The organism is Micromonospora yongxingensis, assembly GCF_052601155.1.
Genome location: NZ_JBQXEO010000002.1, coordinates 112,960 through 169,375 on the forward strand (window position 1 = coordinate 112,960; position 56,416 = coordinate 169,375).

Below are 56,416 nucleotides of genomic sequence, written 5' to 3' on the forward strand. Positions count from 1 at the left end.
GGTGGCGACCGTCGACGGCCCGGCCGCGACGGTGGACCGCCGGCTGCGAGATCCGCGCGGCGTGGTGACTCCGCCCGGCGACAGCGTCCCCCCACCGATCCAGGGGCACTGGGGGTGCGAGTCCGACGACCGGTTCATCCGGGCGGTGCGGGAGCTGGTGGAGCGCCTGGGCGCTACGGCGGGTCCCAGAACCGACCCGCCGTAGCGCGCCGGGGACGTCACTTCCCGCGAGCCGCCTGCGCACGCCATTCGTCGAGGTTGGTGTCGGCGACGCGGGCGTCGCCAGCGGGAACGAGTGAGCGTTCGCCGAGTTTCGCGCCGAAGTACCGGGCCTCGGGGTCGGTCACCACCGAGCGGGGGTCGGACTGGGCGGCGAGGACGGATCGACCCAGTTCGTCGAGGCGGAACTGCTCCGGTCCGGCGATGTCGACCGCCCCGTTCATCGGTGCGCCGACCGTGACCTCGGCCACCGCGGCCGCGACGTCGTCGGCCGCCATCGGCTGGATGAACACCGGCGCGAGGCGTACGGTGTCGCCGTCCGCGGCGGCGTCGATGATGCCCTGGACGAACTCGAAGAACTGCGTGGCGTGCACCAGCGAATAGGGCAGACCGGACGCGGTGATGAGCTTCTCCTGGGCGACCTTCGCCCGCATGTACCCGCTGTCGGGAATGCGGTCCGAACCCACGATCGAGAGCGCCACGTAGTGCCCCACCCCGGCGGCCGCCGCGGCCGCGAGAAGGTTCCGGGTGGACGTCTCGAAGAACTCCAGCACGGCGGCGTCCTCGAACGAGGGCGAGTTCGACACGTCGACGACGACGTCGGCGCCGTCGAGCACCTCACCGACCCCTTCGCCGGTCAGTGTGTTCACGCCGGTCTTGGGCGACGCCGGCACCGCCTCGTGGCCCTGCTCGCCGAGACGGTCCACGAGCTTGGAGCCGATGAGGCCGCTGCCGCCGATGACGACGATCTTCATGATCGATCCACTTCCTGCCTGCCCGCGATGGGCTGAGTCGTTGCCAACCAGGTACGACGGAAACAGGGCGCCGATCCGTGACAGGTGCCTCGATCCAGTTGCCGGGAAGCCCCGGTCGGTGGAGCCACGGACGACATCAGGCTACGTACCTGTGGATGTCTGGCGCTGGGACATCACGGCTCATGATTGCGCAGGTCGTGCAGGATGGTGACGGCGTCCCAGCGCACCTGGAGGTCGGCATGGCGGCGGTGTCCCACCCGGTGTTCGCCCGGGTCTACGAGCGACTCAGTGTGGCCATGGACCGTGCCGGCACCGCCGAGTACCGACGGGACCTGGTGGCCGGCCTGTCCGGCCGGGTGATCGAGATCGGCGCGGGCAACGGACGGATGTTCCCCCACTACCCTCCCGCGGTCACCGAGGTCGTCGCGGTCGAGCCGGAACGACGGCTGCGTGCGGCCGCTCTCAGGGCGGCGTCGACGGCGCCGGTACCGGTCACGGTCGTCGACGGTCTGGCCGAGGCGCTGCCCGCCGGGGACGGCGAGTTCGACGCGGCCGTGGCCGCGTTGGTGTTGTGCACCGTGCCCGACCAGGCGAGCGCGCTCGCCGAGATCGGCCGGGTGCTGCGTCCCGGTGGTCAGTTGCGGTTCTTCGAGCACGTCGCCGTCGAGGAGCCCGGCCGTCTGCAACAGGCCCAACGACTGCTCGACGCGACGCTCTGGCCGAAACTGTTCGCCGGCTGCCACACCGGCCGGGACACGGCCGCCGCCATCAGCTCCGCCGGGTTCGTCATCGAGGACGTGCACCGGTTCCGGTTTCCGGCCGGCAGCAACAGCCCGTCCTCGCCGTGCGTCCTCGGCCGGGCGACCAGACCGGCCGCGACCGGTTGAGTGGTCCAGCCGGTCAGCCCTCGAAACTCGATTGCCGGGCGCGGTGACCTCCGCCAGAGTGGGTCCATGACGTACTGACGGACACCACCCCACTGCTCCGAGCCCCCGGCGGCACCGCCCGGGGCCGTGACGCCGTCCGCCCCTCCGTCTGCGCGAAAAGTGAGCCACCTTGTCCCAGCACCTCTCGGATCGGGAGTCGCTGCCCCGATCCACCCCCGCCACCGTCACCGTCTTCGCCTCCCCCGCCAGCTGGGTCGAGTCCGACGCCCTCACGCAGTGCCGGCAGGTGGCCGCCCTCGACGGCATGATCCACGTTGCCGCCATGCCGGACCTGCATCCGGGCAAGGGCGCGCCCATCGGCGCCGCCATGGCGTCGACCGTGCTGTACCCGTTCTTGGTGGGCTCCGACATCGGCTGCGGCATCGCCGTGTTCCCCATCCGGCTCAAGCGCGCCGTGCCCGAGCGGCTCGCCGCCCGGTTCCCCGACCTCGACCGCGCGCTGGACCCGCAGCAGCACGCCGACGACCCGGCCTGGGCCGTCGTGCCGGACGACATCCCCGCCGGTCACCTGGAGGGCCTCGGGACGGTCGGCCGGGGTAACCACTTCGTCGAACTCGCACGCGTCGAGACCGTCTTCGACCCCGGCCACGCCAGCCGCCTCGGGCTCGACGCCGGCGACCTCGTCCTCATCGTCCACAGTGGTTCCCGTGGACTGGGCGAGCGGATCCTGCGGGCGCACACCGAGGTCCACGGCGCCGGCCCCGCCCCTGACCCGGCCGCCTACCTGGCCATGCACGACGACGCCGTGCGGTGGGGGTCACTCAACCGTCGGCTGATGGCCGCCCGGGTCGCGTACGCCCTGGGCGCCGAGCCCACCGAGCCGATCGTGGACCAGTGCCACAACCTGGTCGAGGTCCGCGACGGGGTCTACCTGCACCGCAAGGGCGCGGCCCCCGGTGACGGCCGTGACGTGCTCATCGCCGGTACGCGGGGTACCGCCTCCTACCTCGTGGCCGCCCACGCCGGCCCGGACGCCAACCACTCGGTGGCGCACGGCGCGGGCCGCAAGATGTCCCGCGCCGACGCCCTGCGCCGGGGCCGGGCCAAGCACACGGTCGAGGAGCTGCGCCGCACGCCGGTGGGTTCCGTGGTGGTGTGCGGGGACCGCCAGTTGCTCTTCGAGGAGGCGCCCACGGCGTACAAGCGCATCGAGCAGGTGATCGCCGACCTGGTCGACCACCATCTGGCCACACCGGTGGCCGCCACCACTCCGCTGGTCACCTACAAGACGCCCGACGCTGGATCCGCGGCCCGGCCGGACCGCCGTGACCAGCGTCGCAGGCGGGGGCGGTCGTGAGCGTGCGCCTGCTGCTGTCGGCCGGGCGTGGCCGGCAGGAGTGCGCCTGGGCGCTGACCCACCTGCTGCGCCGTATCGAGGACGACGCCATCGCACAGGGCCTGACGACCCGGAGGGAAGAGACCCTGCCGGGTGACCGGCCCGGCACCCACCGATCGGCCCTGATCCAGATCTCCGGTGCCGGCGCCGCGGCCTTCGCCGCCTCGTGGACCGGCACCCTGTGCTGGCAGGCGCCCAGCCCCTACCGGTCGGGCACCGGTCGGAAGAACTGGTACGTCACCGCTCGCCCACCCCAGCTCGACGCTCCGCCGACGAGGTTCGCGGAGGCGGACGTACACATCGTCGCCTGCCGCACCGGCGGGCCCGGCGGTCAGCACCGCAACAAGGCCAGCACGGCGGTACGGGCGACCCACCGTCCCTCGGGCATCGTGGTGGTGGTGGACGACGAGCGGCAGTTCAGCCTGAACCGCCGCATCGCGCTGCGACTCCTGCGGCGGCGCATCGAGGACGGCGACGAGGCGGCCCGACGTGCCGTCACCACCTCCCGGTGGCGCATCCACGACGAGCTCGTTCGCGGCGACCCCACCCGGGTCGAACGCCCCGACCCGTCCGAACCGGACCAGGCCCCGCACCGGCGTTCGCGGAAGCGACGGCGGGCAGACTGAGACCGGCCGGCGGCGCACCGGTTGGCGTCGCCATGCTTCGCCTTCTACCTGTCACGCTGCGGGAGGGCCGTGATCACGGCCCTCCCGCAGCGCTCTGTCACCCCTGGATCAGTTCGAACCGGTGACGGTGAAGGGCAGGGAAACGCGCGTCGTCGACGTGGAGCCCGCCAGCGTGACGCTGGCCGAGCCGGCCTTCGCCGCCCCGGGAACGCTGACGGCAGCGCCGGAGATCACGCCGTCACCGTTCGCCCGGACGGTGCTGACCGCGAGGCCGTCACCAAAGTTGATCGTGACCGTCTCGTTCGGGGCGAACCCGGAACCGTCGACCGTGATCGAGGTGCCGCGCGGTCCCGCCGTCGTCGTGAGCGCCGCCGCCGGTTCGTACCTCCGCACCTCCTGCTGCTCGGTCACCTGGACGGTGGCCGTCGCCGGGGTCCGGGAGGACGCGCCGGTGGCGGTGACCGAGTACCGGCCAGGCTGCGCGTCGTCCGACGTCGCAACCGAGGCTCGTACCGCTCCCGCCGCCGACGCCGCGACCTTCATGGTCCGGGCCGGACTGGTGCCGAGAGTGACGGTCACCTGCTCGCCGGCAGCGAACCCGCTGCCGTTGACGGTGATCGTGTCACCGGTGGTGGTGGACGCGGACACCGCGATCGCCGGCTGGCGGTTGGCACCCGCCACGGTCACGGTGAATATCCGGGTGCTGCTCGACAGCGTGTCCCACGCCGTGACGTGCACCGTGTAGGTGCCCGCCCGCGCATAGGTGTGCTGGCCGCTCAGCGCACCGTCCTGACCGATCGTGACGTCGTCCGGAATCGTGCCGTCACCCCACTGGACGCGGGCGTGGTAGCCGGTGGCGCCGGGGACGCCGCCGGTCACCGAGCCGAGCTTCGCCGAGAGGACCTGACCGGCGTCGACCGTCTGGTCGCTGGGGGCGACGGTCGCCAGCGCGGGGGCGGGCGTGCCGTCGTCGGCGATGGCGAACACGTGGATCCTGCCCTCCGAGCCGGGGTTGCCGGTCTGCGTCGGGAGGGTCACCGAGACGAGCGTTCGGCCCGCCGGGATCTGGTACGGCGCGGTGGCGAACAGGAACGGCTGGGCGCCGTCCCGGCTGGTACCGCTCAGCCGGTACGCGGCCTTGGCCATGACGGTGTTGCCGTAGGACGGGGTGCCGTTGGCGTTACCGCCCAGCGTCCAATCACTCATCTGGATCGGGATGCTGGCGGTGCTGCCGTCGCTGAACGTCGCCGTGCCCGTGGTGCTCTGGTTGCCCTGCGTACCGGCGCCGATGAACGAGATGCTCCTGGCGTCGGCCGGCAGGTTGAGCACGACCGTCTTGCCGTTGCCGGTGGCGTTGTCCGGCTGACCCGCGGGGATCACCGGCAGCGTGAAGTTCAGTGCCGTGCCCGGCACCTGGTGCCGCTGGCCCTGGGTCACGCCGGCCGCCGTCAGGGCGGCCCGCGAGTACGCCCACGACTTGGCGTCGCAGTTCGCGGCGAGGGTGCCTTCGTCGCCGACGCAGACGGTGTCGAATGCGGCGGCGAGCCCGGAGGGCGGCGCGTAGGTCACGTCGACGCCGACCGTCGCCGAGCTCTGACCGGTGCCGTCGGTGACCGTGACGCTCGCCTGGTGGTGTCCCGGTGTGGCGTACGTGTGTGACCCACTGACGCTGTAGACAGCCCGCGAGCTCAGCGTCAGGGTGCCCTCGGTGGCCGGTGAGCCGTCACCCCAGTCGATCGTGGCCGTGTAGCCGGTGGCGTTGCCGCCGGTGACGGAGGCCAGCGGCATCGACACGGGTACGCCCGAGGTCGCGTGCACGCTGCCCGCGGCGGTCACCGTGATGTCGCCACCACCGAGTTCGAGGTCACCTCCGGCGAGCAGTTCGACCTCGGCGAGGTTCGTCTGCGCGGCGCCGACGGTCTTCGTCACGGCGAGGCGGAACTGCGCGTACCGGCCCGGATCGCTGATCGTGAACGGGCGGGTCTGGTTACGCCACGGGAACACCTCGTCGCTGCGGGAGTCGACGGTGCTCCAGGTGATGCCGTCGTTGGAACCCTGCAGCCGCCAGGCCGCTGGGTCGCCGGCGGCCGCACCGGAGGTGATGGTGTAGTACCGCGGCTTCTGCTTGCCACCCCGGAAGGCCCAGCCGACCTGTGGCGTGGCGGAGGTGAACGTCAGCTGCGTGGTCGACGAGTCGTCGAACAGCTTCGACGCGTCCTCACCGCCACCGGCGGTCGCGGTGCCGAGGCCGGGGCCGGTGGTGTCCTGCAGTGGCTTGGGCGCCTCGTCACCCTTGGTCAGTGACGGCGGCGCGTCGTTCTTGCCGCTGCCCCAGGACGACGGGTTGGGGCCCATCTGGAAGTCGATCGTGCCGCCCTTGGCGAGGGCGGACACGTCGAGGGACACCTCACGCTGCTTCTTACCGTTGACCTCGACGCTCTGCACGTACACGTTCTTGGTGCTGTTGTTCGACGCGTTGACGACGATGTCGCCGCTCGTACGGTGGACCGTCATCCTGCTGAACTGCGGCGAGCCGATGGCCCAGTGGGCCGACCCGGCCTGCAGCGGGTAGATGCCCAGCGAGCTGAGGACGTACCAGGCCGACATCTCGCCGTTGTCCTCGTCGCCCAGGTAGCCCTGGCCGATCTCGCTGCCCACGTAGAGGCGTTGCAGGATCTCGCGCACGATCGCCTGCGTGCGGGCCGGCGCGCCCGCGACGTCGTACATGTACGGGATGTGGTGCGACGGTTGGTTGCTCATGCCGAGCTGCCCCATCCGCACCGCCTGCGCCTCGAGCATCTCGTGGATCGTGCCGCCGTACCCGCCGGGGCGGTCGGCCTTCTCCGGGGTGGAGAAGAACTCGTCGAGCTTGTCGCGCAGCGCCTCCTGGCCGCCGTACAGGTTGACCAGGCCCTGGCCGTCCTGCTGGGCGGTGAAGGCGAAGTTCCACCCGTTGGTCTCGGTGTAGACGCCACCCCAGTCCAGCGGGTCGCCGGCGAGGAAGTTACCGGCGGCGTCGCGGCCCTGGAAGAGCTTCGTCTTCGGGTCGAAGAGGTGGACGTAGTTGCGGGCGCGCTCCAGGAAGTACCGGGACTCCTCCTTGAGCCGCCCGCGCTCCGACTTCGGCGTCGCCGGGTCCTTGGCCAGGGCCGCGCCCATGTTGCCGATGCCGAAGTCGTTGATGAAGCCCTCCAGCGCCCACGAGACCGACTCGCCGGTGGAGGTGGGCGTGTAGCCGAGGAACAACGAGCTCTCGATGCCCTTGCGGCCGACCGCGCTGCGCCCGGACGCGACGGTCGCGTCCTTGACCGCCGCGTCGTACGCCGCCAGCGGGTCGGGCAGCTTGACCCCGGTGAGGTACGCCTGGGCCAGTGCGACGTTCGCGCTGGTGCCGGTCATCAGGTCGGCGTAGCCGGGCGACGACCAGCGGGCGATCCAGCCGCCGTCGCGGTAGTGCTGGACGAACCCGTCGGAGATCCTGGCGGCGACGTCCGGGTACAGCAGCGCGTAGGCGGGCCACACGGTGCGGTAGGTGTCCCAGAAGCCGTTGTTGACGTAGATCTGCCCGTCGACGATCTTCGCGCCGGTGCGGGTGGGGGTCGACGTGCCGGTGGGGGCCGACACCGGGCTCGCGTACTGCCAGCGCGGCGCGGCGGCCGTGCCGGTGTTCTCCGACTGCGAGTTCGGGTACAGGTTCAGCCGGTACAGGTTGGAGTACATCGTCACCAGCTGCGCCTCGGTCGCGCCCTGCACCTCCACCCGGCCGAGTCGGTCCTTCCATGCCGCGGTGGCGGCGGCGTGGACCTGGTCGAAGCTCCTACCGGTGACCTCCAGGTCCAGATTCCGGCGCGCCTGGTCGACCGAGAGGAACGAGGTCGCGATGCGCATCGTCACCTCCCGGTTCCCGGTGACGTCGAAGGTGGCGGACGTCGCGGACGACGCCGTCGGCGCGCGGTCGAAGGCGCCGGACACGAACATGCGGGTCCGGCCGGCCGACAGGCCGCTTCCGTTGTCGACCCAGCCGGTGAACGTGCCGTCGGCGCCGATGGTGAAGGTGCCGTTGTAGAAGACGAGGCTTCCGGTCGCCGGCCCGGACGGGAAGGTGAACCGCATGATCCCGGCGTGGTCGGTCGGCGACATCTCGGCGACCAGACCGTTCTGCAGCGCGACGCGGTAGAGGTCCGGCTGCGCCGTCTCGTCGTCGTGGCTGAAGGCGAGAGCCCGGCTGGAGGGCGGCCCGGTGAGAGGACGGTCGCCCGCCACCGGCATCACCGACATCTGGTTGCGGTCACCCATCCACGGGCTGGGCTCGTGCGAGATCGCGAGACCCTGCAACGTCGGCAGGTTGGCGGCGTTGTTCACCCGGTGGTACTGGTACTCCCACGAGTCGGACGTGGCGTCGGTGACCGGCGTGAAGAAGTTGAAGCCGTTCGGCACCGAGGTGATCGGCAGGTTGTTGCCGCGCGAGAACCCACCCGTCGAGTTGGTGCCGCGCCGGGTGTCGACGTAGTTGGTCAGCCGTGAGCCGTCGATGGACGCCGGCGAGCCCGTCACCTGGACGTCGTCGAGCCAGCCCTGGAACCGGGTCTCACCGGTGGCCTGCGGGTTGTCGTAGGCGAGCAGGATGCGGTCGATCGTCTTGCCGCGCGCGAGCGCGCCGACGTCGGTCTGCACCGCGTTCCACTGATCGGCGTAGAGCACCTTCGACGCACCCTGCCCGGTGGCGGTGAGCGAGTAGCCGTGCTGGTCGACCGGGGAACGGCCGCTCAGGTAGCTGCCGTCGGTGAAGTGCAGGTCGACGGCCGTGTAGGTGGACGGGTACCGCCCGTCGTGGCCGGTGAACTCCGGGAAGATCTTGTAGGACAGCCGGGTCGCCGGGCCGACCGGGATGTCGACGTCGAAGAGCTTGTTGGTCCCGTACGCGCGGCCGTCGCCTTCGGCGCCACCGGAGTACCGCAGCGCGGCCAGTCCGGTGAAACCGGCCTCGGGCTTCGTGGTGTAGCCGCCGTTCGGACCGGCGCCGACCTCGCTGACCATCGGGGTGGCCGGCGGCCTGACGTTCGATCCGTCGCTGATGTTCCAGTCGGCCAGTTGGACCAGGGGGTCACCGGAGTTCGCGGTGACGCTCAGCCGGTAGTAGCCGTAGGCGGTGGTGTTGGTGAAGTTGTAGATGTTGGTGGCGAACCGCCCGCTGAACTTCTCGCCGGCCCGCCGGTCCAGGTCGGTCCAGGTGCTGCCGTCGTTCGAGCCCTGCACGACGAAGTCTTTCGGGTCGCGGTTCGGTGCGTCGTCCGCCGAGGTCAGCGAGTACCGCACCACCTTCGCGGGCTCGGCGAGCCGGTACGTCACCCAGCCGGTCGAGGCGAACACCAGCCACTTCGTCGACGAGTCGCCGTCCTTGAGGTTCGCGGCGATCTCGTTCGGCGGGTTCTCGGCGCTCGCGGTCACCGCGCTGACCTGGTCGAGCAGGCTGCCTGGCAGTGTGGTGACGGTTCCGCTCAGGTTTCCCTGGAGCGGTTTTCCGTTCGGGCCGACCTCCACGGTGGTCGTCGCGGGCTGCGGGTCGGCCGACTCGAACGACGAGCTGAAGTTGCCGGGCGCAGCCGCGCTGGGCGCGGCGCTGGCCAGGGGTGCGGCGACGAGCAACCCCACCGGGAGCAGGACCGCGGTTGTCGCGGCGAGCAGTCGTGTGGAGCGCGCGAGGGGGGAATGCGACATAGGGCAGGGCCTTTCGCCTCGAACCGGGTCGAGTACGTCAAACGTCTGGGCAGAGTGGAACGGGACTGCTGCGGCCGGTCCTGACATCGTTGTCATGAGGGTTCGTGACGAACGAACGAGGAGCCGGTGAACTGTCGCTGATAGTTCCGGGCGGACCACGGCCGTGTCAACGGGTTGATCGGAGCGAAACCTGCGTCGCTTCTGATCAGCCGACGAAGATGCAGAACGGATGGCCCGACGGGTCCGCGAGGACGTAGAGCGGCTCGTCCGAGTCGTCCGTCCGGTCGAGCAGCAGGCGCGCCCCGAGCGACTCCGCCCTCTCCCGCTGCCGCTGCAACTCCTCGACACTGGACACTGTGAGGTCGAGGTGCATCTGCATCGGGACGTCATGCTCGGGCCACGTCGTACGCTCCAGACGCTCCACCTGCTGAAACGCCAGCTGGGGGGAATCACTCGCGTCCACGAGAACGAGCCAGTCGGCGTCGTCCGCAGCGCCGTCGGCAGGAGGTTCGTCGCCGTTGCGGTATCGCAGCCCCAGCAGCTGCCGATAGAACTCGGCCAGTTCCCGGGTGTTGGTGGTGTCGATGACGGTGTGCAGCAGATGCGGATACTCAGCCATCTCCGCATCCTCACGCACCGCGTGGCCGTTCGCCCGTCGAGCGGAGGCACCGTGACATGGCATGATCCTGCCGTGCGTATCGATCGTCGTTCGATGCTGGGCCTCGGCCTCTCCGCCGCCGCCGTGGCGCTCACCGGCTGCCAGGCGAAGACCCCGGCCGAGCAGGCGGGTTCGTGGCAGACCCCGACTGAGCCCGTGGCCGGTCAGGGCGGCTCCGCCGGCCGCATCGTGCGTACGCCCAGGACGCTCACCCAACGCCTGACCGGCGTCCTCAACGTCCACCTGCAGCCCACCAGCCAGAACCCCTCGCACCCCACGTACGCCGGCGCCGTGGCGCTCGCCGTCACCGGCGGGCAGACGAGCGGGCAGGCGACCGTCGGCGAGGCGCTCCGCTTCGATGCCGGGCCGGTGCTCCTGCCGGCCGCGCAGCGTGTCCGGATGCGTCCCGACTCCATCTTCGACCTCGCGTCGATCACGAAGGTCTACACGTCCATCCTCGTCCTCCAGCAGGTCGAGCAGGGTCGCCTCGACCTGGACGCCCCCGTGGTGCGCTACCTGCCCGAGTTCACCGGCGCCGGCAAGTCGGCCGTCACCGTGGCGATGCTCCTGGCGCACACCAGCGGGCTGCCCGTGGGCGCCAGCGTCACCGGCTATCCCACCCTCGCCGAGAAGTGGAAGGCGGTCCTGGCCACCCCGCTGGTCAGCGGCAGCGTGCCCGGTCGGGTGTTCCGCTACTCCAGCGTCGGCCTGATGGTCGCCGGCAAGCTCGTCGAGAAGGTCACCGGCCAACGCCTCGACCAGGCACTCAAGAGCGGCCTGACCGACCCGCTCGGCCTGAAGTGGACCGGCTTCAACCCGAACACCTGGATCAGCAGCGCGGAACGGGCCGCCCGGATGGTCGCCACCGACGCCCGCTCCTCGCGCGGCCTCCTGCGCGGGGTCGTGCACGACGACGTCGCCAACCACCTCGGCGGCATCGCCGGGCACGCGGGGATCTTCAGCACCGCCGCGGAGGTCGCCGTCATCGGTCAGCTCCTGCTCGACGGCGGCACCTACGGTGGGCGCCGGATCCTGGCCGAGAGCACGGTGCGCCGGATGCTGACCAACGCCAACGCCGGGCTGCCGGCCGTCGACCCCGAACGACCCCGCCGCACCTCCGACCACGGACTCGGCGTGGTGCTCAACCAGCCGTGGTTCATGGGCCAGCTCAGCCGTGCGGGCACCTTCGGGCACACCGGCTTCACCGGCACCTCGCTCCTGGCCGACCCCACCCGCAGGCTCGTGTTCGTCCTTCTCACCAACCGCGCCCACCCCAACTGGAGCTGGGCCAACCCCGACCCGGTACGCGTCGCCGCCGCCGACGAGGTGGCCCGCTGGCACACCCAGCAGACCACCACCGGCCCACAGCGATCGGGGCGTCAGGCGTCGGCCACACCGTCGCCGCCGCCCCGTGGGCGATAGGCCGCGGCCTGCCGAGGGCTGAGCTCTCCCGCGCCTGCGACTCCTCCGACGTCCCCACGGTCCACCGGCCGGCGTCCATGCTGGAGCGGGCGGCTGCGACAGCCACGCTTCGAAAGTTTCGGTCCCGGGTTGATCGGGGCACCGCAGCTCACCTGAGGAATTTCCGGAAGTCCTCGTGGTTGACGAGGGACATCGATCCCCTTAATGTTTCGAGCAAGTTTCCGGTCTCTGTCCGGAGCTACCGGCGCCACCCACGGTCATCCCGAACCTCCACGGCACCCGGCGCCGACTCCCGCTCCCAGCCCCATCAGCACCGGGGCCGCACCCTCCAATCGATGATCGACTGTTGTCGATCGATGCCGAAGGGAAGGCAGATGAAGCTCAGACGGTGGATCACTGTCGGCGCGGTCGCGGTCGCGACCGCCGCGGCGGTGAACACGCTGCCGGCCACTGCGAACCGGCCCTACGACCCGACCGCACAGACCCTGGGCGCTCTCGGCCTGCGCCACGGCCTCCAGGTCGGCACCGCGGTCGACCTGGCGGCGCTCAACGACGCCAACGACCCGGAGTACCGCAGGCTGGCCGCCTCGGAGTTCTCCTCGGTCACCGCCGAGAACGCGATGAAGTGGGAGAGCCTGGAGCCCACCCGCGGTGCCTACGACTGGGCCGCGGCCGACCAGCTCGTCGAGTTCGCCAAACGCAACGGGCAGAGCGTGCGCGGCCACGTCCTGGTCTGGCACAACCAACTGCCCGCCTGGCTGACCAGTGGCGTCGCCGACGGCTCCATCACCAAGCAGGAGCTGCGCGAGCTGCTGCGCAAGCACATCACCACCGTCGTCAACCGGTACAAGGGCAAGATCTGGCAGTGGGACGTGGTCAACGAGGCGGTCAGCGACCCCTGGGACACCCCGTCGACCCTGCACTACAAGGGCTTCTGGGCGCAGAACCTCGGGCCCGGCTACATCGCCGACGCGTTCCGCTGGGCGCGCGCCGCCGACCCCAGGGCGCTGCTGTTCTACAACGACTACAACATCGAGGCGTTCGGCTCGGGCAACCCGGCCGACGACAAGACACAATTCGTCCACGACATGGTCAAGGGCCTGCTCGCGCAGCGCGTCCCGATCGACGGCGTCGGCTCCCAGGGCCACCTGGGCACCCAGTACGGCAACTACGACACCCTCCAGGTGACCGCGGCGCTGAAGAAGTTCGCCGCGCTCGGCGTCGCCACCGCGTTCACCGAGGTCGACGTCCGCAGCGAGCTCACCGAGGGGGTCCAGGCCGGCAACTCCGCCGAGATCAACCCCAGACTTCAGGCGGCGGCCGCCAACTTCAGCGTGCTGATGAAGGCCTGCCTCGCCGTACGCAGCTGCCTGTCGTACACCGTCTGGGGCTTCACCGACCGGCACTCCTGGGTGCCGGACTGGTTCAACGATCCGCCCCAGGGGATGGCCACCATCTACGACGAGAACTACCAACCCAAGCGGGCGTACCAGGAGCTGAAGTCGGACCTGATCTTCGCCGGGCCGCCGTACGTCCTGCCGCGCGTCGCGCCGAGGCCGCGCCGCTGACCCGCCGGTTCGACTGAGCCGCGCAGTCGCCTGACCGAAACCACACCCGGGCCGTGTGGGGCTGTCACGCCCCACACGGCCCCTTCGTGCGTCCCGTCAGGTGCCCGGCCGACGAAGGGCGCGGGTCTCGTCCACCCTGTGATCCGTCCCGGTGGCGGGATTCCGCGAACCGTTCTAGGCTTCCCTCTGGGTCAAGCCACGTGCCCGACACATTCCCGCACCTCGGGAGGTCCGCACGTGACCGGCGATCCATCCACCGCAGGGCCGGCGAGGCTATGCCGCCAGCCCCGCTCACCGCGCCGCAGATCGTCGGGGCCTGCACGCCCGACACGATCCGGCGCAAGCGACGGCATCGCCCTCACGCTGGCCGCGTCTCCCCTGGCAACAACGACAGCGCAGCTCGCATCCCTCAGGGCGCCAGCGCTGCCCCGGCACACCCTCGGTGGCCGTGGCCGCGCCCTGAACGACACCCCGCAACGAGACAGCGGAGGACCCTCGTGACCACCACCAGTACCAACCCATCCATGTCGGCGGCCGCCGAGGCCGACCAGAGCGGCGCAGCCGAGGCGTCGGCCAGCCAACTCCTCACGGAGCTGGCCGCACTACCACTTGACCACCCTGCCCGGCCGGCCGCCAGGGACCGGGCCATCGAGGCCTGGCTACCGCTGGCCCACCACCTCGCCCGGCGCTACAAGGGCCGCGGGGAACCGGGCGATGATCTGATGCAGACCGCCGCGATCGGCCTCATCAAGGCGATCGACAAGTTCGACTGGACGCGGGGCATCGACTTCACCAGCTACGCCATCCCCACGATCGTCGGAGAGATCAAGCGCCACTTCCGCGACCGCACCTGGGACATCCGCGTCCCACGACGGTTGCAGGAGCGGCGGATGGCCATCGGCAAGGCCAACAGCAGCCTCACGCAGACGCTGGGCCGCTCCCCCACCGTCACCGACATCGCCGACCACCTGGGCCTCACCGAGGAAGAGGTCCTCGAGAGTCTGGAGGGGGCGCGCGCCTACAACGCGGTGTCCCTGTCCAGCCCCGTCGGCGACGGCACCGGATCGACGGAGCTGGGGGACATGCTCGGCGGCGAGGACAACGAGCTGGCTCTCGCCGAGCTGCGGGTGGCTCTCGTCCCGGCGCTCGCCGCCCTCGACGAACGCGAGCAGAAGATCATTTCACTGCGTTTCTACGGAAACCTCACCCAACAGGAGATCGCCGCGCAGGTCGGTGTCTCACAGATGCACGTCTCCCGGCTGCTGACCCGAGCGCTGGCCAAGCTACGGGTGCACCTGGTCACCGCCCAGTAGGACGCCGACCTGTCGCCCCGGCGGGACAACGCCGGGGCGGCAACGGCCACCGGACCGGGCGACCCGTTCAGAGCTGGAGCTGCCGCACGATGCTCGCCGCCGTCGCGGTCAAGGATGCCCCTGGTGGCGTCGCCTCCACCAGGTGCCGGTAGGCCGCGGCGGCGGAGAGACCCTCTCGGCCCATGAGGACGCCGAGTGCCCGCTGAATGAGGTCCCTGCTGCGCAGCGCACCGTCGACGCCGGCGACGAGCTGCTGGCTGCCCGCGTCCAGTGGCGGGGACGACGGCGTGTCACCGCCCGACCGGTAGCAGGCGTCGACGTGCTGGATGAGGATCCCCATCGCGACGGCGTCGCGGGCGTAGAGGTTGAGCGCGGCGACAGTCTCACCGCTGCCGGCGAAGAGCGGGATGGACAACGAGGCCCGCACACCGGCCTGCCAGGCGACGTCGCGGAAGCGGGGCCAGACGAACACCTGGGCGACGTCGGGAACGGCAACGGGCCCGCCGGAGCGCAGAGCCGTCAGGCAGGGGCCGTCGTCCTGCGCGTACTGGGCCAGGTCCACCGCCTCGGCGGCCGGGTCGCTGGCGGCCCGGGTCAGATGGTGGCTGTGGCGGGCGACCGTGACGGACACGTAGTCCACCGGGTCCACCAGGACCGCGGCCAGATGGACCAGCCGCGCCAGCAGCCCCGGCACCGCCGGTGAGGCGTCCGGGAGACCGGCCAGGGCCACCATGCCACTGGTGAGTTCGCCTGACGGGGAATCATCGGGCCACGGCGCCAACTCCACACTCTCCTTGCTCCACAGGGGCCGCCCGGAGGCCATGCCCCAGAATCCGTCCGCGGGGGTCTTCACCGGTCGGTGCCCCCGCGGAACGGGTCGGAAACCAGGAGAACGATCGCATCAGACCCGACTGGCGCCGACCGCCCGGGAGACGAGGGCCTCGGCGACCTCACGAACCTTCCGGTTGGTGTCCTGGGAGATCTTCGACAACAGCGCGAACGCCTCCTCCGAGGAACAGTGCCGCTCCCCCATGATGATTCCCTTGGCCTGTTCGATGACCGCCCGGCTGCGCATCGCCTCCCGCATCTGCTCGGCGAGGGTGGCCGCGCTGTCGTAGAGGTGGGTGTTGGCCAGAACCACGGCGGCGTACGAGGCGAACCGCTCCACGACGGCGATCGCCTGATCGTCGAAGGCGTGGGTCTCCACGCCGTAGACGTTGAGGGCGCCCACGACGGCCTCCTGGATCGGCAGGCCGATCGACAGGGAACTGCCGACACCTCGGCCGTGGGCGTAACCCGCCCACTCCGGCCAGCGCGTCTCGGACGTCGTGTCCGGCACGCTGATCGAGTCGCCACTGGGCGAGGAGTCCAGGCAGGGGCCGAAGCCGTGCTCGTACTGCCAGTCGTCGAGGTCGCGGGCGAGATCGCTGGTGGAGGCCACGGTCCGTGCCTCGGCGCCCCGGACCAGCGTCACCGAGACGTCGCGGGCCGCCGGCACGGTCCGCGTGGTCAGCTCGGCGATCCGCTGCAACATCCCGTCGAGGTCGACCTCGTCCAGCCTGATGCCGCCCAGCTCGGCGAAGGCGCTCTCCGGGCTCGGTGACGGCTGTCCCATCGCGATCTCCTTGTCGTCTGGCACATCTGTCCCACCGGCGGTACGTCCGTCGCCGTACCCGAATCCCCTCGCCCTCACACCCGCGTCCCGTCGGGGTCGTGGCCCCGCGCCCGCCGGGCATGAACAGTGGGTACGGGGGTAGAGGCCCGACATGCTCACACGTGCCGTGCCGCAGGGTCTGGTCGCCGGTCTTGTCGGGGCGGCGGTGATGACGCTCGGCGAGAAGATCGAACAGCGCGTGTCCGGCCGCCCCGACTCCTACGTGCCGGCGAGGGTGCTGGAACGACTGACCGGCCTGCCGGAGCGGCCCCGGCGGCAACCGCAGGCACTGAACCTGGGCATGCACTACGGGCAGGGCGCCGTGCTGGGCGTCCTGCGCGCGGTGATGGCGAACGCGGGGATGCGCGGGCCCCTGGCCTCGGGCATGTTCACCGTCGTGCGGCTCACCAACGACCAGATCCTGGAGAACGCCACCGGCGTCGGCGCGCCACCGCAGACCTGGCCCCGTCGGGAGCTTGCCATCGACGTCCTGCACAAGGCCGTCTACGGGTTCGTCACCGGCGCGGTGGCCGACGTGCTGGCCAGCCGGCACGGCCCCGGCCCGGGACAGCGACACGCCGCCCGGCGTCCGGGTCGACACAGCGACGTCGGCCCCCTGCCCCGTTGACTGTCGACCGCGAGCGGGCGGAGCGTCCCGAACGAGACCGTCCGTACGTTTCGAGGGCCTGGACGAACACGGCCGGCCGCCCCGCATCGGGGCGGCCGGCCGGGTACGACGTCAGCGGTGGTCGTTCGGGCGTCGGGTCAGCGCCACCCCGAGGGCGATCATGCCCAGGCCGAGGAACAGGTGCAGCCAGTTGTCGGCACCGTTGAGCGGCACGAAGTTGGCCCCGCTCTCGTGGTCGATCACCAGACCGTAGAGCCAGAGCACCAGGTAGACGGCACCGCCGGCGATCAGGTACGTGCGTGCACCGGAGATGGCGCGGGCCAGGGCGAGGCCGGCGACGCCGAACGCCAGGTGAACCAGGTTGTGCAGGATAGACACCTGGAACAGCCCGAGCAGCTTCGCCTCGGACTCGTGCCCGGCGAACGTCATCGTGTCGTAGTTGCTGGTGATACCGGGAATGAAGCCGAGGATCCCGACCAGCAGGAACACCGCACCGACCACCTGGGCGGCGGTACGCACGGGGTGCTTGCCGGTGGTCCCGGTGCCGGGAACGGATCTGGTGGCCATTTCACATACCTCCATCGAACGGGATGATCGGTCTTGTGCCCCTGCCGGACGGCCGCAAACAAGCCACTCGGTGTGAGGAGGGCACGCAGGTGATGGAGGACGACGATCCGCGCGCCTACGAGGCCGATCTCACGGTGTCGGTGTACCGGTGACGCAGGTGAACAGACGGCTCTGCCCGCGGGCCACGATTGATCTCGTGGTGTCGAACCCGTGTGCGCGGAGCAGCCGTTCTGTCGACACGACGTTCCCCTCGGCGTTCGCGGACGTGGGCCGCTCGCCGAAGATGTAGAGCACGCCTCCCGGAGCCAGCAGGTCCCGGACCCGCTCGATCTGCTCGGGTGCGGTGCCCAGCCAGAACAGGCTGACGTTCACCGCGAAAATCTTGGTGAAGTGACGCCGGGTGAGATCGGCGGACTCGAACCCCGTACCGCGGATCTCGGCCCTGCCGGAGCTGATGTGACCCGCGTTGCGTTCCGATGCGAGCCGCGCCATCGTCGCCGCGCGGTCGATCGCCACGATCGTGCCGGTCGTGAGTCGTTCGGCGACGAGCGAGACCGCTGTTCCCCGGCCGCACCCGATCTCCAGCACGTGGTCGTCCGGTGCCACGGCCATCGTGTCCACCGCCCACCGCTGCCGGTGCGCGGTTGCCGTCGTCCGCGCCGGTTCGTGGATCGGGACGGGCCTGCCGCCGGCCAGGCTCGTCCTCCGGACGGGGAGCGTGCACCTCACGACATCACCCGCTCAGCCATGACGGAAGCCTCCGAGTGGCACCGAGCTGACCCTGCACACACCTGACTGCACCTTTCCGGGTGGCGCCGTTCGCGTTGTCCTGGGCGAAGGAGGAGTGGGTTCGCGGGTTGGGTCCTGCGGGTGGGCCGCCGAGCGCGCGATTGCCCTCAGCGGGGCGGGCAGAAACGTGGCACCCAAAGATTATCCCGCCGTCGCGGGCCACCAGCGCCCGGCACGCTGCGGCCACCCGGGCCGGGAATGCCCGAAGCCCTCCTCTCGGCGCAACGGGTTGGTCATGATCGAGGCATGTCCCGGATGCCGGCCCTCGTGCGCCCGATGCTCGCCACCAGCGGCGCACTGCCCGACGGGCCCGGCTGGGCGTACGAGTTCAAGTGGGACGGGGTGCGCGCGATCGGCTACGTCGCCGACGGCGTGCGGCTGCTCAGCCGCAACGATCGCGACATCACCCGCGCGTATCCCGAGCTGGACGAACTCGCGAACCTGCTGACCGGCCGGAAGGCGGTACTCGACGGGGAGATCGTGGCGCTCGACGGCAAGGGCCGGCCCAGCTTCTCGGCACTCCAGCACCGGATGCACGTCCGCGCGCCGTCCGCCGCCCTGGTCGGCACGACTCCGGTCCGGATCTACGTCTTCGATCTTCTGCACCTCGACGGGCGCGACCTGACGAACCTGCCGTACACCGACCGGCGCAGCGCCCTGGAGCAGCTGGAGCTGAGCGGCACGAGCATCGACACACCGCCCTACTGGACCGGCGACGCCGGCCGGGACCTGGCCACCGCGGCCGCCGACCTCGGTCTCGAAGGGGTCGTGGCCAAGCAGCTCGGCTCGGCGTACGAGCCCGGCCGTCGCTCACCGGCGTGGGTCAAGGTGCCCCTAAACGACACCGTCGAAGTCATCGTGGGCGGCTACAAACCCGGAGCCGGCAGGCGGGAAGGCACGATCGGCTCCCTGCTGCTCGGCATGTACGACGCCGACGGCAGGTTGACCTACATCGGGCACGTCGGCACCGGGTTCACACAGTCCGCGCTGCGCGACCTTCTCCAGCGCCTTGATCCCCTCCGCCGACCGGACCCGCCGTTCGGCTCCCCCGTGCCACGCGAGCACGCCCGCGGCGCGGTCTGGGTCGACCCGGCCCTGGTCGGGGACGTCACCTTCCGGTCCTGGACCCCGGACCACCGCCTGCGGCATCCCTCCTGGAAGGGGCTGCGCAGCGACCGCGAACCAGCCGAGATCCGGCTACGACACTGACCCGGCACTGCCGCTCGGACGCGCTCGCGGCGTTACGGTGAGGCCGTCGCCAGCAGAAGGGGGTACGGAACATGGCGGAACGCCATCCCGCGCTCGCACGGCTCGACGCGCTCGTCGGCCGGTGGACGGTGCAGCCGGAGGTCGAGGACCTGGGTGTCGGGTGGACCGATTTCTCCTGGGTCGAGGGCGGCGCATTCCTGCGGCAGGTCTCCGACGCCGACCCGCTGCCGGCCACCGCACCGCAGGCGTGGCGGGACAACAACCCGCTGCCGGTGACGTCGCTGATCGGGCTCGACGACGCCGGCGACGGGTTCACCATGCTGTACGCCGACGCGCGCGGCGTCCACCGCGTCTACCGCATGGCCTTTGCCGACGGTGTCTGGCGGCTCTGGCGCGACGCGCCCGGCTTCAACCAGCGTTTCACCGGGACGCTGAGCCCGGATGGCGACACCATCGACGCGCAGTGGGAGCGGTCCGAGGACGGCGTCGACTGGCGGCTCGACTTCCGGATCACGTACCGCCGCTGACGGGGGCCGATCAGTGGGCGGGATTCGGCGTGTGGGGTAGCCGACCCAACTGGTGCCAGTCGGTCTCCGCGACGTCGACGCCGTAGTGCGCGGCGGCGGCGAGGATGTTCTGGAACGCCTGGTCACGTTCGTCGTCGTCAACGCCCTGGACCTGGTCGAACCGGGCAAGGGCGTTACGGACGTGTGCCGCGTCGGTCAGCGGCTCCTTGCGCTTGCCGGGGAACGCGAAGACGCTCTCCGGCAGCTCGCGCTTCTCTTTCTCGGACAGACTGCCGTGCTCCTCGTGGGGCTTCCAGGTCGACGTCATCGCCGACCATTACCCACTGTCCACCCGACTGCACCCTCCATGGCTCCTAGGCTCCCTACCGCCTTTTCGGGCGGGGACGACATGGCGGCCGGGTCACGGTTTGCCCCCAAACGGCGGGGGTAGGGATTCCAGTGCTTCGGACGGCGAAACCGGGGCGATCGACCACCCAGCACGCTGGTCCAGGAGGCGGCGAATGCGAGCAATGGTCTACCGCGGTCCGTACCGGGTGCGCGTGGAGGAGAAGGACCGACCCACCGTCGAGCACCCCAACGACGCGATCGTGCGGGTGACGCGGGCTGCGATCTGCGGGTCGGACCTGCACCTCTACCACGGGATGATGCCCGACACGCGTGTCGGGATGACCTTCGGTCACGAATTCATCGGTGTGGTCGACGAGGTGGGCCCGTCGGTGCGGAACGTCAAGCCCGGTGACCGCGTCATGGTCCCCTTCAACGTGTACTGCGGGTCCTGCTACTTCTGCGCCCGAGGGCTGTTCAGCAACTGTCACAACGTCAACCCCAACGCCACGGCCGTGGGCGGCATCTACGGCTACTCGCACACCTGCGGCGGCTACGACGGCGGTCAGGCCGAGTTCGTCCGGGTGCCGTTCGCCGACGTCGGCCCGAGTCTGATTCCCGAGTGGATGGACGACGACGACGCCGTCCTCCTCACCGACGCGCTCGCCACCGGCTACTTCGGCGCGCAGCTCGGCGACATCGTCGAGGGTGACGTGGTCGTGGTCTTCGGTGCGGGCCCGGTGGGTCTGTACGCCGCCAAGTCGGCCTGGCTGATGGGCGCCGGCCGGGTCATCGTCATCGACCACCTCGACTACCGGCTGGAGAAGGCGGCGTCGTTCGCCCACGCCGAGACCTGCAACTTCGCGGAGTACGACGACATCGTCGTCCACCTGAAGAAGATCACCGACCACCTGGGCGCCGACGTGGCCATCGACGCCGTCGGAGCGGAGGCGGACGGCAACTTCCTCCAGCACGTCACCGCCACGAAGCTGAAGCTCCAGGGCGGCTCCCCGGTCGCCCTCAACTGGGCGATCGACTCCGTCCGCAAGGGCGGCACGATCTCGGTCATGGGGGCGTACGGGCCGATGTTCAGCGCCGTCAAGTTCGGCGACGCGCTGAACAAAGGGCTGACCCTGCGGATGAACCAGTGCCCGGTGAAGCGACAGTGGCCGCGCCTGTTCGAGCACATCCGCAACGGCTACCTCAAGCCCAGCGACATCGTGACCCACCGCATCCCGCTGGAGCACGTCGCCGAGGCCTACCACATCTTCTCCGCCAAGCTCGACGGCTGCATCAAGCCGCTGATCGTCCCGAACGCCGCCTGATCCGACCGGGAGCCCGACCATGCCCTACACACCGGACAAGCCGAAACTGGCCGAATCCAGCGACGAGTTGCGCGCCCGTATCCCCGGGTGGGGCGCCGACCTCGACCCGAAGGACCGGCCCTCGGTGCCGAAGGAGCGTTTCGACCCGGACCTCACCGGCGCGCACTGGGAGTTCCCGGAGCGGCAGCCCGAGAGGTGGCCGCGGGAGAGGTCGATCGAGCACAAGTTCCTCACCCCGGTGTTCGGCACCTCGTGCCCGCCCAAGGGACTCTCCGGGGTGATCCGCCGGTACTCCTACCGCACCTACAGCGAGGGCCGGGCGGCCCACTGGCTGCTGCTCCTCGCGGCGGACCGGCTGGACACGGTGGAGAGCACCCTCCGGTCGTTCCTGACCCGCGACCCCGACAACCCCGTCAACGAGACCGGCGTGCTGAGCGAGTTCACCCACCACGGGCTCTCCTCGCGCCTGCGCGGCAAGCGCGTGGACCGGGTGCATCACCCGCTCGACCCGGTCATCGTCGCCGCGCCCTGGGTGCTGGCCGGAGGAGCCGCATACCTGGCCCTCAGGCGGATCGTCAGGCGCGCACCGCGCTGACCGCCGCTTCGCGTGCCCCCACCCGAACGGGTCGCGTCGCTATGATCACCCCCGTTCATCAACGGGGGAGGAACGCTCGTGAGTCGTTCACGTCTGCTGCGCGCCGCCGCGTGGCTCGGCGCCTGCGCCATCGGTGTGCTCGGTGCCAACGCCGTCGCACCGGTCTCCGCGGTCGCGTTGCCGAAGGGCACGCAGCTGCGCCTGGACCACACCGCACTGGTGCCCGGTTCGTTCGGCAAGACCCAGTCCGTCTACCTCTACAACTACGACGCCGACTTCACTCTGAACGACGTGGCGGTCACCATCGACACCGCGAAGCTCGCGGGTGTCGCCACGGCCAAGCTCACGTTCGAGGGTTCCAGCCCGTGCGAGCAGTCGGGTACGAGGATCACCTGCAGCTTCGACACCCTCTCCTCGGAGAACCTGTTCGCGGGTATCACCACGCTCACCTTCCGGCCCGAGGCCTCAGCGGCGGTAGGCGACGAGGGTGAGGTGAGCGTGAAGGTCACCAGTCGGGACCAGACCTTCACCAGGACCTCGAAGGTGACCATCAGCGAGAAGGTCGCGCTGGAGGTTGGGCCGATCATCACCAAGAAGGTCAAGCCGGGCGACACCTTCACGAACCCGCTCACGGTGAAGAACACCGGGGGCAACGCGATCAACGGCGTGGACCTCTTCTTCTTCTACGAGTCGATGTTCACCGTGCCCAAGCGCTACGACAACTGCGACTACGGCACGTTCGCCGCGTACTGCCACTTCGAGGCGACGCTTGCTCCGCAGCAGGAGTACGTGCTCTCCGAGGAGTTGCCGTTGCAGTTGCGGCCGCAGGTGCCGGCGCCGGGCGTCGCCGGAGCCAGCTTCGCGTGGTCGACCCCGATCGACGGGCGTGACAACTTCGACATGGTCCAGGCCACCAAGCCGACCCGCGGCACGCAGGGCACCCTCCGCCTCGTCCAGAAGCCCTCGGGGCTGCGTGCCCAGGGCGCCCAGACCGAGGACTCCTTCTTCCTGGACACGCAGAGCGTGATCCTCACGGTCGAGGGCACGAACCGGTCCGACGTGAGCGCCGTCGGCGGGCAGGTCCGGGCCGCCGTGGGCACCACGATCACCGCCAAGCTCGGCGTCAAGAACCTGGGTCCGGCGTACGCCTCCGGCATCACCGAGCCGGCCGCGACCGTCACCGTCGCGCCGCCCGCCGGCACCACCGTCACGACGGTGCCCGCCGGGTGCACGAAGGCGGACACCGGGTACGTGTGCCGGACGAACGTCCACCCGCTCGAGGTGGGCGAGGCTGTCACGTGGGACTTCGGGCTGCGCGTCGACGCCGCCGGGGAACTCACCGGTACCGTCACGGTCACGTCCTCGAGCCCGGACGCGACGTCGGACAACGACGTGGCCAAGCTGGTCGTCAACCCGGTCGGCGGCGCTGGCGCCGGCGGGGGCGGGGGCAGCGACGACGGCCCGTCGCTGCCGATCACCGGCCAGTCCGGCACCGTGCTGGGTGGCGCCGCCGCCGTTCTGCTGGCCGCGGGTGCCGCCCTGTTCGTGGTGACGCGCCGCCGCCGTACCCGCTTCGTCGCCTGACACCGGGACTGGCTCAACGGGAAGCCCTGGTCGGACATGCTCCGGCCAGGGCTTCCCGCACGTCTGGTGAGCGCCCTGCGGGGTCAGGCACGACCCGAAACGGGCCCACGCGCCAGGCGCGGCACCAGCACCGAGCCGGCCACGAACAGCAGCCCGGCGACCGACAGCACCACGCCGACCCACGCGGTCGCCAGGTACCCGTGGCCGCCCGCGATCACCACGCCGCCCAGCCACGCACCGATCGCGTTGGCCAGGTTGAGCGCGGAGTGGTTCGAGGACGCCGCCAGCGCGGGCGCGTCCGGTGAGGCTTCCATGAGCCGGATCGTGAGCCCGGCGCCGAGCACCTGGCACACCAGCCCGATCGCGAAGATCAGCAGCACGGCGGCGACCGGTGACGAGGCGGTGAGCGCGTAGAGCGCCAGGACCGCGGTCATCGCGACGAGCGAGCCGATGAGCGTGCCCAGCGCCGACCGGTCCGCCAGCCGACCGCCGAGCAGCGCGCCGACGGTCATACCCAGGCCGAACACGGCGAGGACCCACGGCACCGCCCGGGTCGGCATCCCGGCGACGTCGGTGAGGGTCGGAGCGACGTAGCTGTAGACGGCGAACATGCCACCGAAGCCCACGGTGCCGGTGAGCAGTGCGATCCACACGTGGACCCGGCGGAAGGCACCCAGCTCCCGGGAGATGCTGGCCCCGTCCACGGCGGCGACGTGCGGCACCCACCGGCGCACGGCGAGGATCGTCAGGACGCCGATCCCGGCCACCAGCGCGTACGAGGCGCGCCAGCCGAACACCTGACCGGCGAGCGTGACGAACGGTACGCCGATGATGTTGGCCACGGTCAACCCGACCATGACCCGCCCCACCCCCCGCCCCCTGCGGTCGGGCGGGACGAGCCCGGCCGCCACGACGGCGGCGATGCCGAAGTACGCGCCGTGCGGCAGACCGGTCAGGAAGCGGGCGCCGACCAGCGACCAGATGCCCGGCGCGAGAGCGGTCAACGCGTTGCCCACCACGAAGGCGACCATGAGCACGAGCAACAGCCCGCGCCTGGGCACCCGGGCCGCGAGGGCCGCGATGACCGGCGCGCCGACGACGACACCCAGCGCGTACGCGGTGATGGCGTGCCCCATCACCGGGATGGGGACGCGCAACTCGTCGGCCATCTGGGGCAGCAGCCCCATCGTGGCGAACTCGGTGGTACCGATGCCGAAGCCACCGATCGCCAGCGCGAACAGCGCCGCCCCGGCCGGACGGCGTGCACCGGGCGCGGTCGGCGGGGCGGGTGGGGCCTCGGTGGTGCTCACGATGGTGTCTCCGCTCGTCATGATCGGCGCCGCCCTGCGACAGGACCGACTTCCACGGCGGTATGGAGGCGGGGCTCGGGCCCATGGTGCCCCTCGCGTGTTGCCGTCGACTCAACGAGAGGTGGCCGAGGTGACGCGAATTACCTGCGGGAACGCCTCAGCCCCGGGGCGCTCCCGCGGTCGCCGCCGGCCCGTGCGGACCGGCGGCGCCGGGTTTCACGCTGACGCCCGCCGTGGGCGATCAGCGCGATGACCAGCAAGGACCTGTCACGGCGCAGCCTCGTCCGTCTGGTGGGCCAGGGCCCGTACGTCACGGGTCGTTAGCGTCAGCGGTTCGTAGAGCCGGGGTAGGCGTCCACCCGGCCATCGAGCCGATGCACTAGGAGGTGGGCGTCATCCTGCCGGATCGTCTCGCCGGGATAGACGAGAACCGGTTGGTCCGGGACGAAGTTGCGCCAGCGATCGATCAACGTGAGGCGGTCGGCCTGTTCGAACGGCGGTATCTGGAGATTGCCCAGCAGGACAGCCAGGTCGGCGACCGGACGGCTGCGGATGGTGTGGGGCCGGGGAAAGGACAGGGGTACGCGGCGCCGGTCCCGTCCACCTGGCCGCTTCCTCCTCGGCGCGTTCATGTCCCACAGCATCAGCCAGGCGACAGACGATTCGCAACAGCGACCTCGCGGTCCTGTCCCCGGCGTGAAGATTGCGCGTCGACGGCTGGACAAGGCCGCTGCGGTTGGGTGGCGTCCTCGCTGACAACCTGTCTGGAAGCGGCTGCACGGACGTGGACGTCATCCATGACCAGCACGGCGTGCGGACGGACCTGGCCCGGCGCAGATCGGTTCGACCTGGAAGAGCCGATATGATCCTTCCCTAGCCGGGCCGTCGACGCGGCCGAGTCCGACGACGCAGAGCGTGACGGGGAATGACGACAGACATCGTCGGCAGAAGCGACGTTCTTGCGGTCATCGACGAGTTCTGCGATCACGCACGCACATCCGGAAAATCGTTGATCATCGTCGGGGACCCCGGCCTGGGCAAGACCACGCTGCTGCGATACGCCGCCCGGCGCTGGGCGGCAGAGCGCGGCCGCGTCCTGGAGGCGACCGCGGTCGAGTTCGAAGCGGACATCAGTTTCGCGGGGTTGAAACAGATTCTGAGCCCGATCGCCCATTCGCTCCCCAACGCCGAAGGCGCTCACGCCGACATCCTGAAAACCCTCTTCGATCCGGACACCTCCACGGCACTTGACCGGATGGCGGTCACCGAAGCACTGCGGAATCTGCTGCTCACCGTGGCCCGCGATTCGCCGATCCTCGTCCTCGTCGACGACGTCCAGTGGCTCGACCGGTCGAGCGCCGCGGTGTTCACGCTCCTGGCCCGGCGGCTGACCGGAACGCGCGTCGGCCTCCTCGGGTCGGCGCGTCCGGCGGCCGAAGGCTTCTTCGAGCGAGCACGACTCGACGAATACGTATTGGCCCCTCTCGACGAGCAGGCGGCAGCCGAGGTCCTGACGGCCCGCCATCCCGGGTTGACGCCCGCAGTCCGGCGAAGGGTGTTGGCCACGGCGGGCGGGAACCCGCTGGCCCTCGTCGAACTGCCGCTGGCCCTCGCCAGCCGGGGTCACGCCAGTCCGACGCTCGACCTCTCCGTCGTCCCGCTCAACCGCCGGCTACAGGCAGCTTTCTCGTCCCGCATCGACGACCTGCCGGATGCCACGCGAGAGTCGCTGCTGCTCGCCGCCCTCGAGGCCACCGGGAACCTCCGCGTCCTCGAGGTCGTGGCCGGTGAGCGGCTCCTGGAGACGCTGGCACCCGCCGAACGCGCTCGACTCGTCCACATCGCGGAGCATGGCACGCGACTGCTGTTCTCCAATCCCCTGACCCGGTCGGCCGTCGTCAACGCTTCCACGGCCGCGCAGCGGCGCTGGGCCCACCGCCGGTTGGCCGACGGTCTGCATGACGACCCGGACCGGCGGGTGTGGCATCTCGCGCAGAGCAGTGCCGGGCCCGACGAGCGGGCAGCCGTCTCGCTGGAGGAAGCGGGATATCGGCTGGTCCGGCGGGGCGACATCGTGGGCGCCGTGACCGCGCTCACGAACGCCTCGATGCTCAGCCCTGCCGACACGCAGCGGGCTCGTCGCCTGGCCGCGGCGGCCTACATCGGTGCTCGCCTGGGCGGCGGAATCGCTGGGGCTGGCGACGCGCTACTCGAGGCGCGTCAGCTCGACGCTGGGCATCAGCGGTCCCTGGACATGGCGATGGCCACGTCGTTCGTCATCCTCAACGCCGACGGTGACGTCGACACGGCTCACCGCATCCTCTCCGGCGCACTGGACGCGGTGAGTCCGGAGTCGCATCCGGTCTTCCAGATCAGGGAGGCCCTGCTCACCCTGTTGTACGTCTGCTTCTTCGGCGGACGGAGCCATCTCTGGTCGGACTTCGACGCGGTCCTGTCACGCCTGAACGACCCCGGCCTCGACATCGTCGTGCTGATGCGGCACACGCATTCTGATCCGGCGAACGCCGGCGACGCCGCGTACCGACAGCTCGACCGACTCGTCCAGAGCCTGGATCAGGTCGACGCCCCCGGCGAGATCGTCCTGATCGGCCTCGCCGGTTCCTGGGTGGACCGGCTCGGTGGTTGTCGTGCCGCCCTGCACCGCGCGCTGGAGCGGGGACGCGCCGCGGACGACACGAACGTCATGACGCAGGCGCTGACCCTGCTGGCGCTCGACTCCTACTTCCTGGGCCAGTGGCGGGACAGCGAGCGGTACCTGGCCGAGGCACTGTCCCTGACCAAGGAGCAGGGACTGCGGCTCTTCCGCTGGGCCATCGATCACTGGATCGCCACCCTCGCCGCCGTGCGCGGCGACGACGAGACGGCGCGGAGGATCACCGACGAGCTGATCTACTGGGCCGTACCCCGAGGTGTGGCCGTGGTGAGTCATCTCTGCCACTACACCCGCACCCTGCTCGCACTGGGCGCCCAGGACTACGAGGAGGCATACCGGGAGGCGACGTCGGCGAGCCCCGCCGGCACCATCCCGACTTTCCGCCCGGTGGCGATCTGGATGGTGCTCGACGTGGTCGAGGCCGCAGTCCGGACCAACCGCCACGCGGAGGCCCGGGCGCACGTCGCCGCGGCTCGCGCGGCGCGGCTGGAGACGATCTCCGGCCGGCTCGACATGCTGGTGACGGCCGCCGAGGCGCTCGTCTCCGCCGACGACGCGGCGACGAGCCTGTTCGACCGGGCACTCGCCACACCGGACGCCGACCGGTGGCCGTTCGACCAGGCCCGCGTCGAACTTCTGTTCGGCCAACACCTCAGACGGATCAGGTCGGGGCGTGCCGCACGGGAACACCTCGGCCGGGCCCATGCCGCGTTCGAACGCCTCGGCGCCGAGAAGTGGGCGCGAAGCGCCCGCCGAGAGCTCAGGGCAGCCGGCCAGCGGACGGGGCCGGCCCCCCAGCCGGGACACGCGACCCTGACCGGCAGGGAACATCTCATCGCCCAGATGGCCGCGACCGGCATGACGAACAAAGAGATCGGCGAGGAGCTGTTCCTCTCGGCGCGGACCGTCGGCGCGCACCTTTACCGCATCTTCCCCAAACTGGGCATCACCGCACGGGCGGGCCTGAGGGACGCCCTCACCGTCATGGACGAGACCCGCCCACACCGGCTTCAGTGAGGTCGACGTCACCTCGACGGACGGCGTCGCCGCGTGCGGCGCGGGCCACCACCGGCCCACGCCGCACGCGGAGAACTCGTCACGCGGCAGCGAGCTCGTCCCTGATCAGCTGGGCGAGCGCCGCTGGCTGGGACAGGAACGGGGAATGGGACGTGGCCATCCGCGTGATCCGGCCAGCCCGGGTGGCGAAGTACTCCTGCGCGACCGGCGGGAGGGCGTTGTCGGCCTCGCAGACGACGTACGTGCTGGGGATGGTGTGCCACGCGGCCCCGGTCTGCTCCTGAGTCTTCGACGTGTAGGAGTGGTATCCGAGCTGCGTCACTGCCTGTCGTGCGATGTCAGGGGCGACATCGCCGTAGAACACCGTCGCGGGATCCACCGGCTCCACGTAGTCGCCGGCACCGACACCGTGGTGGATCTTCCACCAGGGTGCGGGGGTACCGCCCGCGCTGGACAGCAGAGACTCGCCGACCTCGATCTGGAACGCGGCGAGATAGACGATCCGCCGGACGTTGTGGGCACCGACCAGGCCCTGGCTGGCGGGGATGCCGCCGTACGAGTGGGCCACGACGACGACGGGGCCGCCGATTTCGGCGACGGCCTTCCCGATGAGCGCCGCGTCCTCGTACATGTCACCCAGCTTCTCCGGGTCGTCACCGCTGCTGGACAGCGCGACGGTGTGGACATCGACATTCCGCAGCTCGTCCGTCAGGAGCGCCAGGTGCTCGGGCTTGTGCCAGGCGCCCGGAACGAGGACGAGTGATGGCAGGGACAACAGAACCTCCGAGTACGTGTGATGTGGCGAGCTGACTCATGAACTGGTGCACCAGGCCGTGCCCGATCGGTTCGCGGCGGCGCCGACGTACCTGGCGCCTCATGCGCCCGCCGACGAGCTTGGCGCTGCGCGGTCTCCTGCTGCATCAGTCATGTGACTGCACCTCGCGCGGAGATCAACGCCCGGAAGGGCGGGTACTGGCCGGACCCTGGGCAGCTCCGACCATGCGTGTATTCGCCGACGTCGACCATCAGGCCGAACGACATCGCGGGGCGGCCCGGTCAGCCGCCGAGGGGCACCTGTCCGCTGCCGCGGCGGGCCGTGCTGAACCGACGCTGGTAGGCGGCGGGGCTGATCGACAGCTTCCTGGCGAAGACCCGGCGCATGCTCTCGTAACTGGGGAACCCGGCGAGGGCCGCGGCCTGCGTCGCGCTGTGTCCCTGGTCGAGCAGCGCCCGGGCCATGTCGAACCGGATGTTCTCCACGTAGCGCGCCGGCGTCGTGGACAGTTCGTCGTGGAAGAGCCGGGTGAGTTGCCGGGTGCTCACGTTGACGTGTTTCGCGAGTTCACCGAGCGAATGCTCCCCGCGGGGGTTCGCCGTCACCAGGTCGGTGATGGTGCGGAGAGCCGGCGAGCGGGGCGGCGGCCCTTGTAAGGGCGCCGAGAACTGGGACTGCCCGCCCGCGCGCTGCATGTACACCACGAGGGCGCGGGCGACGTCGCGCGCCAGGTCGGCCCCGTGGTCCTCTTCGACGAGAGCGAGCGCCAGGTCGATGCCGGCCGTCACCCCTGCCGAGGTGTACGTGGTGCCGTCGCGAACGTAGATCGCGTCGGGTTCGACGCGGCACGTCGGACAGCGGGAGGCGAGTTCGTGCGTGACCTGCCAGTGGGTGGTCGCGCGCTTGCCGTCGAGGAGGCCGGCGGCGGCGAGTACGAACGCTCCGGTGCAGATCGACGCGACGCGGCCTGCCACAGCCGCCGGTGTCCGCGCAGCGTCCGCCAGGTGGCTGGGGACCGGGGCGCGCGGGTAGCGGTCGGACCCGGCCACCAGGAACGTGTCGGAGGGCGGCTCCGCGGAGACGGCACCGTCGACCGCGACCCGGATCCCGAGGTTGGACGTGACGCCCGCGCCGGTGGGCGACAGCAGCACGATCCGGTAGTCGGCACCGAACCGGTTCGCCTCCTTGAAAACCTCAGCGGGTCCGGCGACGTCCAGTAACGTCACTCCGTCGTAGACGAGGATCGCGACGCGATGGGGGCCGGCTTTCACCACTCCGGTCCCAGCGCGGGAAGCATGGACACCGTCCATTGGTAGCACACCGTAACCGGCGATCACTGGCATCCCGGGCGGGGTTGCCGCAAGCCCCTGGTGATGCGGTTGCTGCCCTACCGAGTGCGGCAACGCGGGTTTGTTCATCTGAAGCCGGAGCCGTAGCAGAGGCTGGTTAACTACATTGGCCGACCGCAGCCACCGGTGGCAATCGGCGCGACGAACCGAACATCAGGCCACCCTGCGGGACCAACTGTGACGGGGGACGCACATTCGCGGGTCCACGCGCCGACTCGGTCCGAATGTGAGGGGTTCCTGGCCGAACAAAGGCGGCACCGCCCGCCGATCGGTGGGAATCATGGAGGTCGCACAAACGGTCGACGGCCACCACAGTTTTCGGAGAGTCAAAGGTCATGCCAGACGTCATCGCGGGGTTGGAGATTCCTGAGACAGCGGCGGTCGCCGAAGCGACCAGGCTCATCCAGGACACGACCACCCCTCTCATCTACCACCACTCCCGGCGGGTCTTCTTCTTCAGCCTGATGCACGCACAGAGGCTCGGCGTGAAACCGGACCCGGAGCTGCTCTACCTGGCGGCCATGTTCCACGACGCCGGCCTCCTGACCCCCTTCTCCGACGTGGAGCAGCGCTTCGAGGTCGATGGCGCCGACCACGCCCGCAAGTTCCTTCTGGACCGGGGCTTCTCGATGGTCGCCGCCGAGACCGTCTGGACGGCGATCGCACTGCACACCACGCCGGGCGTTCCTGATCGGATGGGACCGGAAATCGCGACCACGCAGCTCGGCGTCCTGACCGACGTGCTCGGCCTGGGCCTGGACGGACTGGAACACGATCAGCTGGACGAGATCGTGGCCGCCCACCCGCGAGGGGACTTCAAGAAAGAGTTTCTGCGAGCCCAGTTCGAGGGGCTCAAGAACCGGCCCGAAACCACGAACGGCACCGTGAACTCCGACATACTCGAGCACTTCATCCCCGACTTCCGCCGCACGACGACGGTCGAGCGCATCATCGGCTCGCCTTGGCCGAGCTGACCGGACATCCCACGCAGAGGAATTGAGCATGCGAGCGATCACCGCGCGCCACCGTGACGCGGGTCTCGGTGGCCTGACCCTGGCCGACATGCCTTATCCGTACGCCGCGGAGAACGACGTCATCGTGCGCGTGCACGCCGCGGGCTTCACCCCGGGAGAGCTCGACTGGCCGGCAACGTGGTCCGATCGCGCCGGCCGGGACCGGACGCCCAGCATCCCTGGGCACGAGCTGTCCGGTGTCGTGGTCGAGCTCGGCTACGGAACGACCGGCCTCAGCGTGGGCCAGCGCGTGTTCGGACTGACCGACTGGGCCCGCAACGGATCCCTGGCCGAATACACCGCGGTGGAGGCTCGCAATCTCGCCCCCCTCGCGGCCGACATCGACCATGTCGTGGCCGCCGCACTGCCCATCTCCGGGCTGACCGCCTGGCAGGGCCTCTTCGACCACGCCCACCTCGCGACAGGCCAGACCGTCCTCATTCACGGTGCCGCGGGCGGCGTCGGATCGATCGCCGTCCAACTCGCCCGCGAGGTGGGCGCCCGCGTGATCGGCACCGGCCGAGCCGACGACCGTGATGTCGCGCTCGACCTCGGCGCGGAGGCCTTCCTCGACCTGGACGTCGACGATCTGCAGCAGGTCGGCGAGGTGGACGTGGTGTTCGACGTCATCGGTGGCGACGTCCTCGCGCGATCGACCGAACTGGTACGCCCGGGCGGCACCCTCGTCACCATCGCCACGCCACCTGTCGTGCAGCCAAAGGACGGGCGGGCCATCTTCTTCGTCGTCGAACCTGATCGCGCCCGGCTGACCGACCTCGCCCAGCGCGTCCGGACCGGACGGCTCAACCCCATCGTCGGCGCCGTGCGACCGCTTTCCGAGACCGCGTCCGCGTTCACCCGCCACCGCCGCACGCCCGGCAAGACGATCATTCAGGTAGCGGACGAGCAGGGAACGCAGCACTCCTGACCAGTGCGCGAACGCCAGTTGCGCGCCGGGCCGTGTCCTGGGTCAAGACCGTCGGAAATGCCGGATCGGGCCACAACCTCGAATTGCGGAGACACGAATGGCCAAGGTAATAGTGGGAGCGACCCCCTTTCAGGGACATGTGAGCCCCGTCCTCACCGTCGCGGCGGACCTGGTCAGGCGCGGTCACGAGGTGGTCGTTTACACCGGATCCCGGTTCGAGGAGAGCGCCCTGGCGACCGGGGCGCGATTCCAGGCACTACCACCGGAAGCCGACCTCGACGATCGCACGTTGGACGCTCTCTTTCCTGCACGGGCCGCGCTGCCACCAGGACCGGCCCAGTTGTCCTTCGACTTCCAGAACTTCTTCCTCGGCCAACTGCCCGCGCAGGTGCGGGGTCTACGGGCTCTGCTGGCGACGTTCCCCGCAGATGTGGTGCTCGGTGAGCTCGGGTTCTGGTCGATACCGGTGCTCAGCCTCTCCACGGCGCCGGCGGAACGCCCGACGCTCGTGACGTTGGGCTCTGTTCCCCTGCTGATCCAGAGCGAGGACACTCCCGCGTTCGGCACCGGCATCCTGCCAACGCCAGGCGAGGAGGCACGCGCCCGCAACAGAGCGATGAACGCTGAGGTGCGCCGGCTCTTTGCCGAGTTGCAGACATTCGGCGAGGCGACACTCGAGTCGGTGGGCGTGACGATGTCCGACTACCTCTTCGACGCGCCCTTCCGTCGTACGGACCATTACCTGCAGTTGACCGTGCCCAGCTTCGAGTACCCTCGCAGCGACCTTCCGGAGCACGTTCAGTTCGTCGGTACGCTTCCTCCAGCCGCCAGCGGCGACTACGTGGAGCCGGCATGGTGGCCCGAACTGTCGGCCGGCCGGCCGGTGGTGGTCGTCACCCAGGGAACCGTCGCCAACACCGATCTGAACGAACTGGTCATCCCCACGGTGCGTGCGCTCGCCGGCCTCGACGTCCTCGTGGTGGCCGCCACCGTACGCGAGGACGGGCCGGAGCTGGTACGCCGAGCCCTGGCCGAAGTACCGGACAACGTGCGGCTGGCCAGCTTCGTGCCGTTCGACCGGCTGCTGCCACACGCCGACGCACTGGTCACCAACGGCGGTTACGGCGGGGTGCAGACCGCCCTGTACCACGGAGTGCCGCTGGTGGTCGCCGGTGCCAGCGAGGACAAGCCGGAGGTGGCCGCCCGCGTCGAGTGGAGCGGCACCGGCGTCAACCTGCGCACCCGCGTGCCGGAGGTGGCCGAGTTGCGCGCCGCGGTGCGGACGGTGCTGCACGACCCGGGCTACCGATCCCAGGCCAGGATCATGGCCAAGGAGATCGGCCAGTACAACCCGTTCGAGGCGATCGCCGACATCGTCGATGTGTCCGCCCGCCGCTGAGGGCCGTTCAACGCACTCTGCCGCTCCAGACCCCTTCCCACCGCAACCTCCCGGTGACGACATCACCCGGTCCGGAAAATCCTCGTAACTTTCGGCAGGTCGGGTTGGACGATGGTCCCCCAACCGGCACTCCCGTGCGATCGCCCCAGCTACTGACCAACCCCGGCATGACTATTGGCCTGGCTGGATGCGCTCTTGTAGGAGACCTGCCGCCACGCGAGGTTGCCACAATGTTTCCGGAAATTGTTGACAAGGCGACGGCTGGGTCAATACGGTCCCCATCGACAGCGTTCTATCGCCGTCAAATGCGATCCACCGTGACCCACCCTTCCGGTCGTCGCGCAGGACGACCGGTCAACCACCACCACGCGCGGCACGACGCCATGCCCGGCGACCCGTCACCTGGCCACCGACAGCCCGCCGGGCCGTACCGCGCTGCTGGCCTCCCGCCAGCCGTCACGAGGAGGAAGCACGCACATGACCGACATGAACCACACCCCCACCAGACCGAGGAGTCGCGGCCGCATGCGGCTGCTCCTCGGCGCCGCGTGCGCCGCAGTGCTGGCCGTCGCCGGCACGGTGACGGCCACCAACGCGTACGCCGAGGCCGACCGGACCGTCAGCTCGAACACCACCGGCACGCACAACGGGTTCTTCTTCTCGTTCTGGAAGGACAGCGGCAACGCCAGCATGACGTTGCGCGCCGACGGCCGGTACTCCAGTCAGTGGGGCAGCGGCACCAACAACTGGGTCGGCGGCAAGGGCTGGGCCACCGGCAGCCGAAGGACGATCAGCTACTCGGGCACCTACAGCCCGAACGGCAACAGCTACCTCGCCCTGTACGGATGGACGCGGAACCCGCTCATCGAGTACTACGTCGTGGAGAACTTCGGCACCTACAACCCGAGCACCGGCGCCACCCGGGTGGGCTCCGTCACCAGCGACGGCGGCACCTACGACCTCTACCGCACCCAGCGGGTCAACCAGCCGTCCATCGACGGCATCCAAACGTTCTACCAGTACTGGAGCGTCCGCCAGCAGAAGCGCACCGGCGGCACCATCACCACCGCCAACCACTTCGACGCCTGGGCTCGCGCCGGCCTGAACCTGGGCACCAACCACAGCTACCAGATCATCGCCACCGAGGGCTACCAGAGCAGTGGGAGCTCCGACATCACCGTCAGGGAAGGCAGTGGCGGCAACCCCGGCCCCGGCCCCACCACCGGCAACCCGGGAGGTGGCAACTGCACCGCGACGCTGTCCGCCGGGCAGCAGTGGAACGACCGGTTCAACCTCAATGTCGCGGTCAGCGGCGCCAGCAACTGGGTCGTCAGCCTCGGCCTGGGCGGCGGCCAGAGCGTGCAGAACAGTTGGAACGCCTCCGTCACCGGCACGAGCGGAACCGTCACCGCCAGACCGAACGGCAGCGGCAACAACTTCGGGGTAACGATCATGGCCAACGGCAACTGGACCTGGCCGACGGTCACCTGTCGAACCGGCTGACCCCCGGCCAACCGGCACCGAAACTGTGGCGCGGCGGCCTCGGCCGTCGCGCCACACCCGGTCTTCGGGTAGCTCCTTCGGCCGTCGTCGACTACGCCCGCGGTACCGCGGTCCCTCCGGCTGCCGATTCCTCCGCCGTCGGGTCCCCGGTTGGGTCCGCCGTTGGTTCCTCCGTCGCCTCCCCGGTCGGTTCCGCCGTCGTGCCGCCCGTCGGCGTCGCCGTCGGTTCCTGAGGTGCGCTCTCGGACGTGGTGGGCTCGGGCGCATCCACACTGGTCTCGCCTGAGGGCGTGGAGGGGTTCGGCGTCCCCTCCCCTGCTGCTGGACGGGTGGCCGTCGGGCTCGGGGTTCCGGACGCTGGAGCCGGCATACCGGCAGAATCGCGGGTGGCTGCCTCGCCGCCACCTGCGCCAGGGCCAGGGTCAGGCCCGCCCTTCGACGGCGGCACCGAAGTCGGCACCGCGGATGGCACCGCGGGAGGCGCCGACGGTCGTCCGGTCTGGCCCGGCATCATGCCGGTGGGGTCAGCGAGCACCAGGACGGCAGCCACCGCGGCCATCGATCCGAGAAGCACCGCGAGCACTTTGTGTCCAGGACTGCCGGCTCCGCTCATCGCACGGGCGAGAGCCGACCGCCGGGAGGCCGGCTGAGCGGTCAGCGCGGCCAGGGTCACCCCGGTGGCGGCCAGCACCGGTCGGTCGGACTGGTCCGCGAGGGCCTGCGCCGCCGTGGCCATGTCCCCGGCCGTCGGGAACCGCCGAGCGGGCTCCTTGGCCATGGCGGTGGCCACCAGTTGCCGTACCTCCGTCGGGACGCCCTCCGGCAGCGGCGGCGGCTCGTCTTCGAGGTGCCGCAGCGCCACCGCGACGGCGTTGTCACCCTGGTACGGAGGCCTGCCGGCGAGGCAGTGGTAGATGACGGCACCCAGCGCGTAGATGTCGATCGCCGGCGTGGTCTCGTTCCTGGAGACCTGCTCGGGCGCCATGTACAGGGCGGTGCCGACGACCTGGTTCGTTCCGGTCAGGCTTGCCGCTTCCTGGGTCACGGCAACGCCGAAATCAACGAGTACGACGTGCCCGTCGGGCTCGATGATCAGATTGTTGGGCTTGACGTCACGGTGCACGACGCCGGCGTCATGCGCGGCCTGCAGGGCGCGGGCGGTCTGCGCGGCGACCGACATCGCCTCGGCCGGGTCCAACCGGCCGACCTCGGCGATCCGCTCCGACAAGGGCTGCCCCTGCACACACTCCATCACGATGTAGGCGAGGTCCGGCGCTCCGGGCCGGGACGCCTCGCCGTAGTCGTAGACCTGGGCGATACCCGGGTGACGCAGGGCCGCCATCGCGCGCGCCTCACGGCGGAACCGCTCGCCGAAGCCAGCGTCGGAGACCAGGCGAGGGTGCAGCATCTTGACGGCCACGCAGCGGTCCAGTGTTTCGTCAACCGCCCGCCACACGTCGCCCATACCGCCACTGGCGATGCTCTCGACCAGGCGGTATCGGTCTCCGACGAGTTGCCCCACACTCGGCATGAAGCTTTCGGTACCCCGTACTCGCCGATCTCAAGCACGCAGCACCGTCCGCAGCCGCCGCCTTCAGCGGATCACGGCACACAACGGGTCGTGGAGCGGGCCAGTCAGGCGGCCGGTTCGCTGGTCGGTGACCGGTGGCCTCCGTGGCACGCCACCAGGGCGTCCGCGACGATGTCAGCGTCAGCTTCTGCGACGTCCGCTGGATACTCCGGCAGCAGGTCGTCCCAGACGACCAGCCACGACCCGAACAACTGGGCCTGCCCCTCGGGCCGGGCGAAGAACCAGACATGCAGGTGGGCGCCACCATCTCCGATGCGGTAGACGTGGGCCCGCGAGATGTGCGGCAGTGCCTGCATGTGGCGGACGATGCGCGTACTCAACAGGCCCAGCTCGGCCGCCATCTCATCCGGCAGATCCGCCATGTCGTAGTGATCGCGCGGATGCAGCATGAGCACCAGTGGGACGCCCACTCCCGGGATCCGGACCAGCCGCCAGTTGTCGTTGAACCAGATCCCTTCGTCCCGGTTGCGGCAGGCGTCGCACTCCGACGGATCCTCGCCGTGCCGGGCGGGCTCCGGGAGCACCGGCGGACGCAACGGCGCCACGCGAAGCCCGTCCGGCTCGAACGGACTGATCTCCCATCCCGTCATGCGTGCCAAGGGAAGTCGGCGTTCGCTGTCCGCGACAGCGACTGCATGCTCAAAGAACTCGTCCGGTCGCAAGGCCATGCGGCGAAGACTAGTACGACAAGATCCAAGTGATCGACAGCCCTGGGCGTTGACGCCCGTTCACGGCAGGATCTCGACGTACCCGTCGGTGCCGTGCACGCGGATCCGCTGCCCGTCCCGGATGAGCCGGGTGGCATCGACCACGCCGACCACGGCCGGCAGGCCGTACTCGCGGGCGATCACCGCGCCGTGTGTCATCAGTCCGCCGACCTCCGTCACGAGGCCCGCGATGGCGACGAAGAGGGGCGTCCAGCTCGGGTCCGTGTGGGCGGTGACGAGGATGTCGCCCGGTTCGAGATCGGCACGTGCCATGTCCAGGATGACGCGGGCCCGCCCTTCGATGGTCCCGGCGGAGACCGGCAGGCCGATCAGTGCGCCCGGCGGCGTGTCGTCGCGCCGGTACGCGCCGGCGACGGCCTCGCCCTCCGACGTGAGCACCCGGGGCGGCGTGAGCGCCTGATACGACCTGAACTCGTCCTTGCGCCGGCCGATGAGCTGGTCATCGACGCGGTTCGTGCGTACGACGTCGTCGAGCTCCTGGAACGTGAGGTAGAAGATGTCGTCCCTCTCGGCGAGCACGTTGGCCTGCACGAGACGCTCGGCCTCTGCCAACAGGGCCTGCTTGTAGACGAAGTAGCGGCTGACCATGCCGTACTTCGGATACTCCCGGTACCCGATGAAGGTCCGGACCCGGTCGATCATCCGCTTCGTCTCCTCGGCCATGCGCTCGCCGTCCGGTAGTGCCCGCAAGCGCTCCAGCAGCTCCTGCTCCTTCTTCCACGCCTCCTGCCGCCCCTGTTCGAAGCGCCGCTCGCCGGCTCCGGGCTCGAAATTCCTGATGTTGCCCAGGATCATGGGCAGGAGCGTGGAGGGGCGCTCGCTCCACCGCGGCCGCGTGATGTCGATCTCGCCGACGCAGCGCATGCCGTACCTGTCGAGCCAGGTCTCGATGGCGTCGCGGGCTTCCCGCCCGCCCGCGAGCTTGGGCAGCTCGTCCAGGAACCCCTCGTCGTCGACGTGCTCGAGAAATGCCACCACGTCCGGATGTGGGCGGATGGCGTCGGCGACGCCCAGGAGCGCGAGCCCCATCTCGGACGTGACGTTGTGGGGCACGGACTGCGTGAGCGTGTCCGCCGCGTTCTTCTCACCCAGCCATGCCTCCAGCTGCTCGTTGAGCCACCACGTGGCCTCCATCGCCGACATGAACACCTGATGGCTCTGGGGATCGAACAAGATCCGCCTCAGTTCCTGGAGGTCCGCCCGGATGAAGTCCAGCAGCGCCTCACCGGACTTCGTCCGGATGTCACGTTTCGCGGCGGCGATGGATGCCTCGCTGCGCCCGATCAGTTCGGTGACGATGGCCGGATCGGTCTCGATCGAGGTCGGCGCGCCGCCAACCAGTGGCGCGGGGGAACCCTCGTCATCCAGCGGCCGGATGAAGCCGTCGCGCTCGACGATCGTCTGCAGCGCGTCCCCGGTCAGTGGATCGGATCTCCCCGCGAGCTCCAGGAGGCCGGCGCGACTCGTCGGCGAGGCCAGCCTCTGGGTGACGTCGACGAACAGGCGGCCACCGGCCTCGGCCATGGGCGCGGGGGTCGTCATCTGCCAGAACGAGAGCCCGAGGGGTTTCATAGGGTCGGTCATCATCTGCTGATGGCCAACTGAGAGGTAGACGTGATTCTCCGCGTCACGCGCCGCGGGGATGGGGAACAGCGTCGTGATCGGCCGGCTCTGCACGATCTGGACGTCATCGTCGACCAGGCACCATTCGATGTCCTGCGGGCGACCGAAGTGCGCCTCGATCCGCCGGCCGAGCCGCACGAGCCGCACGACCTGCGCGTCCGTCAGCGCCGGCTGCTCCTGCCGCTCCGGGTCGATCGCCTGTTCCTGCGTTCCGCCCGACGGCGAGGCGTGGATGGCGAGCTGCTTGGCGCCGACCGTCCTGGTGACGACCTCACCGTCGCGCACCTTGTAGACGTCCGGGTTCACCAGGCCGGCGACCAGGGCCTCGCCGAGGCCGAAGCTGGCCTCCACGGAGGCGACCTTCCGGTTGCCGGTGAAGGGGTCGGCCGTGAACAGGATTCCGGAGGCGTGCGGAAAGACCATCCGCTGCACGACCACGGCCATGTGGACGCTCCGGTGGTCGAAGCCGTTCCGCAGGCGGTAGGTCACCGCCCGCTCGGTGAACAGCGACGCCCAGCATCGGCGGACGTGCTCCAGAATGGCCGCCGACCCCATGACGTTCAGGTAGGTGTCCTGCTGGCCGGCGAAGGAGGCCGTCGGCAGGTCCTCTGCCGTCGCGCTCGACCGGACGGCGTAGGCAGCCTGCTCGCCGAGCCGGGCGAGCGCGCCGATGATCGCCGCCGCGAGATCGCCCGGGACGGCGGTCCCTTCGATACTCCGGCGAATCTCCTCGCTGTGCGTGCCGATCGCCTCCCGGTCGTCCGGGTTCAGGCGCGACAGCCGATCGAGCAGATCGCCGATCGAGGGAGCTTCTGCCATGATCCGCCGGAAGGCGTCCGTCGTCACGCAGAAGCCAGCCGGTACGCGGACACCGTCGATCCGCGACAGCGCACCCAGGTGCGCGCCCTTGCCGCCAACGACCGCAACCTGCGTCTCGTCAACGTCTTGAAGATCCAACACGTACTGCTCGATCATTCGGATACCTCGCGCACGTCGGTGCCCCTTTTTCCGCAGGTCGTGGCCTCGGCCGACGATTCTGCGCCACAACAGGGGTCTTGCCGCAAGCCCCCCGGTGCGCTATACGTTAGAAGTGGCAAGGAGAGGATCTCCTTGCCTTCGCCATTTGTCGTCCGCAGGCCGACGATCGCGCATGCTCCTGCGCGTTCCGCGGACATCCGGGGCTCCTCGACTCCCAGAGCGCGCGCCGCCGACTACCGTCTGCCCTCCCCCAGTGATCATGGGAACAGCCCTCCCTCCTGAGAGGGAGGGCCTTCCCCTGCCGGCGGGGGCCGCCCGGGCCGGGGCGCCGGGAGGATCGGGTGCATGACGCCATCGGCACCGATCGCTCGCAGGACGGGCCACAGCCTGACGTACGCACTGCTCGGCTGGGCCGTGGCATACGGGGGCGTGCGTCTGGCGTGGACCGTCGGCGAGGCTCCGGAGTTCGGGCCGTTCGGGTCGGACCTGCTCGGTTTCACCGGTTGGCGGTCGGTGGCGTTGTGCGTGGCGGCGGGTGTCCTGGCGGTTGCTCTGAACCGGGTGGCGACATGGCGGCCGGTGCTTGCGGCAGTCGCCTGGACATTCGTCGGGGCACTGGTCGCGGCTGCCGGGATCCTGCTGCCGGAGTTGGTGGGCTTCCTGCTGTTCACCGTTGGCCCTTACTTCGACCCGGTAGCGTTCTCCAGCCGGCTCGGGTGTGTCACCGGAGCGGTCCTGCTCGGTCTGGCCACCGCCCGCTATCAGCGGCGCACCCGAGGCGACTGTCCGGACTGCTGCCGGACGCTCCGACCGGGTCACCGGCGCTCGACACCTGCCCGGTGGGCGCGCTGGGCCGCGTACGCCGCGGTAGCCGGCCTCGTCACCCGCTTCGCCGCCCAGGCCGTGGTGGGATTCGACGGTCTCACGCAGGACGCCTCCGTGATCGGCCTGGAGATCGGCCTGTTGCTGGCCGGAGTGCTGTTGCCACTGGCGCTGGTACACCACTGGGGCGAGATCTGGCCGGGGTGGGTGCCGCTGCTCGCCGGCCGCAGGATCCCTCGCCTGCTGTTGCTGGTGCCCGGCTTCGGGCTCGGGGCGGGCATCGTGGCCTACTTCGGCATGGGGCTCGTGCAGGTGGCATCGGGATCGGTCAGCCAGTTCTCCGACACGTTCCTCTGGGTGGCGATGTCGGCGTACTGCGTCCTCGGGCTCGGCCTCCTCGCAGGCTCGTGCGACTACCACCTGCGGACCCGCGGCGCGTGCACAGCCTGCGGCCGGTGAAAATTCTCCTCCGGCCGCTAGGTGGCGACGTGGTCACCCGGAAGGCCCGCCGAGGCCGGGCTCGCCCCGCTCGGACCCGGTTTCCTCCGCCTCCTCGGCAATCGCCCTGCGGAGCCGGCGCCGCTGCCCACGGCTGACCATGAACTCGACCACCGCGGCGACGAGGCACACGACCGCCAGCCATACCAGGGTCCGCGCGGCCGAGATGCGGCCGGTGACCGGCAGCATGGCGAGCAGCACCGCGGCCGCCACGAGGCGGGGCCAGACGACCACACGTACCGTGCGGCTGAGCCGCCACTGGAAGGCCGCGTGCGCCACGAGGAAAAGGGCAACCCCGCCGTACATGGCGTACCGGCCAAGCGTGTCGAGCGGGTCGCCGTGACCGTAGGTGTGCGCCGCGACGATCAGCGAGGGGGTGTGTTTCAGGCCGACCGCCAGCAGGATCACACCCGCGATCATCGGCAGGTGCAGGTAGCTGTAGGCGTCCCGGGCGAGGGCCACCCGGCGGGCCGGGCCGGCCTCGCGCAGAGCGTGTTCGCCGACGAGCGCGGAGACGTCGAAGTAGATCCACTCCAGCGCGCCGGCAACCAGGACAGCGAGCACCGAGGCCACCATCAGACCAGTGGTGTTGGGCAGGTCCGTTCCCGCGATGCCGACCGCGACCAGCACCTCGCCCAGAGAAACGATGATGATCAGGCCGTGCCGTTCGGTCCAGTGGCGCGCGGAGAAGATGGCGCGCTCGGTGACCCGCACGGCCAGGCCGATCCCGTAGTCCACGGCAACGGCGACCGCCCAGAGCGCAACCTGACCGATCTGCACCGTCCGTTCGTCGAGGCCGGACCGGGGCAGCAGCGCCGCCGCCAGCAGCAGAACGACGGCGACCAGCATCGGCGTGACGAGCGCGACCATGTCCCGGCCACACAGCGCGGGAGAGGCGTACCAGCGCAGCGCCAGGTACATCACGCGCAGGATGGCGAAGCAGGCGACGAAGACCAGGGGTGAGTACAGCCCGCCGGGCAGGTCGGTGAACGCCTCGCGGGTGCTGACCGCGAGCCCGAACATCACCGGCGTCACGGCCAACAGCACCAGCCGGGACAGTCCGTAGTTCGCGCGTACCCGGTTTCCGAGCCAGGCGAAGAGCGACCAGGACCACCACATCATGGTCAGGACCAGCAGCCCGTGCACTATGCCGAAGGGGCTGTCCTCCGCCGTCATGAGCGTGGTGACCTGGATGAAGGCGAAGACGAAAACCAGGTCGAAGAAGATCTCCGCGGTGGTGACCCGCGTCTTCTCGGTCACCGGCCGCAGCCCGGGGCGCAGAGATCTGGCCGGTAGACCCGACGCGGTGGAGTCAGGTACGGCCATCGGCGACGAGCCGAAGTGCTACCGGAACGGTCACTGCGCCTCCTCGCTGGCGAGCCTGCACTGCGCCGCGCTGCCTTCCCGCTGCCAACGAGGGCAAACGCGCGAGTCACCGCACGGCATCCGGTTAGAACTCACGCCAATCGTCCAACCACTGGGCGGCCAGATCCGCTTGGACTCCAGCCCGGGCGGCGAGTCCCATGAACGCGTCGCAGGCTTCCTCTCGACGGAGCGTGTCGATGATGTCGTACTTCTGGTCGATGCTGTTGAGCGCCTCGATCAGGGTGTGCAAGGCCGCTTCTGCTTCGTCTGCACGCACACCGTCCTTCCGAACCTTGTCGATGGCGCGGACTGCGCTGGCGTATGCCTTGCAGGCGGCCGCTCCGCCTCGGGCGTCGTCGTCGACCCAGTCCCGCAACGGGTTGTCCAGATTGGCGGCGAGCCACGTGTCGGGCTTCGCGCCCTCGGTGACCAGACGCATTCCGGTGCCGCGGTACCGGGCCTTCAAGGCGGGCACGACCGATCGCCGTAGACCGTTGACAGTCAGCTGCTTCAACGAGGTCAGGTCAGGAAGTACGTCCGCATCCAGGCCGTAGCCATCGAGAAGTTCGATGACGGCAAGGCGGGTCAGACCGGCCAGCGCAGCGGCGTCGACCAGCCGTCCCGGGGGCCTGCGCCAATGGATCCGGAGACTCTCCAACGCCTCCAGTTCCCGCACGGCGTTGGCGGACATGATGCCGCCGCCGTCCAGGGCCACCTCTTGAACACGGCGCAGGCCTGCGGGAACCATCGTTTCCGCATCGGCGCCGGTCAGGGTGAGCTGGAGCCAGCGACCCTCGTCCGCGGCATACACGGACAGGCCCGGGTCTACCGGGCCCAGCTCAAGGCCGCTCAGGACCCGGGGCAGCCGCACCTCGCGAGCACCCGCGCTGTCCAGTGACAGGTGTTGTAGGCCGGTGTCGGCCAGATCCACGACGGGCGGGGCGTCTCGCCAGGTCAGGGACGAGACAACAGGGCGGTCTGCCAACGCAAGGGCGAGGCCGCGATCCGGGCCGGTCCACGTCAACGCCGTACAGCGGGGCAGTTGATCGAGAGCCGACCACCGCACCGGCCCGGACGTAGGTACGGGTACCGGCCCGTCATTGCTCAGGTCCAACCGAGGCGTGGCCGCGCCGAGCTTCACCGCACCGGCACCGAAGTCGACGTCGACCTCGCCGCGAGTGGCCGCCGCACGGTAGGCGGCCTTCGCTGCCGCCGGTAGCTCCAGGTCCCAGCGGCGCTGCCTGACCACATCGTCGGCAAGTGACTGCCAGCCCGAATATGTGTCCGACAACGCTGGCACACCCTCGGGGACAGGCAGGCTTCCGATCCAGGTGAAGCCCGGCGGCACCGCGTACCAGCCGCCGATCGACAGGTGCGCGAGGCGCCCGCCGTGCGCGTGGTGGTCAAGCGTCAGCGGCTCGACGCCGCGCAGCTCGCCGAGGGTCGGACGATCCACCGAGTGCCAGCGCAGCGCGTACGCCGACGTCACGCCGTCATCGATGCCGGTCACCTGACATGCGCCGAAGCCACCGTCCGACAGCCTCATCACGGCGACATCGCCCGGTCGCACCACTCGATCACCCATCCGGCGAAGCTATCGGACCGGTACGACCACCGTGGTGCTGCGGGAGCGCCCGATAACCGCTGTAGCGGTGGCGGGGTTTCGGGGCAGGATCATCGGCCGTGACACTTGTCCTGCCGCCGCGCCTGACAGCCTCGGCTCAGAGCGTGCGCGACGCCGCTCATCGACGCGGGCTACGCACCGTCCAGCTCCGCACCTTCGCAGTACCCGCCGGGATGGAGGCTGATCACCTTCATGCGGGACCCGGCTTCGCCGACGTTGTCGCACCGCTGCTCGGGATCGCACCGCTGGAGGCTGGACCTGGCTGGCTGACCGTGCTCCCCCGTGACCTCACCCGCCGGGAGATCACCCTGGTCGCCATCAGCGAGGCGTACGAACTCCGCCGAGCGGCGTTCATCAAGTCACCCAACGACAAGACCATCCCCGCGATGATCTACACAGACGGTTCCCGTCTGCCTGGCCCGGATGCTGTCGACCGACGGACTCCCGTGCTCGTCAGCGACATCGTGGAATTCACGGCCGAGTACCGGCTACACCTGCTCGACGGTGTCGTCCACGCGGGCAGCCAGTACGCGACGCACGGCCGGTTACACCTCGGCCCCCCGTCGACCGACGCGTTGGCCTTCGGCGCCGACCTCCTCGCGGGATATGGGCACACACTGCCCTCTGCCATCGTGGTTGACGTCGGACTGATCAACGGCAAGTGGGGGGTGATCGAGGCAAACGCAGCGTGGGCCAGCGGAGCCTACGTCTCAGACCCAGATCTGGTCCTCGATGTCGTACTCCGAGCGGCCGGTCCAACGGCCTCGGTCAGCGCCCGGGACCAACAGTTCATCCGACGCCCTGAGCCGCCCCAACTACCCCTCGACCCGGCGGAAACCCCGTCCCTACCTGGGGCTGCCCTCGGCCGGCCTGGGCGCGGCGGCGTTCGGCAGGACCAACGACTGAGCGGCGATGACGCGTGCCCCGTTGAAGGCCAGCGCCGGTGAGCCGTGCAGCCGGTAGCCCTGGTCCAGGAGGCCGCTGACGCGGGCACAGAAGTCCGCCTCGACGACCAGTCACGGGTGAGGCAATGCGCCCGGCAACCATCCGAACGCATCGCATCGACAGGGTCGCACACCGGCTGTCTTCAGCCGATGGCGTCGACGGTGATCAGTCTCCTGATCAGAAGGGGGGTGCGTCCTCGCCCATCAACGCCAGCACGACGCCACCCTTACCGCTCTTGAGGCTCTGGACCACGACCTTGCCGGTGCTGCCGTCGGGCAGCTCCAGGGTAAAGGTCTTCCCGACCGCGTTCTTGGGGCCGTTGCCGGCGCTGTTGGCGGGTCGGAAGTCGCCGGCCCACGGCGGGGTCCCACCCTTGCGGGCGGGCTCGGCGAAGAGCGCGGCGGTGCCGGGGGTCCTGGTGCCGTCCGAGGAAAGGAGCACTGAGGCGCTGCGATAGGTAGCCATATACGTCGAGCCTATCCCGGATCTGCGTTCGTTGGCGCCACGACACCTGCGCGGTGACGCGAACGGCCACGGGAAGTGGCCTTGATCTGCTCGTACCCCTCTTGGGTCTGACCGAGCCTCAGCGCCGTGCGGTGAGGGGCACGAGGACGAGGACGGCGACGCCGAGTGCGGTGGCGCCGACTGCCCACCACCAGAAGAATCCCGAAAAGACCGAGGCGATTAGAAGCCCCATGCCGAGGCCGGCCAGCAGGCCGAGCCCGAACAGGGCCCGTGGGGGCAGGGCGAGGTACGGCAGGCGCCGCACCACGAGCACTTCCAGCCAGGTACCGCCCACCGCCAGCAGTACCGCACCGATGCCGTCCACCGCGGACAGTCCGTGACCTTCGCTGACCGGCACGAGGACTCGACCCTCGTCACCGGCGGGGACGAAGAGGATGAGCACGCCGGCGACGATGAGCAGAGCGGTGATTGCCACCTGGGTGCGTGGCGCGCCTCCGATACTTGTCGACATCGCTTCAGTCTTGGTCATCCGACATGGTCTCCGCAGGAGCCGTACCGGCGAACTTCGACCGCTTGCGGCCGTGCTCGGGACTCCGTACGGCAACTATCGTTCGTGCATGTCGATCACGGACCAGGCGCTGGTCATCAAGGCGGCGGAAGCCGGAGCTGCGGTCGTCCGCTCTCAGTACGGCTCACCGCTGACACGCTTCCAGAAGACCGCAGGCGACTTCGCCACCACAGCCGACATCGAGGCTGAGCAGGCCATCCTCGACGTCGTGCGCGCGGCCCGCCCGCACGACGTCGTGCTGGGTGAGGAGAGCGGGCGCACGGGCAATGGCGAGAACGGACGCACGTGGCTGGTCGACCCGTTGTGCGGAACATTGAACTACGCCGCGCGGAACATGCTTGCCTCGGTGAACGTCGCTCTGCGAACCGGGACGCACGTCGCCGTGGCCGCCTCGGCGGATCCGTTCACCGGTGAGGTCTTCTGGACCGACGGCACCGCCGCGTATGTCCGGCGCGGTGAGATGGACGAGCGACTCGAACCGTCGGCCGAGTCGAGGCTGGTCGACGTCAATCTTGACCCGCCGTTTCCCAACAGGGACGTTTTCCTGGCCGCCCGGATGCTCGCTGACCAGGGCTTCATCGAACAGTTCCGCCCGCGCGTGGTCTCCACCACCCTGGCTGTGGCCTGGGTCGCTGCCGGTCGCCGCGCCGCCTACGTCACGGATGGCCACCACCTACGCGACAGCGTTCACTTCGCGGCCGGAATCGCCCTCTGTCAGGCCGCCGGTTGTGTGGTCACCGGGATCGACGGCCAGCCGATCCGCGCCGATGTGGACGGCCTTGTCGTGGCGGCCGACGAGCAGACGCATGCTGCCCTGCTGACTCTCATCCGGAACCAGCCCATCGGGAGGAATTGAGCCGGTCCGGACGGTTCGGTAACACCGGCGGTCCGTCTGACGAAGTAGGGGTGTAGCCGCTACGAGAGAGGACGGCCTGTGAATGACCCCAGCCCAGCGGAGGGTGACATCTCCGGCATCGGAATCGACCCCGTGGCCTTCGAGGTCTTCTACCGGCGGCACCTGGAGGCGGTGGGCCGTTTCGTGGCACGGCGGGTCGACGACCCACACCTGGCCGCCGACCTGACGGCCGACGTGTTCCTGGCGGTGATCGAATCGGCGGCCGGCTACCGACCAGACCGGGGTAGTCAGATCGGCTGGCTGTTCGGAGTGGCCCGCAACGTCATCGGCGACGAACGGCGTCGGGCGGCCCAACGGCTGCGGGTGACCGGCCGACTGGCCGGACGACGGGATCTGGGCCCCGACGACATCGCCCGCATCGAGGAGCGGATCGACGCCGAGTCGGCGGCCCGCCGGACCCATCGAGCGCTGAGCGAGCTACCCGAGGGCACCCGGGCGCTGGTCGAGCTCGTCGCCGTGGACGGCCTCACCGTCGCGGAGGCGGCGACCGTGCTCGGGATGACCCCGGTCGCGGCTCGGGTCCGCCTGCATCGTGCCCGTCGCGCCGTCCGCGCCGTGCTCGCCTACCCGGCCACCACCCTCGCCTGACGAGACGGAGATGACGCCATGAACAAGATCGAGCAGTCGCCGCACGGTTTCGAGGAGCAGCTCCTCACGGATCTGACGGCCCACGTCGTCCGGCGGTCCGAGGTGGTTTCGGCGGTCCGTCCGGTCGGACGCCGTACCCGGTTCCTGAACGGTTGGCGCATCGCCGGAGCATTCGGGCTGGCAGTCGCACTGACCGTCGGTGCTCTGGCGGTCCAGACGATGAGGGTGGGCAACCAGCCGCCGCCTACGGCCAGCGCGTCGGAGATCCTCCGTATGGCGGCCGATGCCGCCCGGCAGCAGCCCGAGCTCACCGCCCGACCCGACCAGTACGTCTTCACGGAAGTCCTGGCGACGACGCGGGAACTGCCGGACAGCGGCCCGTACACCACCGTACGGACGCAGATCTGGCAGTCGGCCGGGGGAGTCGCGCACACGCAGGCACGTTACCGGCCAGGGACCGATCCGAACGGGTGGAGCGAACTGAAGGTGCTCCGCCCGAGCGATCCCGCAAATCCCGACAAGGAACTCGATGAACTCCCGTCGCCCGCGTACCACGGCGATCTGCCCACCGACCCGGACGAACTGCTTCGATACCTCCGGGAACATCCGGTCGACCTGAATCTCCCCGAAGGAGCCGATGAGGAGGCCGTCTACGGAGACGAAAGCATGGCGTACACCACCGCGCGGTCGATGCTCAGCGGCTATGTGCCGCCCCGAGCGCTGGCGGCGCTGTTCGAGTTGCTGGCGCGGCAGCCCGGAGCGGTCGTCATATCGGGCGACGTGGTGGACGCCGCCGGCCGGCATGGGGTGGCGATTCGAATGCCCGGTGTGATCGGCGGTAACAACGACTTCATCTTCGACCGGGATACCCACGTCTACCTCGGCACGCGGATGTCTGTGGTGCGCAACGGCAAGGAGTCGTTGTATTCAGCCGCCGCGCCACTCCGGGTCGCCATCGTCGACCGGCCGGGCCAGCTGCCCTGATCAGTGAGGGGCCCGCGTCACGTGTGCGGATGTCTGGTGATGCCGTCCAGGATGGTGATCAGGTTGTGGTGGAAGGTTTCCTCGGCGTTGAGGTGGGCGCCGTCGATGACGAGCCGGGCGACGGTGGGATAGCGGCCTGTCTCGAGCATGCGTGTCAGGTAGGGCCCGAGGGCGGCCTGCCAAGCGGACACGTCGGTGTCGGTTGAGCGGGCGGTGCGTCGCTCGGTGATCTCCCTTCGGAGCGCTCCGACGATGTACGCGTTGAGGGCGCCCACGGCCCGCTGGAGATCGTCGATGCTGCGCACGCCGGGAGCCCGGCTGAGCGCCGCCGCGGTCGATTCGCCCACGGCGAGCGCGTGAGGTCCGAGGTGTGGCCTCCCGCCGAGCAGGTCGGCGAACCACTCATGGTCGAGGGCGGCTTTGCGGGTCGCCTGGGCGAGGGCCAGCACCGTGGTGCGCCACTCGGGGTGCTGGCCAGCCTCGGCGATCTGGGCGTACACGGTGTCGACCATCAGATCGAGCAGCTCGGATCGGTTGGTCACGTAGTCGTAGAGACGCATCGGACCGACGCCGAGCTCTTTGGCGATCTTTCGTACCGACAGCCCGTCGAGGCCGTGTGCGTCGGCGAGCCGGATCGCCGTGGCGGCGATCTTCGCGCGGCTCAGCGGCACCGGCGCCGCCCGCGGCTGGGGCTCGGGCCGTTCCCAGACGGGCAGCGACGCGCTACCGTACGGCGTATCCACAAGATACAGCGTACGGTAACGGAGATGATGATGCGCATTGGGATCGCCGGCGGTGGCCTCGGCGGCCTGACACTGGCCCGGATCCTGCACCGGCACGGCATCGGCGCGGTGGTGTACGAACGTGAGGCAAGCCGATCCGCGCGGTCGCAGGGCGGATCGCTCGACCTGCACCCGGAGTCCGGGCAGAAGGCCCTGGCCGCGGCGGGTCTCGCCGACCGATTCCGGTCCGGGGCACGGCCGGAGGGCGAGGAACATCTCATCCTCGACCCGGCCGGACGCATCCTCGTGCACCACAAGCCACAACCCGGCTCGTTCTCCGGACGCCCCGAGATCGACCGCAGCGCACTGCGTGATCTTCTGCTCGATTCACTCCCCGCCCAGACCGTTGTGTGGCAGCACCGGCTCGTCGCGGCGACGCCACGACCCGAGGGAGGCTTCAGGCTGACGTTCGACGGCGGCCACAGCGCCGACTGCGACGTGCTCATCGGCGCGGACGGCGCACGCTCGGTCGTCCGGTCGCTGCTGACCGACGCGACACTGTCCCCCGTCGCCACCTTGGTGGAGCTCAGCATCAGCGACGCCGACGGGCGCCACCCGGATCTCGCCGATCTGGTCGGCCCCGGCAACCTCTGGTGCATCGGCGTGAACCAGATCCTGGCAGCCCAACGCCTCGGCGACGGCAGCATCCGAGTCGGAATCTCCCTACGCGCGGACGATCGCCCCATGGACACCTACCGCAGCAAGCGCGCCCTGCTGGACATGTTCGACGGCTGGAACCCCGACCTCACTGCACTCATCGAAGCCGGGGACGGCCCGCCGACCCCCCGCAGGATCGAGGCGATGCCCACCGATACGCGCTGGGCCCACCAGCCGGGCATCACCCTCATCGGTGACGCCGCGCACCTCATGCCGCCGGTCGGCGAGGGCGCCAACCAAGCCATGCTCGACGCCGCCGAACTCGCCGCCGAACTCGCCGCCAGCCCCGCCGACCCCGACTCGGCGATCCGGACGTACGAGGAGGCGATGTTCACCAGGACCCACCCGATCGCCGAAATGTCCGCACGAGTCCAGGCAATGATGCTGTCCCCCACCGCGGCCGACGACATCGTCCGCTTCTTCACGCCACGGCCCACCGAAGAGGTCTCCTAGCCGCAAGCCTGGTCAGTGCGCAGGTGCCTGCGGGGGGGCGCGCTCAGAAGCCTCGGAAGACGCCGTCCGGTCCTGCCGACCGCGCGAACTCGTGGAAGTCCATGTTGGCGATCGACAGGTTGTTCTCGATCGCCTGGACCTGCCGTGGCAGTGCCCTGAACGGACCTGTCTCGTACCCTTCGTTGAGGTTGACGACGAGCAGGGGACGCTCCGACAGCGAGACGGTGACGGCGTCGACGACAAACAGCACCGGGTGCCTGTACTGATGCGGGTAAGCGCGCGGATAGCCGGCCGCGATCGCCGTACCGCTGAGGCCCGCCAGCGCTCGGTCCTCGACGAACTCGACACCGGCTACGAAGCCCTCTTCGGTGGGGCTGACGATGTCGTCCTTGATCTGTCGCCACACATCGTCGTCGCGGAAGTCCGCACGGACGACCGGAACGCACCACGTCTCGGGCAGATCGGCCACGGCCGAAAGCCTAGCGAGTACGGACCCTCCGCCGGTCGCGATGGGTGGCGCAGGTTGGACGGCGACAGCGGGCGGTACGGTCGTGATCATGGAGATTCTGCGCTACGCCGCGTTCAGCGCCGATCCGGCGGGCGGCAACCCGGCCGGTGTCGTACTCGACGCCACCGGGGTCGGCGACGCCGAGATGCTGCGGGTGGCTGCTGACATCGGGTACTCCGAAACGGCGTTCCTCGTGCCTCGCGGCAACCGGCGCTTCGAGGTGCGCTACTTCAGCCCGTTGGCCGAGGTGCCGTTCTGCGGACACGCGACCATTGCCTCGGCCGCCGCCTACGCCGAACGGCACGGCCCCGGGGTCCTGCACTTCGACACTCGGGCCGGGCTGGTCGAGGTCTCCACCGCCTCGGGGCCGGACGGCACGACAACAGCGACGCTGATCAGCGTGGAACCGCAGACCAAGCCCATCGCTGCCAGTGATCTGGCGGCGCTGCTCGAGGCGCTGCGCTGGGCACCAGACGACCTCGACGCGACGCTGCCGCCCCGAGTCGCCTTCGCCGGCGCCTGGCATCCCGTCGTGGCCGCGGCGAGCCGACAACGGCTCGCCGAACTGGACTACGACATGAACGCGTTGGCCACGCTGATGGCGCAGCGCGACTGGACGACCATCGACCTGGTGTGGCGTGAGTCCCCCCGGATATTTCACGCGCGCAACCCGTTCCCGCCCGGCGGCATCGTGGAGGATCCCGCCACTGGTGCCGCAGCCGCCGCTTTCGGCGGCTATCTACGGGAGCTGGGGCTGGTCGCCCCACCCGTGACCGTCACCGTGCACCAGGGCCAGGACCTGGGCCGTCCCAGCGTCCTGACCGTCGGGATCCCCGCCGAACCGGGAACCGGCATCGCGGTCACCGGCGCCGCCGTTGTCCTCGCCGGGTAGGCCGACGCGGGTAACTGGCTGACTGACGGCACTTCAGGAAACTCGCGGGCCGGGCGAGCCATGGTTCGCCTTGGCAGCCCGGCTCGTGCCTGACGCGTTGGACCGGATAGGTCGCGGGGTTTCGCCGGCTGTCGGTTCCGGGTAGCGGATGGCTCATGAACCGCAACCTCGTGAAGGCTCTGCAGGTTGCGTGGGGGCTGCCGGAGTTCCGCACCGGAGTGCGACACCTCATCGACCTCGACGAGGTCGCGGTGCTGCTGGCCGCGCTGTCCGTCCCGGATCATGACCGCGAGGTTGAGCGCAGCCTGTTGAGCCTGCTGCGGTCCGGCCTGGACACGATCGAGATCCGGGAAGCTGTGTTGCTGCTGCTTGAACAGGACGAGGTGCGGAGGCCGCTCGTCGCGGCGATGGTCGAGCCGCTTGCGGACCGGCCGGGTCTGGCTGCCGCCATCGCTTCGGCGGCCGAGGATCCCGCGGTGCGACGTGAGATACGGGCAGTGCTGGACAACGCCAAGGTGCGCGAGCTGATCTGGCAGGCGACTGACAACCAGGTGAGCGACAACCGGTTCGGCTTGATCCGCCGGGCGGCGGTGCTGTTCGTACGGCACCCGAGCGTCCGGCGCCTCGCGTGGGCCGCACGCCGGCACGGCGTGTTGCGCCAACTACGCCGCAAGCCTTGATCGACTTCAGTCGGGTCTGGGCGACGGACACCCGCCAGGGTAGATCCGGCAAACCCGGATACGTCTGAACCCGAGGGTGAAACCTGGGCATCGCCTGGCGTGATTCGCCGGAGGAGCTGTTGCGACTGCCAGGCCAGCACGGCCTGACCCGTACGCCGACAGTCACGGCAGGCTGGGCGGCTGTCCCGCCCCCCATCACATGCGCCGCAGCCACCACGGCTTTCCGGGGTCCGCCCAAAGATCGGGCAGGGTTCGGCTCAGGATGAGCTGATCGGCAGTGTCGACGAGGCGACGGAGTTCACGAGCCGTCCGGCGAGGCAGCGATCGCAGGGCGATCTCCAGCACTTCCCGGTAGTCCAGGGTGCAGCAGCAGGGGCATCCGCCGAAGTCGTCGAGCAGACCCTTGACCGGTCCATGCGCTATGGCGATCCAGCGCTGCAGCGCTATATGGATGTCGCCGGGACGTAGCCGCTTGCTTCGGCGTTCCAGTCGGACTATGTCAGCGACCGCGCTTCCAGAGACCCTGGGAAGGTGGGTGCGCGACTCGTGAGCGTAGCGACGGGCGGGGCGGGCAGCACGTAGCGCCGCAGGCCTGTTACGCGGCACGGTCCCTTCGGTACAGATTCATGGCGAGAGTATGGCACGCAGAGCAGGTACCCCTCAGCCCACGTCGACGATCTCCACCGCAGGTGCGAAGTGGCGGACCGCCGCCTCGAGGCTCGGGCGGTGCAGCCGCCAGAAGGTCGCCGGCCGACTGTCGGCGAGTACGGCCGGCGGCACGTGCGCGACGAGCGCCTGGTTCATCCGCCGCAGGCCGCGTGAGCGCGCCGAGCCCGGCAACGGCGGCAAGCCGGGGCGCCGCTGCAGGCCGACGTACGGGACCGTGGTCCCGCCGGCCTGCTGCGTCCACAGCACGACAGCCTCGATGTCGGACCACGGTGTCACCGCAGTGTGCGAGGACGGCCATGGCGGCGTCTGGCCGAGAGTAACTCCGGCAGCGTCGACGCGCAGCGCCACACGGCGGCCCAGCACGCTGACGAGCCGCAGCAGCAGGAACGCGCCGCCAATCACGATGGCACCCACGCCGGCGAGAGGTTCGTCGCGGAGAAGCAGGACGCCGACGGCGACAAAAACCGCGCTAGCAGGCAGCAGCAACAGGTCACGGCGGGTGAAGCCGAACCGCTCCTCGTACGCCTCGCCCGGCGCGATCGTGCTGCCCTCGGCGGGCTTGCCGCCGGACATCGGCGCCGTGGGTCGCTGGGTGACGGTGACGTAGGCGAAGGCTCCCAGCCAGCCGGCGACCGCGAAGCTGACCACGCCGTCCCATGGGAACGACAGCCCGGCCAGGACCAGCCGGTACAGCAACAGGTAAGCAACGATGGTCACCGCGAGATCGGCACCAAGTGCCCACCAGCGATGCCGTGGACGAACCACCACCTGCCACCAGAACAGCACCAGCGGGCCGCCCGGAGCCAGCACTGCCGGACGCAGCCACAGTTCCGGATCGCTGCCCCTCGCCGCGCTGACCACGGCGAGGACGCCAATCATGAAGGCCGTCGCGAGGGGCGGCCCCAGGATCGCCCAACGAAAGCGCATCGTCTTCGGTTCGTCCGACACGGCGGGAACAGTACGGGAGACGTGGACGACTGACACCGCCTCCACAACGGCGCCGCGCACCAACGTGGAGGTGTGGGCCGATCCTGTTGCCCGCCCTGGCTCTGTGGCTGCGGACCTCTGCCAGCCAAGGAGGTACCCGTGTGCTGGTGCGGCGTCGTGCTCCTGCAGGAGCTGATGCGTAGTGTTTCGGTATGGCACAACGACTCGTCAGCGTATGGCAACCGTTCTTCCTTGCTAGCGAGAGTCAGGGCGCGGCCATCGACGCCGCGACCGAGCTGGAGGAACTCGGCTATTCACGGCTCTGGTTCTCCGGCGGCTTCGAGGAGAACGTCGCCCCACGCTTCCGGGAGATCCTGGACGGCACCACGCGCATCGGGGTCGCGTCGGGGATTGTGAGCATCTGGCACTCGTCGCCCCCGGAGGTGGCGGCGTTCGCCCAGGACGCGGAGCAGGCCCATCCCGGCCGGTTCCTGCTCGGTCTCGGCGCCAGCCACGCTGTGCTGGTCGAAGGCGGCGGCACCGCCTACCGCAAGCCGTACTCAAAGATGGTGGAGTACCTCGACGGTCTCGACGCTGCCGGGCTGCCTCCCGAGCGGCGGGTCCTGGCCGCGCTCGGCCCGCGGATGCTCGAGCTCTCCCGCGACCGTTCAGCAGGGGCGCACCCGTACTTCGTCCCTGCCGAGCACACCGCCGAGGCCCGAGCGGCACTCGGGCCCGACCGGCTGCTCGCTCCCGAGGTCGCAGTGGTGCTCGAAGCGGACGCCACCACCGCGCGCGCCACGGCCCGGCAATACACGAGCGGATACCTCGCACTGCCGAACTACACCAACAACCTGCGCCGATTCGGCTGGACCGACGAGGACTTCGCTGGAGGCGGCAGCGACCGCCTCGTCGACGCCCTGATCCCCTGGGGCACGGCCGACAAGGTCGCGGCCGGGTTGGAGAAGCACTACCAGGCCGGCGCGGACGAGGTGGCGGTCCAGGTACTCAACGGCGGCGACGTCACGACATTCCCCGCCGACGCCTTCCGCGCTCTCGCCGCGGTCTTGATCTGACCGTTTGTCCACTGGGAGGTCGATCGCCCGGCGACGCCTTCCCGTGGCAGACAGTCGGCTGGGAAACTCTGCGAAACGAACGGCTGCTTATACCGCCGGTCGAGCCGCCCGGGCAGTGGTATCCGCGGTGGGAGGAACAGGCGAGAGGCGGCCGGACGAGGCCGCCGGGACAAGGGAGTCATGGAATGACGCGGTATTTGATCTCGTTCAATGACGGCGCGATGGACCACATCCCCGACGCGGATTGGCCCGACGTGGGCAAGGCCTCGCACGCGGTGGTCCAGGAGGCCGTGAACGCCGGCGTCTTTGTCTTCGGCGCTGGAGTCGAACGCCAGAGGGCGAGCG

51 protein-coding genes and 1 pseudogene (2 of these 52 running past the window's edge) are annotated in these 56,416 nt (G+C 70.0%); 28 read left to right on the forward strand and 24 right to left on the reverse strand.

The window, feature by feature from the left end; all coding sequences use genetic code 11:
* Nucleotides 1-205, forward strand: partial view of a hypothetical protein gene (locus tag ACTWLT_RS03670; RefSeq protein WP_445317131.1) — the 3' end only. Its footprint begins 2,024 nt before the window's first position; 205 of the gene's 2,229 nt are visible here — the last part of the coding sequence; its start codon lies off the left edge, out of view; the stop codon is at nt 203-205.
* A gap of 13 nt (nt 206-218) precedes the next feature.
* On the opposite strand, the gene ACTWLT_RS03675 is transcribed toward ACTWLT_RS03670, so the two are convergent.
* Nucleotides 219-974 carry an SDR family oxidoreductase gene (locus ACTWLT_RS03675; RefSeq protein WP_445317132.1) on the reverse strand — a complete coding sequence of 252 codons (756 nt, stop codon included), beginning with the start codon at nt 972-974 and terminating at the stop codon, nt 219-221.
* 197 nt (nt 975-1,171) lie between these two features.
* On the opposite strand from ACTWLT_RS03675, the gene ACTWLT_RS03680 reads away from it, so the two are divergent.
* The 3 genes from ACTWLT_RS03680 (at nt 1,172) to prfH (ending at nt 3,883) form a co-directional block, all read left to right on the forward strand.
* Nucleotides 1,172-1,861 carry a class I SAM-dependent methyltransferase gene (locus tag ACTWLT_RS03680; protein ID WP_445317133.1) on the forward strand — a complete coding sequence of 230 codons (690 nt, stop codon included), beginning with the start codon at nt 1,172-1,174 and terminating at the stop codon, nt 1,859-1,861.
* Nucleotides 1,862-2,030: 169 nt separating this feature from the next.
* A complete protein-coding gene (locus ACTWLT_RS03685) occupies nt 2,031-3,218 on the forward strand; it encodes an RNA ligase RtcB family protein (protein WP_445317134.1) in 1,188 nt (395 codons plus the stop codon).
* Nucleotides 3,215-3,883 (forward strand): peptide chain release factor H, encoded by a 669-nt coding sequence (gene prfH / locus ACTWLT_RS03690; RefSeq protein WP_445317135.1) that lies wholly within the window; start codon nt 3,215-3,217, stop codon nt 3,881-3,883. The genes ACTWLT_RS03685 and prfH overlap by 4 nt, the downstream gene beginning before the upstream one ends.
* A 108-nt stretch (nt 3,884-3,991) precedes the next feature.
* On the opposite strand, the gene ACTWLT_RS03695 is transcribed toward prfH, so the two are convergent.
* Both ACTWLT_RS03695 and ACTWLT_RS03700 read right to left on the reverse strand, forming a co-directional pair.
* On the reverse strand, nt 3,992-9,601 hold the full coding sequence (locus ACTWLT_RS03695) for a GH92 family glycosyl hydrolase (protein ID WP_445317136.1): 5,610 nt from the start codon (nt 9,599-9,601) through the stop codon (nt 3,992-3,994).
* A 205-nt stretch (nt 9,602-9,806) separates the two neighbouring features.
* Entirely contained in the window at nt 9,807-10,220 is a 414-nt protein-coding gene (locus tag ACTWLT_RS03700) for a VOC family protein (protein WP_252416360.1), read from the reverse strand.
* Nucleotides 10,221-10,292: 72 nt separating this feature from the next.
* Between ACTWLT_RS03700 and ACTWLT_RS03705 the strand changes: the two genes are divergently transcribed.
* The 3 genes from ACTWLT_RS03705 (at nt 10,293) to ACTWLT_RS03715 (ending at nt 14,562) form a co-directional block, all read left to right on the forward strand.
* Nucleotides 10,293-11,681 carry a serine hydrolase domain-containing protein gene (locus ACTWLT_RS03705; protein ID WP_445317137.1) on the forward strand — a complete coding sequence of 463 codons (1,389 nt, stop codon included), beginning with the start codon at nt 10,293-10,295 and terminating at the stop codon, nt 11,679-11,681.
* Nucleotides 11,682-12,055: 374 nt separating this feature from the next.
* Nucleotides 12,056-13,249 (forward strand): endo-1,4-beta-xylanase, encoded by a 1,194-nt coding sequence (locus tag ACTWLT_RS03710; protein ID WP_445317138.1) that lies wholly within the window; start codon nt 12,056-12,058, stop codon nt 13,247-13,249.
* A 524-nt stretch (nt 13,250-13,773) separates the two neighbouring features.
* On the forward strand, nt 13,774-14,562 hold the full coding sequence (locus ACTWLT_RS03715) for an RNA polymerase sigma factor SigF (protein ID WP_445317392.1): 789 nt from the start codon (nt 13,774-13,776) through the stop codon (nt 14,560-14,562).
* Between the two features lie 67 nt (nt 14,563-14,629).
* Here ACTWLT_RS03715 and ACTWLT_RS03720 read toward each other — a convergent pair whose 3' ends face one another.
* Complete coding sequence (locus tag ACTWLT_RS03720; protein ID WP_445317139.1) at nt 14,630-15,415, reverse strand: GAF and ANTAR domain-containing protein; 786 nt, start codon at nt 15,413-15,415, stop codon at nt 14,630-14,632.
* A gap of 48 nt (nt 15,416-15,463) precedes the next feature.
* Nucleotides 15,464-16,177 carry an ANTAR domain-containing protein gene (locus ACTWLT_RS03725; RefSeq protein WP_445317140.1) on the reverse strand — a complete coding sequence of 238 codons (714 nt, stop codon included), beginning with the start codon at nt 16,175-16,177 and terminating at the stop codon, nt 15,464-15,466.
* Nucleotides 16,178-16,328: 151 nt separating this feature from the next.
* Between ACTWLT_RS03725 and ACTWLT_RS03730 the strand changes: the two genes are divergently transcribed.
* On the forward strand, nt 16,329-16,844 hold the full coding sequence (locus ACTWLT_RS03730; RefSeq protein ID WP_252416365.1) for a hypothetical protein: 516 nt from the start codon (nt 16,329-16,331) through the stop codon (nt 16,842-16,844).
* 111 nt (nt 16,845-16,955) lie between these two features.
* Here the strand turns inward: ACTWLT_RS03730 and ACTWLT_RS03735 are convergent, their stop codons facing one another.
* Together ACTWLT_RS03735 and ACTWLT_RS03740 are read right to left on the reverse strand one after the other, a co-directional pair.
* A complete protein-coding gene (locus ACTWLT_RS03735) occupies nt 16,956-17,411 on the reverse strand; it encodes a DUF4383 domain-containing protein (RefSeq protein ID WP_445317141.1) in 456 nt (151 codons plus the stop codon).
* Between the two features lie 129 nt (nt 17,412-17,540).
* The gene (locus tag ACTWLT_RS03740) at nt 17,541-18,023 is read right to left on the reverse strand and encodes a class I SAM-dependent methyltransferase (protein ID WP_445317142.1); all 483 of its coding nucleotides are present in this window, start codon (nt 18,021-18,023) and stop codon (nt 17,541-17,543) included.
* A gap of 423 nt (nt 18,024-18,446) precedes the next feature.
* Between ACTWLT_RS03740 and ligD the strand changes: the two genes are divergently transcribed.
* The gene (ligD, locus tag ACTWLT_RS03745) at nt 18,447-19,409 is read left to right on the forward strand and encodes a non-homologous end-joining DNA ligase (RefSeq protein ID WP_445317143.1); all 963 of its coding nucleotides are present in this window, start codon (nt 18,447-18,449) and stop codon (nt 19,407-19,409) included.
* 71 nt (nt 19,410-19,480) lie between these two features.
* A complete protein-coding gene (locus ACTWLT_RS03750) occupies nt 19,481-19,936 on the forward strand; it encodes a hypothetical protein (RefSeq protein WP_445317144.1) in 456 nt (151 codons plus the stop codon).
* Between the two features lie 10 nt (nt 19,937-19,946).
* Here ACTWLT_RS03750 and ACTWLT_RS03755 read toward each other — a convergent pair whose 3' ends face one another.
* Nucleotides 19,947-20,243, reverse strand: coding sequence for a DUF6582 domain-containing protein (locus tag ACTWLT_RS03755; RefSeq protein ID WP_252416370.1), 297 nt, complete (start codon nt 20,241-20,243; stop codon nt 19,947-19,949).
* A 193-nt stretch (nt 20,244-20,436) separates the two neighbouring features.
* On the opposite strand from ACTWLT_RS03755, the gene ACTWLT_RS03760 reads away from it, so the two are divergent.
* From ACTWLT_RS03760 to ACTWLT_RS03770, 3 genes are all read left to right on the forward strand, one after another.
* Nucleotides 20,437-21,585: a zinc-dependent alcohol dehydrogenase gene (locus tag ACTWLT_RS03760; protein WP_445317145.1), complete on the forward strand. Its 1,149-nt coding sequence runs from the start codon at nt 20,437-20,439 to the stop codon at nt 21,583-21,585.
* A 19-nt stretch (nt 21,586-21,604) separates the two neighbouring features.
* Nucleotides 21,605-22,180, forward strand: coding sequence for a hypothetical protein (locus ACTWLT_RS03765; protein WP_445317146.1), 576 nt, complete (start codon nt 21,605-21,607; stop codon nt 22,178-22,180).
* A gap of 78 nt (nt 22,181-22,258) precedes the next feature.
* A complete protein-coding gene (locus tag ACTWLT_RS03770) occupies nt 22,259-23,764 on the forward strand; it encodes an LPXTG cell wall anchor domain-containing protein (RefSeq protein WP_445317147.1) in 1,506 nt (501 codons plus the stop codon).
* Nucleotides 23,765-23,847: 83 nt separating this feature from the next.
* Here ACTWLT_RS03770 and ACTWLT_RS03775 read toward each other — a convergent pair whose 3' ends face one another.
* Entirely contained in the window at nt 23,848-25,074 is a 1,227-nt protein-coding gene (locus ACTWLT_RS03775; protein ID WP_445317148.1) for an MFS transporter, read from the reverse strand.
* Between the two features lie 326 nt (nt 25,075-25,400).
* Complete coding sequence (locus ACTWLT_RS03780; RefSeq protein ID WP_445317149.1) at nt 25,401-25,706, reverse strand: hypothetical protein; 306 nt, start codon at nt 25,704-25,706, stop codon at nt 25,401-25,403.
* Between the two features lie 293 nt (nt 25,707-25,999).
* Here ACTWLT_RS03780 and ACTWLT_RS03785 point away from each other — a divergent pair, with 293 nt between their 5' ends.
* Nucleotides 26,000-28,765, forward strand: coding sequence for an ATP-binding protein (locus ACTWLT_RS03785; RefSeq protein WP_445317150.1), 2,766 nt, complete (start codon nt 26,000-26,002; stop codon nt 28,763-28,765).
* 79 nt (nt 28,766-28,844) lie between these two features.
* On the opposite strand, the gene ACTWLT_RS03790 is transcribed toward ACTWLT_RS03785, so the two are convergent.
* Both ACTWLT_RS03790 and ACTWLT_RS03795 read right to left on the reverse strand, forming a co-directional pair.
* Nucleotides 28,845-29,540 carry an alpha/beta hydrolase gene (locus ACTWLT_RS03790; RefSeq protein ID WP_445317151.1) on the reverse strand — a complete coding sequence of 232 codons (696 nt, stop codon included), beginning with the start codon at nt 29,538-29,540 and terminating at the stop codon, nt 28,845-28,847.
* A gap of 281 nt (nt 29,541-29,821) precedes the next feature.
* Nucleotides 29,822-30,958, reverse strand: coding sequence for a GlxA family transcriptional regulator (locus ACTWLT_RS03795; protein WP_445317152.1), 1,137 nt, complete (start codon nt 30,956-30,958; stop codon nt 29,822-29,824).
* Between the two features lie 266 nt (nt 30,959-31,224).
* On the opposite strand from ACTWLT_RS03795, the gene ACTWLT_RS03800 reads away from it, so the two are divergent.
* The 3 genes from ACTWLT_RS03800 to ACTWLT_RS03810 all read left to right on the forward strand — a co-directional run bounded on the left by ACTWLT_RS03800 (nt 31,225) and on the right by ACTWLT_RS03810 (nt 34,229).
* On the forward strand, nt 31,225-31,863 hold the full coding sequence (locus ACTWLT_RS03800; protein ID WP_445317153.1) for an HD domain-containing protein: 639 nt from the start codon (nt 31,225-31,227) through the stop codon (nt 31,861-31,863).
* A 28-nt stretch (nt 31,864-31,891) separates the two neighbouring features.
* Nucleotides 31,892-32,830, forward strand: coding sequence for an NADP-dependent oxidoreductase (locus ACTWLT_RS03805; RefSeq protein ID WP_445317154.1), 939 nt, complete (start codon nt 31,892-31,894; stop codon nt 32,828-32,830).
* Between the two features lie 139 nt (nt 32,831-32,969).
* Nucleotides 32,970-34,229, forward strand: coding sequence for a nucleotide disphospho-sugar-binding domain-containing protein (locus ACTWLT_RS03810; protein WP_445317155.1), 1,260 nt, complete (start codon nt 32,970-32,972; stop codon nt 34,227-34,229).
* A gap of 398 nt (nt 34,230-34,627) precedes the next feature.
* On the opposite strand, the gene ACTWLT_RS03815 is transcribed toward ACTWLT_RS03810, so the two are convergent.
* Nucleotides 34,628-34,756 (reverse strand): hypothetical protein, encoded by a 129-nt coding sequence (locus tag ACTWLT_RS03815; RefSeq protein WP_256482527.1) that lies wholly within the window; start codon nt 34,754-34,756, stop codon nt 34,628-34,630.
* On the opposite strand from ACTWLT_RS03815, the gene ACTWLT_RS03820 reads away from it, so the two are divergent.
* Nucleotides 34,755-35,732: a glycoside hydrolase family 11 protein gene (locus tag ACTWLT_RS03820; protein WP_445317156.1), complete on the forward strand. Its 978-nt coding sequence runs from the start codon at nt 34,755-34,757 to the stop codon at nt 35,730-35,732. The genes ACTWLT_RS03815 and ACTWLT_RS03820 overlap by 2 nt on opposite strands.
* A 91-nt stretch (nt 35,733-35,823) precedes the next feature.
* Here ACTWLT_RS03820 and ACTWLT_RS03825 read toward each other — a convergent pair whose 3' ends face one another.
* The 3 genes from ACTWLT_RS03825 to rph form a co-directional block, all read right to left on the reverse strand.
* Nucleotides 35,824-37,263 carry a serine/threonine-protein kinase gene (locus ACTWLT_RS03825; RefSeq protein ID WP_445317157.1) on the reverse strand — a complete coding sequence of 480 codons (1,440 nt, stop codon included), beginning with the start codon at nt 37,261-37,263 and terminating at the stop codon, nt 35,824-35,826.
* 104 nt (nt 37,264-37,367) lie between these two features.
* Nucleotides 37,368-37,913: an HIT family protein gene (locus ACTWLT_RS03830; RefSeq protein ID WP_445317158.1), complete on the reverse strand. Its 546-nt coding sequence runs from the start codon at nt 37,911-37,913 to the stop codon at nt 37,368-37,370.
* 138 nt (nt 37,914-38,051) lie between these two features.
* Entirely contained in the window at nt 38,052-40,649 is a 2,598-nt protein-coding gene (rph, locus tag ACTWLT_RS03835; protein WP_445317159.1) for a rifamycin-inactivating phosphotransferase, read from the reverse strand.
* Between the two features lie 432 nt (nt 40,650-41,081).
* On the opposite strand from rph, the gene ACTWLT_RS03840 reads away from it, so the two are divergent.
* Complete coding sequence (locus tag ACTWLT_RS03840; RefSeq protein WP_445317160.1) at nt 41,082-41,933, forward strand: hypothetical protein; 852 nt, start codon at nt 41,082-41,084, stop codon at nt 41,931-41,933.
* 33 nt (nt 41,934-41,966) lie between these two features.
* On the opposite strand, the gene ACTWLT_RS03845 is transcribed toward ACTWLT_RS03840, so the two are convergent.
* Both ACTWLT_RS03845 and ACTWLT_RS03850 read right to left on the reverse strand, forming a co-directional pair.
* Entirely contained in the window at nt 41,967-43,232 is a 1,266-nt protein-coding gene (locus ACTWLT_RS03845) for a low temperature requirement protein A (RefSeq protein ID WP_445317161.1), read from the reverse strand.
* A 190-nt stretch (nt 43,233-43,422) separates the two neighbouring features.
* On the reverse strand, nt 43,423-44,922 hold the full coding sequence (locus ACTWLT_RS03850) for a hypothetical protein (protein ID WP_445317162.1): 1,500 nt from the start codon (nt 44,920-44,922) through the stop codon (nt 43,423-43,425).
* Nucleotides 44,923-45,020: 98 nt separating this feature from the next.
* On the opposite strand from ACTWLT_RS03850, the gene ACTWLT_RS03855 reads away from it, so the two are divergent.
* Nucleotides 45,021-45,908, forward strand: coding sequence for an ATP-grasp domain-containing protein (locus tag ACTWLT_RS03855; protein ID WP_445317163.1), 888 nt, complete (start codon nt 45,021-45,023; stop codon nt 45,906-45,908).
* On the opposite strand, the pseudogene ACTWLT_RS03860 reads toward ACTWLT_RS03855, so the two are convergent.
* From ACTWLT_RS03860 to ACTWLT_RS03870, 3 genes and pseudogenes are all read right to left on the reverse strand, one after another.
* A pseudogene (locus ACTWLT_RS03860) lies at nt 45,909-45,977 on the reverse strand (DUF1737 domain-containing protein); the annotation flags it as partial.
* Nucleotides 45,978-46,083: 106 nt separating this feature from the next.
* Nucleotides 46,084-46,371 (reverse strand): hypothetical protein, encoded by a 288-nt coding sequence (locus ACTWLT_RS03865; protein ID WP_074310625.1) that lies wholly within the window; start codon nt 46,369-46,371, stop codon nt 46,084-46,086.
* Between the two features lie 118 nt (nt 46,372-46,489).
* Nucleotides 46,490-46,900 carry a hypothetical protein gene (locus ACTWLT_RS03870; protein WP_445317164.1) on the reverse strand — a complete coding sequence of 137 codons (411 nt, stop codon included), beginning with the start codon at nt 46,898-46,900 and terminating at the stop codon, nt 46,490-46,492.
* 88 nt (nt 46,901-46,988) lie between these two features.
* On the opposite strand from ACTWLT_RS03870, the gene ACTWLT_RS03875 reads away from it, so the two are divergent.
* From ACTWLT_RS03875 to ACTWLT_RS03885, 3 genes are all read left to right on the forward strand, one after another.
* The gene (locus ACTWLT_RS03875) at nt 46,989-47,795 is read left to right on the forward strand and encodes an inositol monophosphatase family protein (RefSeq protein ID WP_445317165.1); all 807 of its coding nucleotides are present in this window, start codon (nt 46,989-46,991) and stop codon (nt 47,793-47,795) included.
* Nucleotides 47,796-47,873: 78 nt separating this feature from the next.
* Nucleotides 47,874-48,443, forward strand: a complete 570-nt coding sequence (locus ACTWLT_RS03880; protein ID WP_445317166.1) for an RNA polymerase sigma factor — start codon at nt 47,874-47,876, stop codon at nt 48,441-48,443.
* A gap of 18 nt (nt 48,444-48,461) precedes the next feature.
* Complete coding sequence (locus ACTWLT_RS03885; protein WP_445317167.1) at nt 48,462-49,427, forward strand: CU044_5270 family protein; 966 nt, start codon at nt 48,462-48,464, stop codon at nt 49,425-49,427.
* 17 nt (nt 49,428-49,444) lie between these two features.
* Here the strand turns inward: ACTWLT_RS03885 and ACTWLT_RS03890 are convergent, their stop codons facing one another.
* Entirely contained in the window at nt 49,445-50,260 is an 816-nt protein-coding gene (locus ACTWLT_RS03890; protein ID WP_445317168.1) for a TetR/AcrR family transcriptional regulator, read from the reverse strand.
* On the opposite strand from ACTWLT_RS03890, the gene ACTWLT_RS03895 reads away from it, so the two are divergent.
* Entirely contained in the window at nt 50,195-51,319 is a 1,125-nt protein-coding gene (locus tag ACTWLT_RS03895) for an FAD-dependent oxidoreductase (RefSeq protein WP_445317169.1), read from the forward strand. The genes ACTWLT_RS03890 and ACTWLT_RS03895 overlap by 66 nt on opposite strands.
* Before the next feature lie 43 nt (nt 51,320-51,362).
* Here ACTWLT_RS03895 and ACTWLT_RS03900 read toward each other — a convergent pair whose 3' ends face one another.
* Nucleotides 51,363-51,788: a DUF6924 domain-containing protein gene (locus ACTWLT_RS03900; RefSeq protein WP_445317170.1), complete on the reverse strand. Its 426-nt coding sequence runs from the start codon at nt 51,786-51,788 to the stop codon at nt 51,363-51,365.
* A gap of 88 nt (nt 51,789-51,876) precedes the next feature.
* Here ACTWLT_RS03900 and ACTWLT_RS03905 point away from each other — a divergent pair, with 88 nt between their 5' ends.
* Complete coding sequence (locus tag ACTWLT_RS03905; RefSeq protein WP_445317171.1) at nt 51,877-52,719, forward strand: PhzF family protein; 843 nt, start codon at nt 51,877-51,879, stop codon at nt 52,717-52,719.
* A 155-nt stretch (nt 52,720-52,874) separates the two neighbouring features.
* Nucleotides 52,875-53,399: a hypothetical protein gene (locus tag ACTWLT_RS03910; protein ID WP_445317172.1), complete on the forward strand. Its 525-nt coding sequence runs from the start codon at nt 52,875-52,877 to the stop codon at nt 53,397-53,399.
* A gap of 660 nt (nt 53,400-54,059) precedes the next feature.
* Here ACTWLT_RS03910 and ACTWLT_RS03915 read toward each other — a convergent pair.
* Nucleotides 54,060-55,016, reverse strand: coding sequence for a hypothetical protein (locus ACTWLT_RS03915; protein WP_445317173.1), 957 nt, complete (start codon nt 55,014-55,016; stop codon nt 54,060-54,062).
* Nucleotides 55,017-55,207: 191 nt separating this feature from the next.
* On the opposite strand from ACTWLT_RS03915, the gene ACTWLT_RS03920 reads away from it, so the two are divergent.
* Nucleotides 55,208-56,071, forward strand: coding sequence for a TIGR03620 family F420-dependent LLM class oxidoreductase (locus ACTWLT_RS03920; protein WP_445317174.1), 864 nt, complete (start codon nt 55,208-55,210; stop codon nt 56,069-56,071).
* 185 nt (nt 56,072-56,256) lie between these two features.
* Nucleotides 56,257-56,416, forward strand: partial view of a YciI family protein gene (locus tag ACTWLT_RS03925; RefSeq protein ID WP_445317175.1) — the 5' portion only. It continues 209 nt past the right edge of the window; only the first 160 of its 369 coding nucleotides appear in the window; it begins with the start codon at nt 56,257-56,259; the stop codon falls past the right edge of the window.

Excerpts from the sequence above, each read along its gene's own strand:
- ACTWLT_RS03675 (WP_445317132.1), bottom strand. The coding sequence starts at position 974 with ATGAAGATCGTCGTCATCGGCGGCAGCGGCCTCATCGGCTCCAAGCTC.
- ACTWLT_RS03695 (WP_445317136.1), bottom strand. The coding sequence starts at position 9,601 with ATGTCGCATTCCCCCCTCGCGCGCTCCACACGACTGCTCGCCGCGACA.
- ACTWLT_RS03700 (WP_252416360.1), bottom strand. The coding sequence starts at position 10,220 with ATGGCTGAGTATCCGCATCTGCTGCACACCGTCATCGACACCACCAAC.
- ACTWLT_RS03710 (WP_445317138.1), top strand. The coding sequence starts at position 12,056 with ATGAAGCTCAGACGGTGGATCACTGTCGGCGCGGTCGCGGTCGCGACC.
- ACTWLT_RS03715 (WP_445317392.1), top strand. The coding sequence starts at position 13,774 with ATGTCGGCGGCCGCCGAGGCCGACCAGAGCGGCGCAGCCGAGGCGTCG.
- ACTWLT_RS03725 (WP_445317140.1), bottom strand. The coding sequence starts at position 16,177 with ATGGGACAGCCGTCACCGAGCCCGGAGAGCGCCTTCGCCGAGCTGGGC.
- ACTWLT_RS03730 (WP_252416365.1), top strand. The coding sequence starts at position 16,329 with ATGCTCACACGTGCCGTGCCGCAGGGTCTGGTCGCCGGTCTTGTCGGG.
- ACTWLT_RS03735 (WP_445317141.1), bottom strand. The coding sequence starts at position 17,411 with ATGGCCACCAGATCCGTTCCCGGCACCGGGACCACCGGCAAGCACCCC.
- ACTWLT_RS03740 (WP_445317142.1), bottom strand. The coding sequence starts at position 18,023 with ATGGCCGTGGCACCGGACGACCACGTGCTGGAGATCGGGTGCGGCCGG.
- ligD (WP_445317143.1), top strand. The coding sequence starts at position 18,447 with ATGTCCCGGATGCCGGCCCTCGTGCGCCCGATGCTCGCCACCAGCGGC.
- ACTWLT_RS03750 (WP_445317144.1), top strand. The coding sequence starts at position 19,481 with ATGGCGGAACGCCATCCCGCGCTCGCACGGCTCGACGCGCTCGTCGGC.
- ACTWLT_RS03755 (WP_252416370.1), bottom strand. The coding sequence starts at position 20,243 with ATGACGTCGACCTGGAAGCCCCACGAGGAGCACGGCAGTCTGTCCGAG.
- ACTWLT_RS03760 (WP_445317145.1), top strand. The coding sequence starts at position 20,437 with ATGCGAGCAATGGTCTACCGCGGTCCGTACCGGGTGCGCGTGGAGGAG.
- ACTWLT_RS03765 (WP_445317146.1), top strand. The coding sequence starts at position 21,605 with ATGCCCTACACACCGGACAAGCCGAAACTGGCCGAATCCAGCGACGAG.
- ACTWLT_RS03780 (WP_445317149.1), bottom strand. The coding sequence starts at position 25,706 with ATGAACGCGCCGAGGAGGAAGCGGCCAGGTGGACGGGACCGGCGCCGC.
- ACTWLT_RS03785 (WP_445317150.1), top strand. The coding sequence starts at position 26,000 with ATGACGACAGACATCGTCGGCAGAAGCGACGTTCTTGCGGTCATCGAC.
- ACTWLT_RS03795 (WP_445317152.1), bottom strand. The coding sequence starts at position 30,958 with ATGAACAAACCCGCGTTGCCGCACTCGGTAGGGCAGCAACCGCATCAC.
- ACTWLT_RS03800 (WP_445317153.1), top strand. The coding sequence starts at position 31,225 with ATGCCAGACGTCATCGCGGGGTTGGAGATTCCTGAGACAGCGGCGGTC.
- ACTWLT_RS03805 (WP_445317154.1), top strand. The coding sequence starts at position 31,892 with ATGCGAGCGATCACCGCGCGCCACCGTGACGCGGGTCTCGGTGGCCTG.
- ACTWLT_RS03820 (WP_445317156.1), top strand. The coding sequence starts at position 34,755 with ATGCGGCTGCTCCTCGGCGCCGCGTGCGCCGCAGTGCTGGCCGTCGCC.
- ACTWLT_RS03815 (WP_256482527.1), bottom strand. The coding sequence starts at position 34,756 with ATGCGGCCGCGACTCCTCGGTCTGGTGGGGGTGTGGTTCATGTCGGTC.
- ACTWLT_RS03825 (WP_445317157.1), bottom strand. The coding sequence starts at position 37,263 with ATGCCGAGTGTGGGGCAACTCGTCGGAGACCGATACCGCCTGGTCGAG.
- ACTWLT_RS03830 (WP_445317158.1), bottom strand. The coding sequence starts at position 37,913 with ATGACGGGATGGGAGATCAGTCCGTTCGAGCCGGACGGGCTTCGCGTG.
- rph (WP_445317159.1), bottom strand. The coding sequence starts at position 40,649 with ATGATCGAGCAGTACGTGTTGGATCTTCAAGACGTTGACGAGACGCAG.
- ACTWLT_RS03850 (WP_445317162.1), bottom strand. The coding sequence starts at position 44,922 with ATGGGTGATCGAGTGGTGCGACCGGGCGATGTCGCCGTGATGAGGCTG.
- ACTWLT_RS03865 (WP_074310625.1), bottom strand. The coding sequence starts at position 46,371 with ATGGCTACCTATCGCAGCGCCTCAGTGCTCCTTTCCTCGGACGGCACC.
- ACTWLT_RS03870 (WP_445317164.1), bottom strand. The coding sequence starts at position 46,900 with ATGACCAAGACTGAAGCGATGTCGACAAGTATCGGAGGCGCGCCACGC.
- ACTWLT_RS03875 (WP_445317165.1), top strand. The coding sequence starts at position 46,989 with ATGTCGATCACGGACCAGGCGCTGGTCATCAAGGCGGCGGAAGCCGGA.
- ACTWLT_RS03885 (WP_445317167.1), top strand. The coding sequence starts at position 48,462 with ATGAACAAGATCGAGCAGTCGCCGCACGGTTTCGAGGAGCAGCTCCTC.
- ACTWLT_RS03895 (WP_445317169.1), top strand. The coding sequence starts at position 50,195 with ATGATGATGCGCATTGGGATCGCCGGCGGTGGCCTCGGCGGCCTGACA.
- ACTWLT_RS03905 (WP_445317171.1), top strand. The coding sequence starts at position 51,877 with ATGGAGATTCTGCGCTACGCCGCGTTCAGCGCCGATCCGGCGGGCGGC.
- ACTWLT_RS03910 (WP_445317172.1), top strand. The coding sequence starts at position 52,875 with ATGAACCGCAACCTCGTGAAGGCTCTGCAGGTTGCGTGGGGGCTGCCG.
- ACTWLT_RS03920 (WP_445317174.1), top strand. The coding sequence starts at position 55,208 with ATGGCACAACGACTCGTCAGCGTATGGCAACCGTTCTTCCTTGCTAGC.